47 protein-coding genes (2 of these 47 running past the window's edge) are annotated in these 57671 nt (G+C 70.2%); 31 read left to right on the forward strand and 16 right to left on the reverse strand.

The genetic code is table 11. The features are described from left to right. Positions 1-273: the beginning of a thioesterase family protein gene (locus ACWIHT_RS13045; protein ID WP_456167440.1), read on the reverse strand. The gene continues 534 nt to the left of window position 1, outside the view; the window shows 273 of its 807 coding nt (coding positions 1-273); it begins with the start codon at positions 271-273; its stop codon lies beyond the left edge, outside the window. Positions 274-416: 143 nt separating this feature from the next. Here ACWIHT_RS13045 and ACWIHT_RS13050 point away from each other — a divergent pair, with 143 nt between their 5' ends. The 7 genes from ACWIHT_RS13050 to ACWIHT_RS13080 all read left to right on the forward strand — a co-directional run bounded on the left by ACWIHT_RS13050 (position 417) and on the right by ACWIHT_RS13080 (position 8153). Then, entirely contained in the window at positions 417-1250 is an 834-nt protein-coding gene (locus ACWIHT_RS13050; protein ID WP_381255686.1) for a M55 family metallopeptidase, read from the forward strand. Next, a complete protein-coding gene (locus tag ACWIHT_RS13055; RefSeq protein WP_456167442.1) occupies positions 1243-2562 on the forward strand; it encodes a M20/M25/M40 family metallo-hydrolase in 1320 nt (439 codons plus the stop codon). Before ACWIHT_RS13050 ends, ACWIHT_RS13055 begins: the two co-directional genes overlap by 8 nt. Before the next feature lie 15 nt (positions 2563-2577). Further along, positions 2578-4530 carry a S9 family peptidase gene (locus tag ACWIHT_RS13060; RefSeq protein WP_456167444.1) on the forward strand — a complete coding sequence of 651 codons (1953 nt, stop codon included), beginning with the start codon at positions 2578-2580 and terminating at the stop codon, positions 4528-4530. Further along, a complete protein-coding gene (locus ACWIHT_RS13065) occupies positions 4527-5459 on the forward strand; it encodes a S66 peptidase family protein (RefSeq protein WP_456167446.1) in 933 nt (310 codons plus the stop codon). Before ACWIHT_RS13060 ends, ACWIHT_RS13065 begins: the two co-directional genes overlap by 4 nt. 79 nt (positions 5460-5538) lie before the next feature. After that, complete coding sequence (locus ACWIHT_RS13070) at positions 5539-7296, forward strand: CocE/NonD family hydrolase (protein WP_456167448.1); 1758 nt, start codon at positions 5539-5541, stop codon at positions 7294-7296. Positions 7297-7339: 43 nt separating this feature from the next. Beyond that, complete coding sequence (locus ACWIHT_RS13075; RefSeq protein ID WP_200715078.1) at positions 7340-7588, forward strand: LapA family protein; 249 nt, start codon at positions 7340-7342, stop codon at positions 7586-7588. Between the two features lie 13 nt (positions 7589-7601). Further along, positions 7602-8153, forward strand: coding sequence for a GNAT family N-acetyltransferase (locus ACWIHT_RS13080; protein WP_456167450.1), 552 nt, complete (start codon positions 7602-7604; stop codon positions 8151-8153). Here the strand turns inward: ACWIHT_RS13080 and ACWIHT_RS13085 are convergent. Continuing rightward, positions 8125-8472, reverse strand: coding sequence for a DUF6204 family protein (locus tag ACWIHT_RS13085; protein ID WP_456167452.1), 348 nt, complete (start codon positions 8470-8472; stop codon positions 8125-8127). The two genes, ACWIHT_RS13080 and ACWIHT_RS13085, sit on opposite strands and share 29 nt — an antisense overlap. Positions 8473-8617: 145 nt before the next feature. Between ACWIHT_RS13085 and ACWIHT_RS13090 the strand changes: the two genes are divergently transcribed. Continuing rightward, positions 8618-10579 (forward strand): DUF5107 domain-containing protein, encoded by a 1962-nt coding sequence (locus ACWIHT_RS13090; RefSeq protein ID WP_456167454.1) that lies wholly within the window; start codon positions 8618-8620, stop codon positions 10577-10579. 42 nt (positions 10580-10621) lie between these two features. Here the strand turns inward: ACWIHT_RS13090 and ACWIHT_RS13095 are convergent, their stop codons facing one another. The 3 genes from ACWIHT_RS13095 to ACWIHT_RS13105 form a co-directional block, all read right to left on the reverse strand. Further along, entirely contained in the window at positions 10622-10969 is a 348-nt protein-coding gene (locus ACWIHT_RS13095; protein ID WP_456167456.1) for a VOC family protein, read from the reverse strand. A 70-nt stretch (positions 10970-11039) separates the two neighbouring features. Beyond that, complete coding sequence (locus ACWIHT_RS13100; RefSeq protein WP_456167458.1) at positions 11040-11861, reverse strand: class I SAM-dependent methyltransferase; 822 nt, start codon at positions 11859-11861, stop codon at positions 11040-11042. A 78-nt stretch (positions 11862-11939) separates the two neighbouring features. Further along, entirely contained in the window at positions 11940-13457 is a 1518-nt protein-coding gene (locus tag ACWIHT_RS13105) for a phosphatase PAP2 family protein (protein ID WP_456167460.1), read from the reverse strand. A gap of 124 nt (positions 13458-13581) precedes the next feature. Between ACWIHT_RS13105 and ACWIHT_RS13110 the strand changes: the two genes are divergently transcribed. The 7 genes from ACWIHT_RS13110 (at position 13582) to ACWIHT_RS13140 (ending at position 20204) form a co-directional block, all read left to right on the forward strand. Then, positions 13582-14253 carry a histidine phosphatase family protein gene (locus ACWIHT_RS13110; protein WP_456167462.1) on the forward strand — a complete coding sequence of 224 codons (672 nt, stop codon included), beginning with the start codon at positions 13582-13584 and terminating at the stop codon, positions 14251-14253. A gap of 65 nt (positions 14254-14318) precedes the next feature. Further along, positions 14319-15938, forward strand: a complete 1620-nt coding sequence (locus tag ACWIHT_RS13115; RefSeq protein ID WP_456167464.1) for an ABC-F family ATP-binding cassette domain-containing protein — start codon at positions 14319-14321, stop codon at positions 15936-15938. Between the two features lie 30 nt (positions 15939-15968). Next, complete coding sequence (locus ACWIHT_RS13120) at positions 15969-16241, forward strand: DUF6158 family protein (protein WP_456167466.1); 273 nt, start codon at positions 15969-15971, stop codon at positions 16239-16241. A gap of 114 nt (positions 16242-16355) precedes the next feature. After that, positions 16356-17150, forward strand: coding sequence for an RNA polymerase sigma factor SigF (locus ACWIHT_RS13125; protein ID WP_456167468.1), 795 nt, complete (start codon positions 16356-16358; stop codon positions 17148-17150). Positions 17151-17275: 125 nt separating this feature from the next. Next, a complete protein-coding gene (locus tag ACWIHT_RS13130; RefSeq protein ID WP_456167470.1) occupies positions 17276-17857 on the forward strand; it encodes a hypothetical protein in 582 nt (193 codons plus the stop codon). Positions 17858-17910: 53 nt separating this feature from the next. Beyond that, positions 17911-19158 carry an aminotransferase class I/II-fold pyridoxal phosphate-dependent enzyme gene (locus ACWIHT_RS13135; protein ID WP_456167472.1) on the forward strand — a complete coding sequence of 416 codons (1248 nt, stop codon included), beginning with the start codon at positions 17911-17913 and terminating at the stop codon, positions 19156-19158. Continuing rightward, positions 19155-20204 (forward strand): MBL fold metallo-hydrolase, encoded by a 1050-nt coding sequence (locus ACWIHT_RS13140; RefSeq protein WP_456167474.1) that lies wholly within the window; start codon positions 19155-19157, stop codon positions 20202-20204. The genes ACWIHT_RS13135 and ACWIHT_RS13140 overlap by 4 nt, the downstream gene beginning before the upstream one ends. Here ACWIHT_RS13140 and ACWIHT_RS13145 read toward each other — a convergent pair. Next, a complete protein-coding gene (locus tag ACWIHT_RS13145) occupies positions 20201-20848 on the reverse strand; it encodes a DedA family protein (RefSeq protein WP_456167476.1) in 648 nt (215 codons plus the stop codon). The two genes, ACWIHT_RS13140 and ACWIHT_RS13145, sit on opposite strands and share 4 nt — an antisense overlap. Beyond that, positions 20845-21618 carry an MBL fold metallo-hydrolase gene (locus ACWIHT_RS13150; RefSeq protein WP_456167478.1) on the reverse strand — a complete coding sequence of 258 codons (774 nt, stop codon included), beginning with the start codon at positions 21616-21618 and terminating at the stop codon, positions 20845-20847. The genes ACWIHT_RS13145 and ACWIHT_RS13150 overlap by 4 nt, the downstream gene beginning before the upstream one ends. 85 nt (positions 21619-21703) lie before the next feature. On the opposite strand from ACWIHT_RS13150, the gene ACWIHT_RS13155 reads away from it, so the two are divergent. The 6 genes from ACWIHT_RS13155 to dnaK all read left to right on the forward strand — a co-directional run bounded on the left by ACWIHT_RS13155 (position 21704) and on the right by dnaK (position 29730). Continuing rightward, positions 21704-22135: a hypothetical protein gene (locus tag ACWIHT_RS13155; RefSeq protein ID WP_262056661.1), complete on the forward strand. Its 432-nt coding sequence runs from the start codon at positions 21704-21706 to the stop codon at positions 22133-22135. A gap of 82 nt (positions 22136-22217) precedes the next feature. Further along, entirely contained in the window at positions 22218-24293 is a 2076-nt protein-coding gene (locus tag ACWIHT_RS13160) for a phage holin family protein (RefSeq protein WP_456167480.1), read from the forward strand. A gap of 78 nt (positions 24294-24371) precedes the next feature. Continuing rightward, on the forward strand, positions 24372-25433 hold the full coding sequence (locus ACWIHT_RS13165; RefSeq protein ID WP_456167482.1) for an ATP-binding protein: 1062 nt from the start codon (positions 24372-24374) through the stop codon (positions 25431-25433). Positions 25434-25452: 19 nt separating this feature from the next. Beyond that, complete coding sequence (locus ACWIHT_RS13170; protein WP_456167484.1) at positions 25453-27258, forward strand: vWA domain-containing protein; 1806 nt, start codon at positions 25453-25455, stop codon at positions 27256-27258. Positions 27259-27311: 53 nt separating this feature from the next. After that, the gene (locus tag ACWIHT_RS13175; protein WP_450508526.1) at positions 27312-27737 is read left to right on the forward strand and encodes an OsmC family peroxiredoxin; all 426 of its coding nucleotides are present in this window, start codon (positions 27312-27314) and stop codon (positions 27735-27737) included. 115 nt (positions 27738-27852) lie between these two features. Then, a complete protein-coding gene (gene dnaK / locus ACWIHT_RS13180) occupies positions 27853-29730 on the forward strand; it encodes a molecular chaperone DnaK (RefSeq protein WP_456167486.1) in 1878 nt (625 codons plus the stop codon). Here dnaK and narJ read toward each other — a convergent pair. From narJ to ACWIHT_RS13200, 4 genes are all read right to left on the reverse strand, one after another. Then, entirely contained in the window at positions 29727-30224 is a 498-nt protein-coding gene (narJ, locus tag ACWIHT_RS13185) for a nitrate reductase molybdenum cofactor assembly chaperone (protein WP_456167488.1), read from the reverse strand. The two genes, dnaK and narJ, sit on opposite strands and share 4 nt — an antisense overlap. Before the next feature lie 266 nt (positions 30225-30490). Further along, entirely contained in the window at positions 30491-31306 is an 816-nt protein-coding gene (locus ACWIHT_RS13190; protein ID WP_456167490.1) for an SAM-dependent methyltransferase, read from the reverse strand. An 83-nt stretch (positions 31307-31389) separates the two neighbouring features. Further along, entirely contained in the window at positions 31390-32253 is an 864-nt protein-coding gene (locus ACWIHT_RS13195; protein WP_456167492.1) for a helix-turn-helix domain-containing protein, read from the reverse strand. An 85-nt stretch (positions 32254-32338) separates the two neighbouring features. Beyond that, a complete protein-coding gene (locus ACWIHT_RS13200) occupies positions 32339-33160 on the reverse strand; it encodes a helix-turn-helix domain-containing protein (protein WP_456167494.1) in 822 nt (273 codons plus the stop codon). Positions 33161-33332: 172 nt separating this feature from the next. On the opposite strand from ACWIHT_RS13200, the gene ACWIHT_RS13205 reads away from it, so the two are divergent. From ACWIHT_RS13205 to ACWIHT_RS13215, 3 genes are all read left to right on the forward strand, one after another. After that, complete coding sequence (locus tag ACWIHT_RS13205) at positions 33333-33638, forward strand: 4a-hydroxytetrahydrobiopterin dehydratase (RefSeq protein WP_456167496.1); 306 nt, start codon at positions 33333-33335, stop codon at positions 33636-33638. A gap of 135 nt (positions 33639-33773) precedes the next feature. Next, complete coding sequence (locus ACWIHT_RS13210) at positions 33774-34523, forward strand: class I SAM-dependent methyltransferase (protein WP_456167498.1); 750 nt, start codon at positions 33774-33776, stop codon at positions 34521-34523. A 143-nt stretch (positions 34524-34666) separates the two neighbouring features. After that, the gene (locus tag ACWIHT_RS13215; RefSeq protein ID WP_456167500.1) at positions 34667-36568 is read left to right on the forward strand and encodes a rhamnogalacturonan lyase; all 1902 of its coding nucleotides are present in this window, start codon (positions 34667-34669) and stop codon (positions 36566-36568) included. Between the two features lie 80 nt (positions 36569-36648). Here ACWIHT_RS13215 and ACWIHT_RS13220 read toward each other — a convergent pair whose 3' ends face one another. After that, on the reverse strand, positions 36649-39312 hold the full coding sequence (locus ACWIHT_RS13220) for a cellulose binding domain-containing protein (RefSeq protein WP_456167502.1): 2664 nt from the start codon (positions 39310-39312) through the stop codon (positions 36649-36651). A gap of 154 nt (positions 39313-39466) precedes the next feature. Beyond that, positions 39467-42385, reverse strand: coding sequence for a glycoside hydrolase family 48 protein (locus ACWIHT_RS13225; protein WP_456167504.1), 2919 nt, complete (start codon positions 42383-42385; stop codon positions 39467-39469). 277 nt (positions 42386-42662) lie between these two features. On the opposite strand from ACWIHT_RS13225, the gene ACWIHT_RS13230 reads away from it, so the two are divergent. Together ACWIHT_RS13230 and ACWIHT_RS13235 are read left to right on the forward strand one after the other, a co-directional pair. Beyond that, positions 42663-44144, forward strand: a complete 1482-nt coding sequence (locus ACWIHT_RS13230; protein ID WP_456167506.1) for a cellulase family glycosylhydrolase — start codon at positions 42663-42665, stop codon at positions 44142-44144. A 144-nt stretch (positions 44145-44288) separates the two neighbouring features. After that, a complete protein-coding gene (locus ACWIHT_RS13235) occupies positions 44289-46004 on the forward strand; it encodes a glycoside hydrolase family 6 protein (RefSeq protein WP_456167508.1) in 1716 nt (571 codons plus the stop codon). Positions 46005-46119: 115 nt separating this feature from the next. On the opposite strand, the gene ACWIHT_RS13240 is transcribed toward ACWIHT_RS13235, so the two are convergent. Further along, on the reverse strand, positions 46120-46890 hold the full coding sequence (locus ACWIHT_RS13240; RefSeq protein WP_456167510.1) for a phytanoyl-CoA dioxygenase family protein: 771 nt from the start codon (positions 46888-46890) through the stop codon (positions 46120-46122). Positions 46891-47027: 137 nt separating this feature from the next. On the opposite strand from ACWIHT_RS13240, the gene ACWIHT_RS13245 reads away from it, so the two are divergent. Together ACWIHT_RS13245 and ACWIHT_RS13250 are read left to right on the forward strand one after the other, a co-directional pair. Beyond that, complete coding sequence (locus tag ACWIHT_RS13245) at positions 47028-47957, forward strand: class I SAM-dependent methyltransferase (RefSeq protein WP_456167512.1); 930 nt, start codon at positions 47028-47030, stop codon at positions 47955-47957. 102 nt (positions 47958-48059) lie between these two features. Then, positions 48060-48764, forward strand: coding sequence for an SDR family oxidoreductase (locus ACWIHT_RS13250; RefSeq protein ID WP_456167514.1), 705 nt, complete (start codon positions 48060-48062; stop codon positions 48762-48764). Between the two features lie 152 nt (positions 48765-48916). Here the strand turns inward: ACWIHT_RS13250 and ACWIHT_RS13255 are convergent, their stop codons facing one another. Beyond that, positions 48917-49612 carry a glycoside hydrolase family 75 protein gene (locus tag ACWIHT_RS13255; RefSeq protein ID WP_456167516.1) on the reverse strand — a complete coding sequence of 232 codons (696 nt, stop codon included), beginning with the start codon at positions 49610-49612 and terminating at the stop codon, positions 48917-48919. A 164-nt stretch (positions 49613-49776) separates the two neighbouring features. Continuing rightward, complete coding sequence (locus ACWIHT_RS13260; RefSeq protein ID WP_456167518.1) at positions 49777-50613, reverse strand: aldo/keto reductase; 837 nt, start codon at positions 50611-50613, stop codon at positions 49777-49779. 495 nt (positions 50614-51108) lie between these two features. Here ACWIHT_RS13260 and ACWIHT_RS13265 point away from each other — a divergent pair, with 495 nt between their 5' ends. From ACWIHT_RS13265 to ACWIHT_RS13275, 3 genes are all read left to right on the forward strand, one after another. Next, entirely contained in the window at positions 51109-52284 is a 1176-nt protein-coding gene (locus ACWIHT_RS13265) for a glycoside hydrolase family 88/105 protein (protein WP_456167520.1), read from the forward strand. Positions 52285-52288: 4 nt separating this feature from the next. After that, complete coding sequence (locus ACWIHT_RS13270; RefSeq protein WP_456167522.1) at positions 52289-53107, forward strand: Tat pathway signal sequence domain protein; 819 nt, start codon at positions 52289-52291, stop codon at positions 53105-53107. A gap of 78 nt (positions 53108-53185) precedes the next feature. Then, on the forward strand, positions 53186-57671 hold the 5' portion of the coding sequence (locus ACWIHT_RS13275; RefSeq protein WP_456167524.1) for a glycosyl hydrolase family 28 protein. 98 nt of this gene lie beyond the right edge of the window; the window shows 4486 of its 4584 coding nt (coding positions 1-4486); it begins with the start codon at positions 53186-53188; the stop codon falls past the right edge of the window.

Below are 57671 nucleotides of genomic sequence, written 5' to 3' on the forward strand. Positions count from 1 at the left end.
GATCGTCCGGCCGGGCCGCAGGGTCTCCACCCGGATCTCGCACTCGTCGAGGGCGAGCCGCCCCAGGATGTCGTAGCTGATCCGGGACATGACCAGACCGGTGTCCGGCCCGGCGGCCCGCTCCCGCTCGACGGCGTGGGCGACCAGCCCGCCGAGCGGGCTGAAGTGCAGCTCGTCCGGGTCCCAGGCGCCGCCCGCGTGGACCGTGGGCTTGTAGCGGTGCTCGTCGGTGCGGACGTAGTAGCTGTCGGGGACCGGGGTGCCGGTGTTCAACGGACGTTTCTCCTTGCCGGGGCGCGGGCCGCCGAGCGGGCCCGCACGAACGATGCTGTCTACACCTACACGGTACGGACTCGGCCCGGAACGGCGTTTCACTTCATGGCAGGTTCCCCTGCCGACGCGTAACGTGACGCAGCATGAAGATCCTCATCAGCGCCGACATGGAGGGTGCCACCGGCGTCACCTGGCCCGCCGACGTGTTGCCGGGGACACCGCAGTGGGAGCGGTGCCGTTCGCTGTTCACCTCGGACGTGAACGCCGCCGTCCTCGGCTTCTACGACGGCGGCGCCGACGAGGTGCTCGTCAACGAGGCGCACTGGACGATGCGCAACCTGCTCCTCGAACGGCTCGACGAGCGGACGCAGTTGCTCACCGGGCGGCACAAGTCGCTGTCCATGGTGGAGGGCGTGCAGCACGGCGACGTCGACGGCATCGCCTTCGTCGGCTACCACGCGGGCGCCGGCATGGAGGGCGTCCTAGCCCACACCTACCTCGCCAACTCGATCACCGGCGTGTGGCTGAACGACGTCCGCGCGAGCGAGGGACTGCTCAACGCGCATGTCGTCGCCGAGTACGGGGTACCGGTGATCCTGGTCACGGGTGACGACGTGGCCTGCGAGGACGCCCTCGGGTACGCGCCCGGGGCACTGAAGGTCGCCGTCAAGGACCATGTGTCGCGGTACGCGGCCGTGTGCCGGACACCGGCCAGGACGGCCGCCGACATCCGCGCGGCGGCGAAGGAGGCGGCGAAGCTGGCGGTCCGTCAGGAACCGGTGCGGGGCGGGCCGTTCACCGTCGCCCTCGAATTCGACGCCGAGCACCTGGCCATGGCCGCCACCGTCGTGCCCGGTGTCGAGCGGGTCGGGGAGCGGAAGGTGGCGTACACCGGCGACACCATGTACGAGGGGATCCGAACCTTCAAGGCGGTCACCACGATCGTCTCGGCCGCGGTGGAGGAGCAGTATGGCTGACATCGACGCGCGGGCCCTGGACGAGGTCGTCACCTTCACCTCGGACCTCATCCGCATCGACACGACCAACCGGGGCGGCGGCGACTGCCGGGAGCGCCCCGCCGCCGAGTACGCCGCCGAACGACTGGCTGGCGCGGGCCTCGAACCCACCCTCTTGGAACGCTCCAAGGGCCGCACCAACGTCGTCGCCCGCATCGAGGGCACCGACCCGTCGGCGGACGCGCTGCTCGTCCACGGCCACCTCGACGTCGTACCGGCGCAGGCCGAGGACTGGACCGTGCACCCCTTCTCCGGCGAGATCCGCGACGGCGTCGTGTGGGGGCGCGGCGCGGTCGACATGAAGAACATGGACGCGATGATCCTCGCCGTCGTCCGCGCCTGGGCGAGAGCGGGCGTACGGCCGCGCCGCGATCTCGTCATCGCGTTCACCGCCGACGAGGAGGCCAGCGCCGAGGACGGCGCGGGCTTTCTCGCCGACCGGCACCCCGGGCTCTTCGAGGGCTGCACCGAAGGCATCAGCGAATCAGGGGCGTTCACCTTCCACGACGGCGGCGGCCGGGAGATCTACCCCATCGCCGCGGGCGAACGCGGCACCGCCTGGCTCAAGTTGACCGCCCACGGCCGGGCCGGTCACGGCTCCAAGGTCAACCACGAGAACGCCGTGACCCGTCTCGCCGCCGCGATCACCCGCATCGGCGAACACGACTGGCCGCTACGGCTCACCCCGACCGTCCGCGCGGCCCTCACCGAACTCGCCGCCCTGTACGGCATCGACCCCGAACTGGATGCCGCCGACGGAATCGACGGCCTGCTCGCCAAGCTCGGCCCGGTGGCGAAGCTCGTCGAGCCCGTCGTCCGCAACAGTGCCAACCCGACCATGCTGAACGCCGGTTACAAGGTCAACGTGATCCCGGGCGAGGCCGTGGCCCATGTCGACGGACGGTATCTGCCGGGCGGCGAGGACGAGTTCCGCACCACCCTGGACCGGCTCACCGGACCCGACGTCGACTGGGAGTTCCACCACCGCGAGGTCGCCCTCCAGGCCCCGGTCGACTCACCGACGTACGCCCGAATGCGGGCCGCCGTCGAGGAGTTCGCGCCCGAGGGGCATGTGGTGCCGTACTGCATGTCCGGCGGCACCGACGCCAAACAGTTCTCCCGCCTCGGCATCACCGGCTACGGCTTCGCACCCCTGAAGCTCCCCGAGGGCTTCGACTACCAGGCGCTGTTCCACGGAGTCGACGAACGGGTCCCCGTCGACGCACTCCACTTCGGCGTCCGTGTACTGGACCGCTTCCTGCGAATGGCCTAGCAAGTGGGGGAAAACATGCGGACGTTGGCGTACGGCTCGTGGCCCTCGCCCATCGACGCGGCGCTCGCCGCCGCCCACGACGGACATCCCGAGTGGGTGGGGTTCGTCGGCGACGAGGTCTGGTGGACCGAACCACGGCCCACCGAGGCCGGCCGCCGCACCCTGGTGCGCCTGCGCGCGGACGGCTCCCAGGAGTCAGTGCTGCCCGCGCCGTGGAACGTCCGCAGCCGCGTCATGGAGTACGGCGGACAGCCCTGGGCTGGAACGGTCCAAAGCGGCCGACCCCTCGTGGTGTTCGTCAACTTCACCGACCAGCGCCTCTACCGCTACAAGCCGGGGAGCGAACCGGAGCCTCTGACGCCGGTCTCTCCCGTGGGCGGCGGACTCCGCTGGGCGGAACCGCGGGTGCGCCCGGACCTGGGTGAAGTGTGGTGCGTTCTTGAGGAGTTCACCGGCGAGGGGCCCGGTGATGTGCGGCGCGTTCTGGCCGCCGTGCCGTTGGACCGGTCCGCCGCCGAGGACCGGCAGGCCGTACGTGAACTCACCGACGACCGGCACCGGTTCGTGTCCGGGCCGCGCGTCTCGCCCGACGGGCGGAAGGCCGCGTGGCTCGCCTGGGACCATCCCCGGATGCCGTGGGACGGCACGGAGCTGCTGCTCGCCGAGGTGGCGGACGACGGCACCTTCGGCGAGCCGCGGGTGGAGGCAGGCGGCCCCGAGGAGGCGGTGGCGCAGGTCGACTGGGGGTTCGACGGCTCGCTGCTGTACGCGAGCGACCGCACCGGCTGGTGGAACCTCTACCGCGACCACGAGCCGGTGTGCCCGCGCGAGGAGGAGTTCGGCGGGCCGCTGTGGAAGCTCGGCCAGCGCTGGTTCGCACCGCTGGAGAGCGGCCTGATCGCCGTCGTGCACGGCCGCGGCGCCGCCCTGCTCGGCGTCCTCGACCCGGAGACCGGCGAGGTCGTCGACGCGGCCGGACCCTGGACCGAGTTCACGTCCACCCTCGCGGTGCACGGCGACCGGATCGTCGGCGTCGGCGCCAGCCCGCGCAGCGCCCACGAGGTCGTCGAACTCGACACCCGCACCGGCAGAGCACGAGTGATCGGCGCCGCCCACGACGACCCCGTGGACCCCGCCCACTACCCCGAACCCCAGATCCGCACCTTCACCGGCCCCGCCGGACGCGAGATCCACGCCCACATCTACCCGCCGCACAGCCCGAGTTGGACCGCTCCAGGCAACGAACTGCCGCCGTACGTCATCTGGGTGCACGGCGGACCCACCAGCCGCGCGCCCCTCGTCCTCGACCTGGAGATCGCCTACTTCACCTCACGCGGCATCGGCGTCGCCGAGGTCAACTACGGCGGCTCCACCGGACACGGCCGGGAGTACCGCAACCGGCTGCGCGAACAGTGGGGCGTCGTCGACGTCGAGGACTGCGCCGCCGTAGCCCTCGCCCTCGCCGACGAGGGCACCGCCGACCGCGCCCGGCTCGCCGTCCGGGGCGGCAGCGCGGGCGGCTGGACCAGCGCCGCGTCCCTGGTGACCACCGACGTCTACGCCTGCGGCACCATCATCTATCCCGTCCTCGACCTCGCCAACTGGGCGTCGGGGGAGACCCACGACTTCGAGTCCCGCTACCTGGAGACGCTGGTCGGACCCCTCGCCGACGTGCCCGCCCGGTACACCGAGCGCTCACCCGTCGAGCACGCCGACCGCATCACCGCGCCCTTCCTGCTCCTCCAGGGCCTGGCCGACGTGATCTGCCCGCCCGTCCAGTGCGAACGCCTCCTGGAACGGATGCGCGGACGCCAAGTGCCGCACGCCTACCTCGCGTTCGAGGGCGAGGGCCACGGATTCCGCCGCGCCGACACCATGATCCGCGCCCTGGAGGCCGAACTCTCCCTGTACGCACAGGTCTTCGGCATCGCACCGCCCGGCGTCCCCACTCTGGAGCTCACCAAGTGACCGCACTCGTCCGCCCGTTGCGACTCGCCCCCGGAGCCCGCGTGGCCGTCGTCGCGCCCAGCGGGCCGGTGTCCGAGGATCGGCTGGAGGCGGGCCTCGACATCCTGCGCGGCTGGGACCTCGACCCTGTCGTGGCACCCCATGTCCGCGACCGGCACGGCGAGTTGGGCTATCTGGCCGGCACCGACGCGGACCGCGCGGCCGATCTGCAGAACGCCTGGTGCGATCCGTCCGTGGCCGCCGTCCTGTGCGCCCGTGGCGGCTACGGCGTGCAGCGCGTCGTCGACCTCCTCGACTGGGACGCGATGCGCGCCGCCGGACCGAAGGTGTTCGTCGGCTTCAGCGACCCCACCGTTCTGCACCAGGCGTTCGCCACCCGGCTCGGCCTGGTCACCCTGTATGGGCCCGCGGCGGCCGGCGCCGACTTCGTCAAGAACACCCGCACCCAGGAGCACTTGAGGGCGACCCTGTTCGACCCGGAGTCCGTGCGGACCGTCCGGGCCGTCCCGGACAGCGGCGGTGCGCTGGTGCCCGGGCGGGCCCGGGGCGTCACCCTCGGCGGCTGCCTGGCCCTGCTCGCCGCCGACCTCGGCACCCCGCACGCACCGGCGAGCGCGCGCGGCGGGTTGCTGGTCATCGAGGACGTCGGCGAACAGGCGTACCGCGTCGACCGGATGCTCACCCAACTCCTGCGCAGCGGCTGGCTGGACGGCGTCGCGGGCATCGCGCTCGGCTCGTGGTCCGGCTGCGGACCCTACGAGAGGCTGCGCCCGGTGTTCGCCGACCGGCTGGGCGGGCTCGGGGTGCCCGTCGTCGAGGAGTTCGGGTTCGGGCACTGCGAAGGGGCGCTCACGATACCGCTCGGGGTGGCGGCCGAACTGGACGCGGACGCGGGCACGTTGACGCTGGACGAGCCCGCGCTGCGGTAGCCGCCCGCCCGACTGTCGTACCGCTGCCAGTCAACTCCCTTTGTACTCCGTCGGGTTGCCCTCAGTGTGGAGGTCCCCTTTGTCCCGTCGTATCCCCGGAATCCGCGCCGTACTGGCTCTCGCGCTCGCCCTCACCGCCCCGTTCGTCCTCGCCGGCCGTTCCGCCGCGACCGACCAATACACCGTCACCGCACTGAAGTTCACCGTCCGCGCGGGCGGCCGGGACTGCGCGGTCGACGCCGACCTGTACCGGCCCACGGGTGTGGACCGTTCCCACCCCGCGCCCGCCGTACTGGCGACCAACGGCTTCGGCGGCAGCAAGTCCGACGGCTCCACGGACGCCATCGGCAGGACCTTCGCGCGGCGCGGCTATGTCGGACTCGTCTACTCCGGGCTGGGGTTCGGGAAGTCGGGGTGTCTCATCTCGCTGGACGACCCGGACATCGACGCGGCGGCCGCGTCGGGACTGGTCGACTTCCTCGCGGGCACCCGTGCCGCGGACGACGGGACCAGGGCGGACTTCGTGACGCTCGACGCGAAGGGGGACCCCCGGGTCGGGATGATCGGCGGATCGTACGGCGGCGCGATCCAGTTGGCGACGGCCGCCGTGGACCACCGGGTGGACGCCCTCGTCCCCATGGTCACCTGGCACGACCTGGCGTACTCCCTCGACCCCGACAACGGCGGGAGCGTCCCCGGAGTCTTCAAGTGGCAGTGGACCAACGGCTTCTACCTCATGGGCGAGACCCAGCCCCTGACCGTACCGGGCCTCGACCCGACCCGGATCAACTCCCTCGCCTGCGTGCACTTCGTCAGCGAGGCCTGCGCCCTGTTCCGCGCGCTGAACTCCGGGAGCTACCCGGCGAGGCCGACGGCGGACGTGCTCGGCTACGCCCACAGCGTCTCGCCGGTGTCGTATCTGAAGCGGGTGAAGGCGCCGACGCTCCTCGTCCAGGGGCAGGCCGACAGCCTGTTCAACCTCAACGAGGCGACGGCGACGTACAGGACGCTGAAGGCGCAGGGGACCACGGCGAAGATGATCTGGCAGTCGTGGGGGCACAGCGGCGGGTCGACCTCCGGTGAACTCGACCTTGTCCAGGGCGACTTGGAGGCGAGCTATGTCGGGCGGCGGATCGCGGCCTGGTTCGACCGCTATCTGCGCGGGCGGACGGACGTGGACACCGGACCGGCCTTCGCCTACTACCGCGACTGGATCACGGACCCGGCCGACACCTACGCCACGGCCGACCAACTCCCCTCTCTGGACGAGAAGTTGTATCTCTCCGGCGACGGCAGGCTGGTGGACGACCGGGCGAAGGCGGCGCGCGGCAGCCGCGAGTACGTCAACAGGCCTGGCCCCACGAGCCATTCGGAGAACTCGCTGAGCGGGATGACCGGCCTGCCGGACCCGGCGCCGTACGACACCCGTGGTACCTACCTTGGTTGGACCGGTCCACCCCTGACGCGTGCGACCGACATCGTGGGCGCCCCGAAGGCGACCCTCAAGGTCCGCTCCCTGGCCGCGCGGCGTGTGCAGAACTCCGGCGACGCCGCCGACAAGCTCGTCCTCTTCGCCAAGCTCTACGACCTCGCCCCCGACGGCACCCGGATCCTGGTCCACCGGCTGGTCGCTCCTGTCCGCGTACCGGACGTCACGAAGAGCTTCACCGTCACCCTGCCGGGGATCGTGCACCGCTTCGCCAAGGGGCACCGGCTGCGGTTCGTGATCGCGGCGAGCGACGACGCGTACACCGGGAACCGGGGGATCAAACCGGTCACGGTGGTCAGCTCGCCGCAGGACACGGGGGTGCTGGAGCTGCCGGTGGCTGCGGACTGAGTCTCACCGTGCGTGATGGCCGATTCGGGCTCACCCTGGAGACATGAGCCCGAAGACCACCGAGAGCGGCACCGGCACCGGCCATCGGGAACGGCTGCTGACGCCCGCCCGGATCACCGTTCTGCTGCTCGCCGTCCTGGCCCTGATCTTCATCTTCGAGAACACCCACGACACGAAGATCCGCCTGCTGATCCCCGAGGTCACCATGCCGCTGTGGATGGCACTGCTGGCCACGGCGATCATCGGCGCCCTCTGCGGTGCCTATTTCATGCGCCGCCGCCGCCGACCCTGACTAGGGTGACGGGATGCCGCATTCTGCTTCCCGTTATCTCGCCCAGGGCCCCCGCGTGGGGATACGTCACTTCACGTACGAGGACGGTGCCGAGTTCACCGCGCGGGCCCGGGAGAGCAAGGACCTGCACCAGCCGTGGCTGTTCCCGCCGGCGAGCGGGGACGCGTACACCGCCTACGCGGGACGGCTGATCCAGGATCCGACCAAGGCCGGGTTCCTCGTGTGCGAACTCGACGGTGGCGGTATCGCCGGGTTCATCAACATCAACAACATCGTGCAGGGCGGCTTCCAGTGCGGTGCGCTGGGATACGGCGCCTTCGCGCACGCGGCCGGGCGCGGGCTGATGCGCGAGGGGATGAACCACGTGGTGGACCACGCCTTCGGGCCGATGCGGCTGCACCGGCTCGAAATCAATGTGCAGCCCGGCAACGCCGGGTCGATCGGTCTCGCCCGCAGCTGCGGATTCCGGTTCGAAGGCCTCTCGCCGAAGATGATCTACATCGACGGTGCCTGGCGCGACCACGAGCGCTGGGCGATCACCGCCGAGATGCGGACTTCCGGTTGACCTTCATCGTGTCCAGGTCCGTCACCGTCGACTTCAGATCCCGGAAGCCGTAGCCGAGGCCCTTCAGCGCGGTCTCGGCGCGGTCCTCCGCGAGCGCCGCCGCCATCTCCTCGCCGTCGGCCGCGTCCGACACCACCACATACCGCCACGAGAAGTGCTTGAGCGGCGACGGTTCGTAACTGAGCGAGCCCTCCTCGCTGAACCGCATGCTCAGCATCCCGTGCTCCGCCGCCTCGCCCAGCAGCCGCTGCCGCGCCTCGTCCGTCAGCGCGTCCCAGGTGCCCCGGACGATCACCCGGTACGTGTGCTGCTCGCTCATCCGCCGTTCCACTCCTCGCTCCGTGCCGTCGATCGCCCGACTCTACGTCGACCCGGACGAACCGCACCCGGAATTTCCGGCGCCTCCGCCTTTGCGGAATCCTGACCGGCGGCGCCCCTGGCCACCGCACCGGTTGCCGGGTTCCATGGTGATCGTGACGACGATCCGACGTGAGGTACTGACCCTGCCCACCGCGGAGTTGGGTCCGGACAACCCGCTGCCCCCACTGCGTCCGCTCGACGAGACACACCGCATAGACGACCGGGACCGCGAGGCCCTGCCCCGGGACATGGCCCGCCAGATCGGCTACGAACCCCTCCGCAGCCTGCTGCCCACCCGCGTCCGCGACGGCTACGACAGAGACCGCGCACCCCGCTGGATCGACGCCCTGGTGATCGAGAACGACCGGCTGCGCGCCACCGTGCTCCCCGCCCTCGGCGGCCGCATCGCCTCCCTCGTCCACAAGCCCACCGACCGCGAACTCCTGTACCGCAACCCGGTGTTGCAGCCCGCCAACTTCGCCCTCAACGGCGCCTGGTTCTCCGGCGGCATCGAATGGAACATCGGCGCCACCGGCCACACCACCCTCTCCTGCGCACCCCTGCACGCCGCCCGCGTCCCGGCCCCCGACGGCGGCGAGATGCTCCGCTTGTGGGAGTGGGAACGCCTGCGCGACCTCCCGTTCCAGGTCGACCTGTGGCTCCCGGACGGCTCAGACTTCCTCCACGTCGGCGTCCGCATCCGTAACCCGCACGAGAAGCCGACGCCCACCTACTGGTGGTCCAACATCGCCGTGCCGGAGGAACGCCGGGTCCTCGCACCGGCTGAGGAGGCCTGGCACTTCGGCTACGAGCGGCGACTGCGCCGGGTGCCCGTGCCGTCGTACGACGGAGTGGACCGGTCCCATCCCCTCAACAGCCCTTACGCGGCTGACTACTTCTACGAGATCCCGGACGCGCGGCGCCGCTGGATCGCCGCGCTCGACACGGACGGGCACGGGCTGGTGCACACGTCCACCGACGCACTCCGGGGCCGCAAACTCTTCGTGTGGGGCACCGGCAGCGGTGGCCGCCGCTGGCAGCAGTGGCTCACCGAACCGGGCACGGGCGGCTACTGCGAGATCCAAGCGGGCCTGGCCCGCACCCAGTTGGAGCACATACGCCTCGACCCGGAGAGCGAGGTGTCCTGGCTGGAGGCCTACGGTCCGCTCGACGCCGAGGCGGCGGGGGAGTGGCCCGCCATGGTGGACCGTGCCGAGGCCCGCCTCGAAACCGCCCTGCCCCGCGCCGACTTGGACGCCGCCTACGCCGCCTGGAAGCCGTACGCCGACACCGAACCCGGCGAACTCCTGGCCACCGGCTCCGGCTGGGGCGCCCTCGAAGTCCTGCGCACCGACTGGAAGTTGCCCGGCACGCCCTTCGACGAGTCCGCGCTCGGCGAGGCGCAGGCGCCCTGGGCGGCGTTGTTGCGCAGCGGTGCGCTGCCCGAGCCGCGCCGGGTCCGGCCGCCCGGTGAGACCCTCGTCGCCCCGCACTGGCGGGACATGCTGGAGACGGCGCCCGCCACCCCGCTCACCGAGTACCACCTCGGCGTCGCGCAGTGGCACGCCGGCGATCGGGCGCAGGCGGTGCGCAGTTGGGAGCGGGCCCTCGAACTCGCCCCGTCCCTCTGGCCGTTGCTGCGCTGTCTCGCCGTCGCGGACCAGGAGTCGGGCAACCACGAGCGGGCCGCCGACCGCTACAACGAGGCCTTCGCCGACCTGTGCCACGAGCGGCGCGACGCCGGCGAGAGCTGGACCGCGGCCACGGCCGCGCTCGGCCGCGAGGCCGTCGAGGCGCTGCTGCGGGTGCGGCGGGTGGCGGACGCCCGCGCCGTGTGGGAGATGCTGCACCCCGCCACCCGTGAACGCGGCCGATTCCTGCTGCTCCAGGCCGAGTTGCTGCTCGCGGAAGGGCGGCGCGACGACGCGTGGGCGGTCTTCGCCGACGGCTTCGAGGTCGCCGACCTGCGCGAGGGCGCCGAGTCGATCGGCAGGCTCTGGACCCGCCTCACCGACGAACCACTGCCCACGCGCTACGACTTCCGGATGCGGCCGGAATCGCCCTGAGGCGCGGTGAGACGAGGTGAGACGTGGACCGGTGGCCGGCCGTCAGCCCCGCCGGTCCACGTACTCGTAGACCGTTCCATCCGGATGCACCGCGATCAGATTGCGGCCCGCCGGTGTCGCCAGCGGGCCCGCGATGATTCGGGCGCCGAGTTCGGTGAGGAGTGCGTGCGCCTCGTCGACGTCCTTGACGGCGATGGTCGCCGCGATCTTGCGCAACACCTCCAACTCCGCCTCGGGCCCGCTCATCAGCAGGAAGAACCCGACCGCGGCCACCGACACCCCGCCGCGCTCGAAACGGAGCGCCGAGGTGCCCGTGAGGCGTTCGTAGAAGGGGACGGCGGTCTCCAGGTCGTCGACGCAGATCCGCAGCGTGGCTCCCAGAATGTCCATACGGACGAGCCTAGTTGGGACGGCCGGGCCGAGGTGATCCTTTCGGACTAATCCCGGCCCGGCCGTCCCGTCAGACGGGCTTGCGGCACAGGATCTCGCCGTGCAGCACGGCGAACCAGCCGTCGTCCCGCTTCCCCCACTCCCGCCAGGCGTCGGCGATGGCGCGCAGCTGTTCGGTGGTCGCGTGACCGCCCTCGGTCGCGACCTCCGCGTACGAGGACGCGACCGTGCGGTCCGCCCACAGACCGCTCCACCAGGCCCGCTCGTCCGGAGTGTGGAACGTCCAGGTGCTCGACGTGGCCGTGATGTCGCTCAGCCCCGCCCGCATCGCCCACGATTTGAGACGGCGTCCGGCATCCGGCTCGCCCCCGTTGGCGCGGGCCACCCGCCGGTACAGCTCCAGCCAGTCGTCCAGCCGCGGCACCTCCGGGTACCACGTCATCACCGCGTAGTCCCCGTCGCGGGCGGCGATGAACCCGCCCGGCTTGGTCACCCGCACCATCTCCCGCAGCGCCTGCACCGGATCGCCCACGTGCTGGAGGACCTGATGGGCGTGGACCACGCAGAACGTGTCGTCCGGGTAGTCCAGCGCGTGGACGTCGGCGACCGCGAAGTCGACGTTCGTCAGTCCGCGCCCGGCGGCCGTGGCCCGGGCCTGGTCCAGGATGCCCGGCTCGCGGTCGACACCGGTGACGGAGCCGTCCGGGACCAGGGCCGTCAGGTCCGCGGTGATGGTGCCGGGACCGCAGCCGATGTCCAGGATCTTCATGTGGGGCTTGAGTGAACCGAGCAGGTAGGCGGCGGAGTTGGCGGCGGTTCGCTGGGTGTGGGAGCGCAGTACGGACTCGTGGTGCCCGTGCGTGTAGACGGCGGTCTCCTGTGGCTTCGGCATGGCTCTACCTACCCCTTCGCGTCTTCTTCGGCGTAAGCAGAACGGTACGCGCGCATGTCGCATGATGAGACCTGCGTTTTACGATGTGGACTGACGGGTGATCAGGGACTCCGTCAGCGGCCGGTACACCGTCAGCCCCTCCGGCAACTCCTCCAAGGTCAACCCACCTTCCACGTCCTTTACTTCACCGTCGTAGGCGAGCAGCGTGCCGGGGGCCAGACCGCTCAGCCGCAGCCGGTGCACCTGGGCGGCCGCGTGGGCGGGGGAGCGGGTGAACGGACCGGCGAGGGCCGCCGCGAGCAGCCGTAGTGCGGGCCTGCGGCCGCCGTGCACGACGCGGATGTCGAGCCGTCCGTCCGCGAGGTCGACCCGGCGGCCCGAGGCGATGCCCATCCGGTGGTAGGTGCCGTTGCCGGCGAACAGCAGCCACAACGGGCGGATGCGGCCGCCGAGTTCGGCCTCCAGTGGATGCCGGTCCGCGCGCAGCACCCGCAGCGCCGCCAGCACACCCGCGGGCCAGCCGCCGATCCGGGGCGCCCAGCGCTCCCGTTCGCGAACCAGCTCCGGATAGACGCCCAGACTCAGGGTGTTGAGGAAGATGCCCCGCGTCGCGCCGGAGGCGAAGCGGCCGACGTCCACGCGGACGGCATCGCCCTGCTTGATCGCCCGGCTCAGGTCCCGGGGGCCCTCCACGCCGAGGTCGTAGGCGAAGTGGTTGAGGGTGCCGCCGGGGAGGACCGCGAGGGGCAGGCCGTGGCGCAGGGCGACCTCGGCCGCCGCGTTCACCGTGCCGTCGCCGCCGCACACCCCGAGGACCTCGGCGCGGGCCGCCGCCTTCGCCAACTCGGCCCGGACGTCGGCCGGTTCGCAGACGACCAGCTCGGCACCGGGCAGTACGTCGGTCAGCGCGTCCGCCCTGTCCGCGGTGCCCGACGCCGAGTTGACCACCATGACCAGGCCCGTCCCGTCCTCCAGTGCCGGGACCTCGGCGCGCGGGCGGGCCGACGGCACGATCTGCCCGCGGGTCGGCACCATCCCGCGCACCGCGAACGCAGCGCACGCCCCCAGCGCGGCCCCGGCGAGGACATCGCTCGGGAAGTGGACACCGGTGTAGACACGGGACACGGCGACCGAGAACGCGATCGGCGCCACCACCGCGCCCCAGGCCGGCGACTCCAGGGCCACCCCGGTCGCGAAGGCCGCCGCTGACGCCGCGTGACCGGACGGGAACGACGTGGTGATCGGCTGCCGCTTCAGCTGCCGTACCGGCGGGACCGGGTCCAGGACGGGCCGGGGGCGGCGCACGGTGCGCTTCCCGATGGTGTTGATGGCGAACGAGGCCACGCTCAGCGAGGCGAGGCCCCGGGCGGCGGCCCGGCGGGCGCGCGGAGTACGGCTCGCGGCCACCGCGGCGGCCGTCGCGAACCACAGCACACCGTGATTGGCACTCCGGCTCAGCCGGGGCAGCACCGGCTCACCGGCGGGCCAGTTCCGCTCGGCCGCCGCCTCGAAGAGACGCGAGTCCAGGGAGAGCAGCCAGGCGCGCAGGGCGTGGCGGCCGGGAAGGGGGACCGTGAGGTCGACGTCGGGGTTCATGCGGTGCCGGGTACCCTGAAATGGCCGTTCGCTGCCCGGCGGACCACCGGCGAACCGATCCCACAGTCGGCCGGCCGTCTCCGCTCCGACCGTCGGTGGACCGTTCCAACGGAGGAAACCCCGTATGCGCCTGCTCCTCATCCGCCACGGCCAGACCACGGCCAACGTGGACTTCCTCCTCGACACGGCGATCCCGGGCGCCGAGCTGACCGACCTCGGCCGCCGCCAGGCCGCCGCCCTCCCCGCCGCCGTCGCAGGCGAGGACATCGAGGCCCTCTACGCCTCCACCCTGATCCGCACCCAGCACACCGCGGCCCCGCTGGCCGCCGCCCGCGGCCTCGACGTCCGCGTCCGGGACGGCATCCGCGAGCTGACCGCCGGTGACCTGGAGATGCTGCCCGGCGACCGGGAACCCGGCCACGAGTACATGCGGATCGTGTTCGCGTGGGCGGCCGGTGACACGGAGTCGCGCATGCCCGGCGGCGAGAACGGCGTGGAGGCCCTCGCCCGCTACGACGCCGTGATCGCCGAGGCCGCCGACAGCGGCGCCCGCACCGTCGCCATGATCAGCCACGGCGCCGCGATCCGGATGTGGACGGCCGCCCGCGCCGACAACGTCGACGTGTCCTTCGCCGCCGCCCGCCCCCTCGACAACACCGGCATCGTCATCCTGGACGGCTCACCGGCCGACGGCTGGAAGGCCCTGTCCTGGGCGGGCGCCCTGGTGGAGACGGCCGGACCGGACACCGAGGGCGGCCCGGCGGGGCAGCCGCTCGACGAGGACCAGAAGCCGTAGCGAGGCCCCGACGGGCACAATAAGAGTTTGCCCGGCCGCGAGGCCGCCCCACAGAATGCGTGGTCATGGGACATCTGGAAGCCGCACACCTTGAGTACTACCTCCCCGACGGGAGGCCGCTGCTCGGCGATGTGTCCTTCCGGGTCGGCGAGGGCGCCGTGGTCGCCCTGGTCGGGCCCAACGGCGCCGGCAAGACGACCCTGCTCCGGCTGATCTCCGGCGAGCTGAAACCGCACGGCGGCACGGTCACCGTGAGTGGCGGCCTGGGTGTGATGCGCCAGTTCGTGGGCTCCGTACGCGACGAGAGCACCGTACGGGACCTGCTCGTGTCGGTCGCCCCGCCCCGCATCCGCGCGGTCGCGGCGGAGGTCGACAAGGCCGAGCACGGCATCATGACCGTCGACGACGAGGCGGCCCAACTCGCTTACGCGCAGGCCCTGTCCGACTGGGCCGAGGTGCATGGCTACGAGTTCGAGACGCTGTGGGACATGTGCACCATGGCCGCGCTCGGAGTGCCGTACGACAAGGCGCAGTTCCGGCAGGTGAGCACGCTCTCCGGCGGCGAGCAGAAGCGGCTCGTCCTGGAGGCGCTGCTGCGCGGCAGCGAAGAGGTGCTGCTTCTCGACGAACCCGACAACTACCTCGACGTACCCGGAAAGCGCTGGCTGGAGGAGCGGCTCAAGGAGACCCGCAAGACGGTCCTGTTCGTCTCCCACGACCGCGAACTCCTCGCCCGCGCCGCCGAGAAGATCGTCTCCGTCGAACCCTCGCCGACCGGCGCCGACGCCTGGGTGCACGGCGCGGGCTTCGCCACCTACCACGAGGCCCGGCGCGAACGCTTCGCCCGCTTCGAGGAGTTGCGCCGCCGCTGGGACGAGAAGCACGCCCAGCTGAAGAAGCTCGTCCTGAACCTCCGTCAGGCGGCCTCCATCTCCCACGAGTTGGCGTCCCGCTACGCGGCGGCCCAGACCCGCCTGCGCAAGTTCGAGGAGGCGGGCCCGCCCCCCGAACCGCCCCGCGAGCAGGACATCACCATGCGCATCAAGGGCGGCCGCACCGGAGTAAGGGCCGTCACCTGCAAGGGACTTGAACTGACGGGCCTGATGAAACCCTTCGATCTGGAGGTCTTCTACGGCGAACGCGTCGCCGTCCTCGGCTCGAACGGCTCGGGCAAGTCGCACTTCCTGCGCCTCCTCGCCGGCGACGACGTGAGGCACACGGGGGAGTGGAAGCTCGGCGCACGCGTCGTGGCGGGCCACTTCGCGCAGACCCACGCGCACCCCGAACTCCAGGGCCGCACCCTCCTCGACATCCTGTGGAAGGAGCACGCGCAGGCCCAGGGCCCCGCCATGTCGCGGCTGCGCCGCTACGAGCTGACCGGCCAGGCCGAGCAGAGCTTCGACCGCCTCTCCGGCGGCCAGCAGGCGCGTTTCCAGATCCTCCTCCTGGAACTCCAGGGCGTGACGGCTCTTCTCCTCGACGAGCCGACCGACAACCTCGACCTGGAGTCCGCGGAAGCCCTCCAGGAGGGCCTTGAGGCCTTCGACGGTACGGTCCTCTCCGTCACCCACGACCGCTGGTTCGCCCGCTCCTTCGACCGCTACCTGGTCTTCGGCAGCGACGGCAAGGTCCGCGAGAGCACCGAGCCCGTGTGGGACGAGCGGCGGGTGGAGCGCGCGCGATAGCTCCCTCCGTGCGGAGGCCGCGGGGCCTGAATGTTCGTAGAGTGGTCTCAGGACCGTGAGACTCGACGAGCGGGGCACACCATGACCGGAGTCGACCCTGCGCGCCTGGACGACGCCCAGCTCATGAAGGAGCTGGAGACCATCCACCGCACGCGCCACGACACCCTGCTGTACGGCTCGAACGACGCGCTGCGCGCCCACAACGACCGCATGGCCCGGCTGGAGGGCGAGTACCTGCGCCGCCATCCGCGCCGCCTCGTGGCCCCCGGCCGTACCCGCCAGGGGGCACGCGAGCGGGACTGACCCGTGTTTGCCCCCCGAGGTCGGGGGCAGGCGAACCATCAGCGCTGGATCGCAGAAGCGTTCCCACCGGTGACCGTCCAACCCGGAGCATGCTCAAGGGAGTTGTGACGCACCATGCCCACTCGAACCCACACGCAACACCGTTCCCACCCGGACGCCCCCGACACCGCGGAGGCGTTCCGCACGCTGGTCGCGCTGCCGCCCGGTCCTCGGCACGACACCGTCCGCGACCACATCGTGGAGGCCTGGCTGCCCATGGCCGACCGGCTCGCCGGACGGTTCCGCAACCGGGGCGAGAGCACCGAGGACTTACGCCAGGTCGCCGCCCTCGGCCTGGTCAAGGCCGTCGACCGGTACGACCCCGGGCGCGGCAACGCCTTCGAGAGCTATGCCGTGCCGACCATCACCGGCGAGATCAAACGGCACTTCCGCGACCACATGTGGACCCTGCACGTGCCGCGCCGGGTGCAGGATCTGCGCAACCGGGTGCGGGTCGCCGGGCAGGAGCTGGCGCAGACCGTGCCGGGGCGGCGGCCGACCGTTTCTGAGCTCGCCGCGCACGCGTGCCTCTCCGAGGAGGAGGTGCGGGCCGGGCTTGAGGCGTTGGAGAGTTTCAGCGCGTTGTCGTTGGACGCGGAGGCCTCCGGCGGTTCGGACGGGTGGGCGTTGAGTGACGTTCTCGGCTCGGCCGACCCTGCGTTGGACGTCGTCGTGGACCGGGAGGCCGTGCGGCCTCGGCTTGCCGCGTTGCCCGCGCGGGAGCGGGAGATTCTGTATCTGCGGTTCTTCGGCGACATGACGCAGAGTCGGATCGCGGAGGAGTTCGGGATTTCGCAGATGCATGTGTCTCGGTTGATCAGTCGGTGTTGTCGGCGGATTCGGGAAGAGGTGTTGCAGGAGGTTGCCTGAGTGCGCCCCTGTGGGGGCGCTCCAGCCGGCCTGAGTTTCACTCGCTCGGGTCTCGCCGCGCGCGGCTCTCTCCTTACCGGGCTTCGATGGTGTTGCCGTCGTCCTCGGTCTAAGGAGACCCGCTCATGCGTCGTACCGCCCTTGCTCTGTCCGTCGTCGCCCTGGTCGGCGTCGCCGGGCCCGCTGTGGCCGTCGATTCGGGTGCGGAGGTCAGTCCGAGTACCGCCCAGGCGGGCGGGAGCGTGACCGTTTCCGTGTCCTGCGAGGTGGTCGGGGGGATCGCGCCCGAGACTCTGGACGCCTCGTCCCAGGCGTTCGACGACGGGATCGTCCAGCTGCAACGCGTGCCCGGCAACGGCGACCGGGTCGCCGGAGCCGCCTACCGGGGGACCGCGCGGATCTCCGCGGACGGGGTCGAGCGGGACGCCGCGTGGACCGTCGACGGGACCTGTCCCGCGCCGCCCGGGGGACAGGGCAGGGCCTGGAGCGCGTCCTTCAGCGTCGAGCGCGGGAGCGGACCGCGGCCGTGTCAGGAACCCCGGGCCGACTCCTGTGCCGGTGCCGCCGTGATCGAGCGCGGGGTGCGGGCCGGGGAGGGCGGTACCTTCACCGACTCCGTACCGGCGCTGGTCGCCGGGGGTGTGCTGATCGCGGGCGCGTTCGGCGGTGCCGTGTACCGGCTGCGCAGGCGGACACCGGGACACTGAGGGCACGAGCGGGACACGGCACGGCACTGCACCAGGGACTGCGCGGAGGCACCATGCGGCAGGCGGACGCGGTAGGCCAGGGACCCGTCCGCTACGGGCCGGTGTTCCCCGATGACGGACTGCCCGTCCTGCCGGAACTGGCCGCCGTCCTCGCTGCCGCCGCGAGCCGCACCGAGGAACAGCCGGTAGGCGGAGCCCCCGTCCTGCTGGAGGCCGCGAGCGGCTACTTCGAACGCCGTGGCCTGCCCGCCGAGCCCGCCCGCGTGGCCGCCGCCCCGGGCGCCCCCGCACTCCTGGTCGCGCTGACCGCGGCGCTCGGCGGTGACGTCCTGGTGCCCAGACCCTGCGCCGCCTGGTGGGCGCCGTACGCCCGGCTGCTGGGCAGACCCGTGTTCCATGTGGGCACTCCGGCCGAGTGCGGCGGGGTGCCCGATCCGTACGCCCTGCTGGAGACCGTGCGCAGGGTCCGCGACGAGGGCGGCGACCCGCGGCTGCTGGTGCTGTCGGTCGCCGACGACCCCACCGCCACCGTCGTGCCGCCCGAGGTCATGCACGAGACCGTCGAGGCCGCCGCGGGCGAGGGCCTGCACCTGGTCAGCGACGAGACCTGGCGCGACACCCTGCACGCGCCCCGGCGCACCATGCTGCTGAGCCCCGCCGAGATGCTGCCCGAGAAGGTCACCGTCGTGACGGACCTGGCCGGTGCGCTCCTCCCGTCCGGCTGGCCCGCGGCCGTCGCCCGCTTCCCCGCCGGCCGCGCCGGGAACGCGCTCCACGCGCGCGTGCTCGACGTCCTCACCGCACTCGGCGCCCGCGTCGCGGCACCGGTCGCCGCCGCGGCGGCCCATGCCCTCGGCGAACCCGCGCCCGTCATTGCCCGCCGCGACACCGCCGTAGGCCTGCACGCGCGCGTGGCCGCCGCCGCGCACGCGGCCGTCACCGGAGCGGGCGCGTTCGCCCGGCCGCCGCAGGCGGGACGTCATCTGTACGTCGATCTCGGGCCGTTGCGCCACGCGCTCACCCCGCAGGGGGTGGGCGACGCGCAGGACCTGGAGGAGTTCCTCACCGCCCGGCTCGGCATGCCCGCGCCGGGCGGCCACCGCTTCGGCGACGACCTGGGCGCGCTGCGGGTACGGCTGTCCACCGGACCGCTGCTGGGCCGAACCGATGAGGAACGCGCGGAATGCCTCATGTCACCCGTGCCGTTGGAACTGCCACACGTGCAACGCGCGTTGATGTCCTTGAGGTCGATCTTCGACGATCTCCGCGACGACGCTCAGCGATGGGAGCCTCCTCGATGACGCAGCAGTCCGAGTCGACCACGACGACCCCGGACGCCGACCGCACGGCGTCCCCGTCCCCCTTCGTCCCCTCCTCCCCGCCGCTCGCCGAACCCCGCCCCCTCGGCGAGCGCCGTGTATGGCCCCGGACCTTCCACGACCGGCTCACCGCCCCGCTGCCCGGCCTCAAGGCGATGGCCCGCTTCGCCCGCGAGGGCTCCGTACGACCCCGCCCCGAGGGACTCGCCGACATCCCCCGACTCCCGTTCGCCCCCGAGCCGTTGCCCCAGGTCGACTCCCTGACCATCGCCGTCACCTGGGCGGGGCACGCCAGTTGGGTGGTGCGGATCGGCGGCCTGACCATCCTCACCGACCCGGTCTGGTCCCGCCGCATCCTCGGCACCCCGGCCCGGATCACCCCCGTCGGCGTCGCCTGGGAAACCCTCCCGCCGATCGACGCCGTAGTCATCAGCCACAACCACTACGACCACCTCGACGCCCCCACCCTGCGCCGACTCCCGCGCCACACCCCGGTGTTCGCCCCGGCCGGCCTCGGCAGCTGGTTCCGGCGCCGCAGATTCACCCGCGTCACCGAACTCGACTGGTGGGAAGCGGCCCAACTCGACGGCGTACGGCTCGACTTCGTACCCGCCCACCACTGGTCCAAGCGCACCCTCACCGACACCTGCCACTCCCTGTGGGGCGGTTGGGTGATGACGGCACCGGACGGACAACGCGTCTACTTCGCGGGCGACACGGGCTACGGCCACTGGTTCTCGCGAATCGGCGCCCGCTATCCGGGAATTGACCTGGCCCTCCTGCCCATCGGCGCCTACGACCCACGCTGGTGGCTGAGCGACGTCCACTGCGATCCGGAGGAAGCGGTGCGGGCCGTACGGGATCTGGGGGCGCGGCGGATGGCCCCGATGCACTGGGGCACGTTCGTCCTGTCGGCGGAGCCGGTCCTGGAGCCGCTGACGCGGGTCAGGGCGGCCTGGGAGAAAGCCGAGTTGGCCCGAGAAGACCTGTGGGATCTACCGGTGGGAGCGTCAAGAGTGCTTGCCTAGGCGGGAGTTGTCTTCCGCACCCTGCGCCATACGGTCGGCGCCGCGCTGATCACCACGGTCAGTGCGACCGCCGCCACCACACCCTCCCACGGCTCCGGAAACAGCGACCCACCGAGAATGCCGATCAGCTGGTACGTCACAGCCCACGCCAGACACGCGGGCGCGTTGCCCCGGGCGAACCGGCGGATCGGCCACTCGGCCAGCAGACAGGCCAGCATCACGGGGATACGGCCGGCCGGCACCATCCGGGACAGGATCAGCACCGTCACCCCGTGATCGGCCAGCTTCTTCTGGGCCTGCGCGAGCCGCTCCTCCGGAGCCCGTGCGCGGATCGCCTCCAGCCAGCGCGACCCGTTCTTCGACCCCATCCCGCGCCGCCCCAGCCAGTACAGCGCGACGTCCCCGAGGAACGCGGCCAGCGCCGCCGTCACGAACACCAGCGCCAGCGCGAACGGTGCCGTCTGGTGGAACGCGACCACGGCCGCCGAACTCACCAGCGCCCCCGTCGGGATCACCGGCACCAGCGCCCCGAACAGCACCAGCAGGAACAACGTCGGGTAACCGATGGCCTGTTGGGCGGACTCGGGCGCGGTCGTCGCCGTCGCCGTCGCCGTCGCGGACAACGCGTCCGCGATCCAGCTCACCGGGCGACCTCGGGACGTACGCTCTCCCCGTGCCCGAGCCGGTGCACGGTCACCGTGGGCGCGAGTTGGGCCGCGATCCGCACGAACTCCTCGCCGGGCGCGTGGAATTCGTGCGGGCGCACCCCGTCCATCCCGATCGGCCAGTACGTGCCGTAGTGCACCGGCACCGCACTGCGCGGCGAGAGCCGGGCGAGCGCCTGGGCCGCGCGGCCCGCGTCGAGATGCCCCTCGCCGAGGTACGGGCCCCAGCCGCCGACCGGCAGCAGCGCCACGTCGACCGGTCCGACCTCCTTGGCCATGTCGTCGAAGAGTCCGGTGTCCCCGGCGAAGTACGTGCGCGCCTCGCCCTCGACGACGTAGCCCAGCGCGGGGGAGCGGTGCGGTCCGACCGGCAGCCGCCGTCCGTCGTGCCGTGCGGGGACGGCCCGTACGACCAGGTCACCGACCATCGTCTGGTCACCGGGGGCGACCTCGTCGATCCGCAGCTGCCGGAGCCGGCGCAACCCCGGCACCGCGCGGAGTGCGCCCCGGGGTACGAGCAGGCGCGTGCCCGGGGCGAGGGTGCCGAGCGAGGGAAGGTGCAGGTGGTCGGCGTGCAGATGGGAGACGAGCGCCAGGTCCGCGCGCCGGGCCTCGGGCGGTGGCACCGCGCCCCGGCGGCGTCGTAGGTGTGCGAGCCGGCGGGCGAACAGAGGGTCGGTGAGGACACGTACGCCCGAGTCCTCGATCGTGCAGGTGGCGTGACCCCACCAGGTGATCTCCACCGGCACCTTCTTTGCCTCCTTCGCGCGACTCCCCCGAAGCCTACGGGCAGGAGTAGGGTCGGCGGCGAAACCCGGAGGTGAGGGGGACGCCATGGGACAGGTACGCGGTGCCTCCGGTATGCCCTCGCGGGTCAGGGTCACGGCGATCGCCAGCCTGACACCGCTGGAGGAGCTGGACGAGGACCCCTTCCTGGTCGACTCGCGCAGCCAGCACGCCATGTGCGCCCGCTGGGCCGCCGACCACGGCTATGTGATCGCCCGCGAACTCCTCGTGCGCGGACTGCGACCCGACCACAGCGCCCTGTGGGACGGTGTCCGCCCCGGCCTCGACCTGTTCGTCGCCCCCAGCCGCCGGGTCCTGGAGAGCGCGCTGTCCTCCGTCGAGGAGTTCACCGACGAGTGCGCGCGCCGCGGGGTCCGGATCGAGACCGTGGGCCGCGCGGAACCGTCCTACGACGCCCAGGCCAAGGCCCGCGTGCACCGGCGGCTGTCGATGCCGACGGCGGGCTACGACGGCCGGTGACATATGGACCGTTCCACCCGTTGTGACAAGGTGGGTGGAGGCCCGCCAGGTCGGCGCGCCAGGGACGTGAGGTGTACAGGGCGTGCGTGGAGGGCGTTGGCGGCGGCTCGCCAGTCAGGTCGGGCGGAGCATCGCGGTGTGGGCCGTCTCCACGGTCACCATGCTGGTGCTCGCCGGGATCCTGCCGGACTTCCAGCTCCAGTCGGCGGACGGCGACAGCGCCACCCGGATCGCGGTCACGGCCGCCCTCGGCGCCGGTGCCTTCGGTGTGCTGTCGGCCCTCGTCTGGCCGCTGCTGGTACGGCTGTTGCTGCTGGTGCCCGCACTCGTCCTCGGTCTGCTCGTCTTCGTGCTCAACGGGTCGCTGCTCCTGATCGCCCTGCGCATCAATCCGGACGGCGGGCTGCGCGGCCAGGTCGCCCCCGAGACCGCCGTGGTCGTCGCGGCCGTGATGTCCGCCGTGGCTTCGGCGACCGGCGGTGCGCTCGCCGTCCGTGACGACGACGCCTACCGCCGCCGCCTCTACCGCCTCGCCGACCGCCGCCGCAGAGCCCTGCCGCCCGGCCCGTCCTCGCCCGGCACCGTCTTCCTCCAGCTCGACGGCGTCGGCCACGACGTCCTGCTCGACGCGATGGAGAAGGGCCTGATGCCCACCGTCGCGCGACTCCTCGGCGGCGACCGCCCCACCCACCGCCTCACCCCCTGGCGCACCGACTGGTCCAGCCAGACCGGCGCCAGCCAACTCGGCATCCTGCACGGCTCCAACCACGACATCCCCGCGTTCCGCTGGTACGAGAAGGACACCGGCGAGGTGATGGTCTGCAACCGCCCGACCAGCGCCGCCGAACTCCAGCGCCGCGCCATCGAGTTCACCGGCGACGGCGGCCTCCTCACGGTGGACGGCGCCAGCCGCGGCAACCTGTTCAGCGGCGGCGCCGACGAACAGGCCCTCGTGCTGTCCATCGCGATCCGCCGCCGGGGCCGGGACAACCGTTCCCGCGCGGGCTACTTCGCCTACTTCTCCGACCCCGCCAACGCCGTCCGCACCGCGATGTCCTTCGTCGCCGAGGTCGGCCGCGAGATCGGCCAGTCGACCCGCTCCCGCCTCACCAGGCAGCGCCCCCGCATCAAACGCGGCGGCCTGTACCCCGTCGTCCGCGCCTTCGCGACCGTCGTGGAGCGGGACGTCGTCGTCGCCGCGGTCATGGGCGACATGCTGGCCGGCCGCACCGCCGTCTACGCCGACCTCGTGGCCTACGACGAGGTCGCCCACCACTCAGGGCCGCGCAGCCGCGATGCCGCCAAGGTCCTCCAACGCTTGGACCGTTCCATCGCCTTGATCGAGAACGTCGCCGAGCACGCCCCGCGGCCGTACCGCATCGTCGTCCTCTCCGACCACGGACAGAGCCCCGGCGAGACCTTCCAGGGCCGCTACGGCCTCACCCTCGGCGACCTCGTCCGCGCGGGCTGCGGGCTGCCCGTGCCGCGCCGGGCCCGCCGCACCCACAGTGGCGCCGAGGCCCGCGCCGCCGTCCGCGCGGCGCTGCGCAGGCCCGCCAAGGACGGCGACGAGCGGCAGGTCCACGCCGGCCGGCACTCGGAGCCGATCGTGCTGGCCTCCGGCAATCTCGGCCTGGTCTCCTTCCCGGACGTGCCGCACCGCATGACCAAGGAGGAGATCGACGCCCGCCACCCGGCGCTCCTGACGACCCTCGCCAACCATCCGGGCGTCGGCTTCGTCCTCGTCCGCAGCGAGGAGCACGGCGGGCTCGTCCTCGGTGCGCACGGCGCGGAGCTTCCGGTGGCCGAACTCGACGACAAACAGGGCCCGTTGGCGGACTTCGGCCCCGGCGTCGCGGACGCCGTGCGGCGCACGCACTCCTTCCCGCACACCGCCGACATCATGGTCAACTCCTGGTACGACCCCGCCGAGGGCGAAGTCCTCGCCTTCGAGGAGCAGATCGGCTCGCACGGCGGCCTCGGCGGCTGCCAGGCAAAGCCGTTCCTGCTCTCGCCGTACGCCCTCTCCGCGCCGGTCGAGGACGGCGAGGACCTCGTCGGCGCCGAGCACATCCACCGCGTACTGCGGCGCTGGCTGCGGGAGTCGAACGGCCCGCAGGTGCCGCTGACGGCGGAGCCGGAGGAGCGGGCCGCCTGAAAATGGGCTGCGGTGGGCGGTTCGCGAGCACACACTGTTCGAGTCTCCCCACCTCAACCTCCTTCAGGAGTTGCTGCTTTGCAGGCCGCCGTCACTGTCACTCCCGCCAAGATCCCCGAACTGCTGCTGGGTCTCGCGACCGTCCGCCCCGTCTTCCTCTGGGGCGCGCCCGGCATCGGAAAGTCGTCCCTGGTAAGGGAGTTCGCAGAGGCGCTGGGGCTGGAGTGCGTCAGTCTGCTCGGTACGCAGCTCGCGCCCGAGGACCTGATCGGCGTACCGCAGATCCGCGACGGACGGTCGGTGTTCTGCCCGCCGGAGGCCATCGCGCGCGACGAGCCGTACTGCCTGTTCCTGGACGAACTCAACGCGGCCACACCGGATGTGCAGAAGGCGTTCTACTCGCTGATCCTGGACCGCCGGATCGGGAACTACGAACTCCCCAAGGGTTCCATCGTGATCGGCGCCGGCAACCGCGCGACCGACAACGCGCTGGCCCGCCCGATCGCCTCCGCGCTGATCAACCGCCTCACCCACGTCCACCTGGAGGCGTCCCCGAAGGACTGGCTCAAGTGGGCGGCCGCCAACGGCATCCACCCGTGGATCCTGGACCACCTCACCGACCGTCCCGACCACCTGTGGTCCAAGCCGCCCAAGACCGAGGAGCCCTTCTCCACGCCCCGCTCCTGGCACATGCTCTCCGACGCGCTCGGCTCCTTCGGGCCCGACCTCGACGAGGACACCCTCAAGGTCATCGCGCACGGGACGCTGACGCCGGCGCACGCGGTCGCGTTCTGCGGCTACGTCAAGATCGTGCGCAGCCGCTTCGGCATCGAGGCCGTCCTCAAGGGCGACGCCCGCTGGCCGAACCGCACCGAGGACCGCGACCTCCTCTACTACCTCGCCGAGTCCTTCCGGGGCCGCCTCATCAAGGAACTCCCCGCCAGCAAGGACCACTTGTCGGCGAACGGCCGCCAGACCGCGTACCGCGCCAAGTCCCTCCTCGTCCAACTCGCGGAGATCTCCGTCGAGGTGGCGCAGAGCGTCATCGCCTCGGACGACGACGGCAACCCGGTCCTCCCGGCCTGGTTCCTGGTGGAGGCGGCCCGGGACATGCCCCGGCTGGTGGAGGCACGCCGATGACCACCGCGAAGGCGCCCCGATGAGCCGTACCCGCAAGAAGGACCCCGAGAAGAAGAAGCCCGACCCGGCGACCGAGGCGTTCACGGCGGGGCTGAAGCTCGTGTGGGCCAACCCCGCGCTCGCCGCGATCGACTTCGAACTGTGCCGGGAGGAGGACTGCCGGGCCGCGCCCCTCGACGGGCTCGTGCTCGTCAACTCCAACGGGTATCTCCACGCGCACCCCACCCGGCTCGCCGAACCCGTCGAATGGGCCTGGGCGATCGCGCACGCGCTCATCCACCTCGGCTTCGGCCACGTACCCGGCGCCAAGGGCGAGCGCGAACAGCCCGACCGCTTCGACCTCGCCGCCCGCTGCGTCGTCGTCAACCGCTTCCTGCTCACCTTCCCCATCGGCCGCACCCCCGAAGACCTCCCCGCCGCCTACCCCTCGGGCGACGAGGAACAACTCGCGGCCCGCTGGCGCCGCGACGGCATCCCGGCCGCCTACGAACACTGCGGTACGGCGGGCAGCGCGCCCGACCAACGGCTCGTACCGTGGCACGGCTGGCCCGGGACTCCCGTCGACTGGCAGATCGCCTTCGCGAGCGCCCTCACCCGCACCATGTCCGTCGCCATGGACCTCGCCGGCGGTCGCCGCGACTCGATGTACGGCGGCCCGACCCGACTCCAGCCCTGGGAACGGGCGTTGAGCTGGTTCGTCTCCAACTACCCGCTGCTCGGCGGCATCGCGGCCGGTATCACCCTCGTCGCCGACGCCGAAATCGCCCGAGCCCACGGCATCTCCGTCGCCGCCGTCGACACCGAGGCCGCCGAGATCTACATCAACCCGCTGCGCCAATTCGGCGACGAGGAATGGCGGTTCGTCCTCGCCCACGAGATGCTGCACGCCGCCCTGCGCCACGGCGACCGCTGCGGCACCCGCGACTCGTTCCTCTTCAACATCGCCGCCGACTACGTCATCAACGGCTGGCTGCGCGAGATGGACATCGGCACGATGCCCGAAGGCCTGCTGTACGACCCGGAGTTGAAGGACCTCTCCGCCGAGGAGGTCTACGACCAGATCACCGCCGACCTGCGCCGCACCCGCCGCCTGGCCACCCTGCGCGGCAAGGGCGCCGGTGACATCCTCGGCGGCCCGCTCGGCAGTCCGCGCGACTACGTCGACCTCGACGAGTTCTACCGGCGCGGCCTCGCCCGCGGCCTGGACCTGCACCAGCAGCACGAACGCGGCTTCCTGCCCGGCGGGTTGGTCGAGGAGATCCGCGCGCTCAGCCACCCGCCCCTGCCCTGGGACGCCCAACTCGCCCGCTGGTTCGACGAGTTCGTACCCCGCCCGGAGCCCGTACGGTCGTACGCCCGTCCCTCGCGCCGCCAGTCCTCCACTCCCGACATCCCGCGCGCGGGTCACTATTTCCCGCCGGAGGAGGTCGCCCGCTGCACTTTCGGCGTCGTCCTCGACACCTCCGGCTCCATGGAACGCACCCTCCTCGGCAAGGCGCTGGGCGCGATCGCCTCGTACGCCGAGGCCCGTGACGTACCGGCCGCCCGGGTCGTGTTCTGCGACGCGGCCCCGCACGACGCGGGCTATGTGCCGGTCACCGACATCGCGGGCCGGGTGCGCGTGCACGGCCGCGGCGGCACCGTACTCCAGCCCGGAATCGACCTGTTGCACCGTGCCGACGACTTCCCGCCGGGGGCTCCCGTGCTCGTCATCACCGACGGCTGGTGCGACGTACTGCGGGTGCGGCGCGAGCACGCCTATCTGATTCCACAAGGCGCTCGCCTGCCGTTCACCCCGCGTGGACCGGTCTTCCGGGTGAGCTGAACCGGAATGTGATCGGATGGCCTCGAAGGACATCCGCGTCGAAAGGAATCACCGTGGCTACCACGCGCACCGCACACACCGTCTGGGAAGGCGAACTCATCAAGGGCAGCGGCGAGGTCACCTTCGACTCGTCAGGCATCGGTGTGCAGCCGGTGACGTGGGCGTCGCGCGCCGAGCAGGCCAACGGCAAGACCAGCCCCGAGGAACTGATCGCGGCCGCCCACTCCAGCTGCTTCTCCATGGCGCTGTCGCACGGCCTCACCGGCGCGGGCACCCCGCCCACCCGCCTGGAGACCAAGGCCGACGTCACCTTCCAGCCCGGGGAGGGCATCACCGGCATCCACCTCACCGTCCGCGGCGAGGTCCCCGGCCTGGACGCGGCCGGCTTCGCGGCCGCCGCCGAGGACGCCAAGAAGAACTGCCCGGTCAGCCAGGCGCTCGCGGGTACGACGATCACGCTGACGGTCGAATCCGCCTGACCCCGGCCCCCGCTCCCACCTCGATGCCGCACCCGGAAAACGGGTGCGGCATTGACTTTCCGCCACTCAAGTTTTGTGCTGGAGATCGGGCAGCGCCTGGCGGAAGGGGACGGCTATGGGACGAGCGGTCGGGATCGATCTGGGGACCACGAACTCGGTGGTAGCGGTGCTGGAGGGCGGGGAGGCGACGGTCGTCGCCAACGCCGAGGGAGCGAGGACCACACCCTCGGTCGTGGCCTTCGCCAAGAACGGCGAGGTATTGGTCGGCGAGGTCGCCAAACGGCAGGCCGTGACCAACATCGAGCGCACCGCGCGCTCCGTGAAACGCCACATGGGCAACACCGACTGGCGCTTCCCGGACACGGGCGCCATCGACGGAACGCGGTACCGCGCCCAGGAGTTGTCCGCGCGCGTGCTGCAGAAACTGAAGCGGGACACGGAGGCCTACCTCGGCGAGGACGTCACCGACGCGGTGATCACCGTCCCCGCCTACTTCGACGACTCCCAGCGCCAGGCCACCAAGGAAGCCGGCGAGATCGCGGGCCTCAAGGTCCTGCGGATCATCAACGAACCGACCGCCGCCGCCCTCGCCTACGGCCTCGACCGCGGCGAGGAACAGACCGTCCTCGTCTTCGACCTCGGCGGCGGCACCTTCGACGTCTCCCTCCTGGAGATCGGCGACGGCGTCATCGAGGTCAAGGCCACCAACGGCGACACCCACCTCGGCGGCGACGACTGGGACCAGCGGGTCATGGAGTACCTGGTCAAGAAGTTCCAGGGCCAGTACGGCATCGACCTCGGCAAGGACAAGATGGCGCTGCAACGCCTGCGCGAGGGCGCCGAGAAGGCGAAGATCGAACTCTCCTCGGCCACCGAGACCACGATCAACCTGCCCTACATCACCGCCTCCGCCGACGGCCCGATGCACCTCGACGAGAAACTGACCCGCGCCCAGTTCCAGGAACTCACCGCCGATCTCCTCGACCGCTGCAAGACGCCCTTCCACCAGGCGGTCAAGGACGCCGGCGTCAAGCTCTCCGCCGTCGACCACGTCATCCTCGTCGGCGGCTCGACCCGGATGCCCGCCGTCACCGACCTCGTCAAGGAACTCACCGGCAAGGACCCGCACAAGGGCGTCAACCCCGACGAGGTCGTGGCCGTCGGCGCCGCCCTCCAGGCCGGTGTCATCCGCGGCGACGTCAAGGACGTCCTGCTCCTCGACGTCACCCCGCTGTCCCTGGGCATCGAGACCAAGGGCGGCATCATGACCAAGCTCATCGAACGCAACACGACCATCCCCACCCGGCGTTCGGAGATCTTCACCACCGCCACCGACAACCAGCCCTCGGTCGGCATCCAGGTCTACCAAGGTGAGCGCGAAATCGCCGCGTACAACAAGAAGTTGGGCGTCTTCGACCTCACCGGCCTGCCGCCCGCCCCGCGCGGCGTCCCGCAGATCGAGGTCGCCTTCGACATCGACGCCAACGGAATCATGCACGTCTCGGCCAAGGACCTCGCGACCGGCCGGGAACAGAAGATGACCGTCACCGGCGGCTCGGCGCTGGCCAAGGACGACATCGACCGCATGATGCGCGAGGCCGAACAGTACGCCGACGAGGACCGCAGGCGCCGCGAGGCCGCCGAGACCCGCAACCAGGCCGAACAACTCGTCTACCAGACCGAGAAGTTCGTCCGCGAGAACGAGGAACGCATCCCGGCCGACACCAGGTCCGAGGTCGCGGCGGCCGCCACGGAGGTGAAAGCTCTCCTCGAACACGAGGCGGACACCGCGGAGTTGCGCGCGGCCGTGGAGAAACTCGCCACCGTCAGCCAGCGCATGGGCCAGGCGATGTACGCCCAGGCGGCCGCCCAGCAGTCACCCACGGAACAGGCGGAGACGCCCACGGAACACACCTCGCCCCAGGAGGAGGAAGGCGTCGTCGACGCGGAGATCGTCGACGACGAACGCGAGGCGAAGGGCGGCGCGGCCTAGCTCACGGGCCGCCCGCCGGGCGTGGTCGGCAGGGTGGCGCGGACCGCGTGCAGGACGGAGGCGTACGGCGTGCCGAAGTCGGCCAGCCGGGCGCGGAGTCGGTCCAGCGCGGCGCGGTACTCGGTGAGCAGGTCGAGGTTGCCGGTGCGGGACGTGAACTCCAGGACCGCGGGCAGGAAGTCGGGCAGCTCCCCAGCGGTGAACTCCAGCCCGTGCGCGCGGTAGAGCTCTTGGAAGCGGACCAGGGACATACCGCGCCCGAGGGTGTCGCCGTCGTGCCACCGGCTCAGGTACAGGCTGTGCCCGTTCTCGAAGTCGAAGACCCGCACGTAGTGCGCCGCGAGTTCCCGGGGCGGGGTGAGAGCCGCGTGGTCGACGAACTCCCTCAGTTGCGGAGCGGCCTCACGCAGCAGGGGGAGCCGGGCGCGGAAGTCGTCGTCGGGGTAGGTCAGGCACAGCGCGGCCGCCTGGTACAGCACGGCGTCCGAGGGCATCAGACCTCCCTCGCGCGGACCTGTGCGGCGGCGACGAGTTCGATGGCCTCGCCCCACGCGGCTACGGGATCCTGTATACGATATTCCGCGTCTGTCCCACGGCCCCTGGCCGCCCCGGCGGGCGGTGTCCGTATGTCCGTCACCTGCGCTCCCTTGCTCGCCCGTGGTGTCGAACCTAGGGCGGGGCAGGGGAGCGCACCCGTTCACGGCACCCGTACGGGTCAGAGCGCGCGGGCGTACGGGGTGTGGCTCCCGGGCGGTACGGGTCAGGCCTTCAGCGCGACCCCGCCGTAGACCGGGACGATGCCCTCCGCCTGGGCGGCCACGTCCTCCGGCTCCGGGCGCCAGCCGTAGACGGCGATCACGCCCGGGCCGAGCAGCTGGAGGCCGTCGAAGAAGCGCGAGAACTCGGCCAGCGAACGCGGGTAGAACGGGGTGCCGCTGCGCCGGAAGTGCTCGGCGGCCTGCGCGATGGCCTCGGGGCTGAGATCCGGGGTGACCTGCGACAGCACCAGGTAACTGCCCGGGGCGAGGACGTCGACGTACCGCTTGATCAGGCCGTACACGTCGTCGCCGTCGGTGTCGTCGCCCAGGTAGTGGGTGAGCGCGACCAGCGACAGCGCGACCGGCTGCGTGAAGTCGAGGGTCTCGCCGGCCAGCCGCAGAATCGTGTCCGGGTCACGGACGTCGGCGTGCACGTACTCGGTACTGCCCTCGGGCGCGCCGTGCAGCAGCGCCTCCGCGTGCCGCAGCACGATCGGGTCGTTGTCCGCGTACACGACCTTCGCGTCCGGGGCGACACCCTGCGCCACCTGGTGCAGGTTCGGCTCGGTGGGGATGCCGGTGCCGATGTCCAGGAACTGGCGTATCCCGGCCATCGCGGCGGTGCGCGTCGCCCGGTGCATGAACCGGCGGTTGGCCCGCGCCCCGCGCACCGCCGTGCCGTCCGAGGCGAGGATCCGGCGCGCCAGCTCCTCGTCCACCGGGTAGTTGTCCTTGCCGCCGAGCCACCAGTCGTACACCCGCGCCGGATGCGGCCGGCTGGTGTCGATACGGGTGGGCGCGGCTTCGGATCCGGTCATGCGGTGTCGTCTCCTCGGGAGTTCGGGTCGGTGTGCCGGGCCGTGCTGTACTGCCGGGCTCTGCTGTGCGCTGCCGGGCCGTGCTAGAAGGTCTCGCGGTAGTCCCGCAGGATCTTCTTGGTGCGCTGTGCGGACGCGGCGTGCGCCGTCATGTGGTCGAGGACCTCCAGATGCGCGGAGACCTCGGTACGGGAGTCCAGATACAGGGCGCCGGTCAGATACTCGGTGAACACCATGTCGGGCAGCTCCGGTTCGGCGAAACGGAACAGCGAGAACGGGGCGTACGTCCCCGGGTGCGGGCCGTTCTCGAACTCCGCGACCTGGAGCGTGACCCGGTCGCGCTCGCCGAACTCCAGGAGCCTGTCCAGCTGTTCGCGCATCACCTCACCGCGCATGCTCACCGGACGCCGCAACACCGTCTCGTCCATGATCACCCAAAGGTGCGGCGGATTGTCCCGCTCCAACAAGCTCTGCCGTGCCATCCGCAGGGACACATGACGCTCGATGGTCTCCGGACCGGTCTGGCCGATCGTCCCGGCCTCCATCACGGCCCGCGCGTAGTCCTCGGTCTGCAACAGGCCCGGCACGAAGTGCGGTTCGTACGAACGGATCAGCCCGGCCGCGCCCTCCAGGCTCACATACAGGCTGAACCACTCCGGCAGCACATCGTGGAACCGCTGCCACCAACCTGGCTGATTCGCCTCCTCGGTGAGCGCGACGAACGCGTCGGCCTCCTCGTCGGCCACCCCGTACGTGCTCAACAGCACCTGTACGTACGGCACTTTCAGCGCGACCTCGGCCATCTCCATCCGCCGTACGGTCGCCGGAGCCACCCGCAGGACCTGCGCGGCCTCCTCGCGTTTGATGCCGGCCGCCTCGCGCAACTCCTGGAGCCTTCTGCCCAGCACTACTTGACCCACGGTGGGCGCGGGCCGCCGTTCACTCACGCCACGCCTCCCCATACGCGCCGAAGTCTGGGGGCAGTGTGCCATGTTCCGGCCGTCGTCTCAGCGGTTCGGAGGTGATCATCCATCAGTCCCCCAGCCCACGAAGGTACTTGGCCGTCGCCGGATCGGCCGGGAGGAACGTCTCGATCGCCAGCTCCGAGACCGTCACATCCATCGGAGTGTTGAACGTGGAGATCGAGGAGACGAACGACAGCACCCGCCCCTCGTGCTCGATCCGCATCGGCAACGCGAAGTACGGTACGGATGCGTCCCGTTCGGCCTCGTCACCGGCCGCATCCGGCACCGGATACGCGGCGACCTCCTCATACAGCGCCCGCAGCGGCTCGGACCGGTGCAGCGCGATCTGCCGCTCCATCTGCGCGAGGAGATGCCCGCGCCATTCACCCAGATTGCGGATGCGCGGCGCCAGGCCCTCGGGGTGCAACGTCAACCGCATGGCGTTCAGCGGCGGTTGGAGCAGGAACTCCGGCACACCGTCCAGCAGCATCGTGATGCCCCGGTTCGCCGCGACCACCGTGTAGACGGCGTCGACCACCAGCGCCGGATACGGCTCGTAGCCCTGGATCAGCCGCTCCAGACCCTCGCGCAACGCGCCCAACGCCGGGTCGTCCAACGGGGTCTCCGGATAGCGCGGGGCGTAACCGGCCGCCAGCAGCAGGGAGTTGCGCTCCCGCACCGGCACGTCCAGATGCTCGGCCAGCCGCAGCACCATCTCCTCGCTCGGCCGGGATCGCCCCGTCTCGACGAAGCTGATGTGCCGCGCCGAGGAGTCGGCCCGCAACGCCAGCTCCAGCTGACTGACCCGCCGCCGCTCCCGCCAGGCACGCAGCAACGGGCCGACACCCCTGCCCGCGGAGGTGTCCGTACCGGTCGCGACGATGGTCATACGCACGACCGTAGTCGAAGCGGCCCGCCCGTGAACGAACCGAGGAACCCGTCCGGGGGAGCCGTGTACCGAACCCACCCCGGGGCACTCTTCCGACCAGGCACGCGGCCGCCCCCCTGTGGCACGCTGAAGTGGCCGAAGAGGGACCCGCCCCCCAGGAAGGACCGAGGCCATGCCCGTCGCACCGCTGTCGCAGAAGGAGATCGAGGACCGCCTCGCGGAACTCCCGGGCTGGTCCACCGACGCCGACCGCCTCACCCGCACCTACCGGCTCGGCACCCACTTCGCGGCCACCGCGATGGTCGTCCACATCGCCCAGGTCCAGGAGGGACTCGACCACCACTCCGACCTGACCCTCGGCTACAACACCGTCACCCTCACCGTGAACACCCACAGCGTCGGCGGCGCGATCACCGACCTGGACTTCCAACTCGCCCGCAGAGTGGAGGACTTGGCACCCGGACACGGCGCGACCTGACCGCCCGGGACAGGGACGGATCCTCCGGACGACATGGACGGGTCCTCCGGGCATGGACCGGTCCACGACGGCGACACAGGACACACGGCACACGGCACAGGACACACGACACAGGAAAGGGCAGGACGAACGCGCGTGCTCGACTACGACAAGGAAGCCGACGCCTACGACGCGACACGCGGCGGCGAGCCCCGTGCCGCCGCCGCTGCCGAAGCCGTACTCGGCCTCGTCCCGAAGGACGCCCGCGCCCTGCTCGACGTGGCCTGCGGCACCGGCATCGTCACCCGTCGCCTGGCCGCCGCCCGCCCCGGCCTGCGGGTCACCGGCCTGGACGCCGCACCCGCCATGGCCCGCAAGGCGGCGACCCGGCTGCCCGGCGCCGTACTCCTCGCCGACAGCCGCCAACTCCCCTTCCCCGACGGGGTGTTCGACGCCGTCACCACCATCTGGCTACTGCACCTCGTGACGGGCCCCGAAGACGCCGGGGCGATCATCGCGGAGTGCGCACGGGTACTGCGACCGGGCGGGGTGTACCTCACCACGGCCGACAAGGCCGCCGCCCACGACGTCGGCAGCGACATCGACGCCGTCCTCGCCCCGCGCCCACGCCGCCCCGCCCAGGACCGACCGGACCACATCCGCGCCTACGCGGCCCAGCAGGGCCTGCACCCGGCGGGCACGGCCCGCTTCCGCGGCCACGGCCAGGGCCGCAGCCCCCGCAGCACCGTCGCGGACCTGCGACGCGGCTGGTTCACCATGCTGCCGCCCGGCGAACCGCTCACCGAACGGTTCGCCGAGCGACTGCGACTGCTGCCGGACCAGGAACGGCCGCGCCCGGACCCCGAGTTCACGATCCTGGCCTTCAGGAAGCCCCCGGCCGGGTGAGGTCCGTCGTCCAGTCGACCACCCGACGCGCCCCTCGCCCGCCCGAGCGGCGCGCCGAACTGGCCGAAAGACACGGCAACTTGCCCACCGGCAGCGACGACTGAGAGCACGGAACCCGTCCGTCCTCCCAGGAGGTACGTCACGTGAGCTACCCGCACCCGCAAGTGCGCCCGCACCCGCGCCCGCCGCACCGGTCCCGCGGACGAAGGGCCGTACTCTCCGCACTGACCGCCGCCGCGGCCCTGGTCCTCGCCGGTCTCACCAGCGGCACAATCGCCCAGGCCGCCACCGCCCGCCAGGTCGAGGCCCTCGACCGGGGCGTCGTCAGCGTCCACACCGACAGCGGCAATCTGGTCAGCTGGCGCTGGCTCGGCACCGACTCCGACACCGTCTCCTTCAACGTCTACCGCGCCGGTACGAAGGTCAACTCCGCCCCGATCAGCGGCTCCACGAACTACTTCCACGCCGGCGCGCCCGCCCAGGCCGACTACACGGTCCGCGCGATCGTCGGCGGCGTCGAACAGGCCGACTCCGTCCACGCCATCCAGTTCCGCACCGGCTACAAGGATGTCCCCATCACCCCGCCCGCAGGCGGCACCACCCCCGACGGCGTCGCCTACACCTACGAGGCCAACGACGCCTCCGTGGGCGACCTCGACGGCGACGGCCAACTCGACTTCGTCCTCAAGTGGCAGCCCACCAACGCCAAGGACAACTCCCAGTCCGGCTACACCGGAAACACCATCCTCGACGGCGTCAGACTCGACGGCACCCGCCTGTGGCGCATCGACCTGGGCCGCAACATCCGCTCCGGCGCCCACTACACACAGTTCCAGGTGTACGACTACGACGGCGACGGCAAGGCCGAGGTCGCCATGAAGACGGCCGACGCCACCGTCGACGGAACGGGCACCGTCATCGGCAACTCGACGGCGGACTACCGCAGTTCGAGCGGCTACGTCCTGTCCGGACCCGAGTACCTGACCATGTTCGACGGCCGGACCGGCAAGGCGATGAGCACTGTCGACTACGTCCCGGCCCGCGGCACGGTCTCCTCCTGGGGCGACTCCTACGGCAACCGCGTCGACCGATTCCTCGCCGGTACCGCCTACTTGGACGGTTCCCGCCCCTCCCTGATCATGGCGCGCGGCTACTACACACGCACCGTCATCGCCGCCTGGGACTGGCGGAACGGCGCCTTCACCCGCCGCTGGACCTTCGACACCAACTCCTCGACCAACACCGGCAAGGGCTACGACGCCCAGGGCAACCACCAGTTGGCGATCGCCGACGTCGACGGCGACGGCAAGGACGAGATCGTCTACGGCTCGATGGCCGTCGACGACAACGGCTACGGCCTGTGGACCACCAAGAACGGCCACGGCGACGCCCTGCACGTCGGCGACCTCGACCCCGCCCGCCCGGGCCTGGAGGAGTTCAAGGTCGACGAGGACTCCTCGAAACCGTCCTCCTGGATGGCGGACGCGAAGACCGGCGCGATCATCTGGTCCACACCCGCCAACGGCGACAACGGCCGGGGCGTCTCCGGAGACATCTGGGCGGGCAGCCCCGGCGCCGAGTCCTGGTCGGCGTCGGAGAGCGGAGTCCGCAACCCCCAGGGCACGGTGGTGGCCACCCGCAAGCCCTCCAGCACCAACTTCCTGACCTGGTGGGACGCCGACCCGGTACGCGAACTCCTCGACTCCACCCACATCGACAAGTACGGCACAACCGCCGACACCCGCCTCCTGACCGGCACCGACGTCCACTCCAACAACAGCACCAAGGCGACCCCCACCCTCTCCGGGGACATCCTCGGCGACTGGCGGGAAGAGGTCGTCTGGCCCACCACGGACAACATGGCGCTACGGATCTACTCCACGCCGTACGAGACGACCACCAGGATCACGACCCTGCTCCACGACACCCAGTACCGCACGGCCCTGGCCTGGCAAAATACTGCATACAACCAACCGCCCCACCCGAGCTTCTACATCGGCGACGGTATGCCATCTGCACCACGGCCGACTGTCTACACGCCCTGACCGGGCTCCCTGACCGCACTCCCTGAGACAGGCGACTGCGCGCGCCGTGGTACGCGCAGCCGTCCTCTCACTCGCCCCGCTCAGGCGACCGCGCAGGCCTGGTCGCCCACCTTGAACGACGTCGGCTTCGTATTCACCCCCGACCAGCTCCCCGTGAACCCGAACCCCACTGACGAACCCGCCGCCACCGTCCCGTTCCAGCTCACGTTCTTCGCCGTCACGGCCGCGCCCGACTGGACCCAGTCGGCGTTCCACAGTTGACCGATCTGCTGCCCGTCCGCGAAGGACCAGCCAAGTGACCAGCCGTTCCAGGTGGTTGAGCCGGTGTTGGTCACCTGGACGTCGGCCTGGAAGCCGCCCGCCCACTGGTTGGTGATCTTGTATGTGACCGAGCAGGCGCCCGTGGGAGGCGTCGGATCGGTGCCGCCACCCCCGCCCCCACCGCTGCCGGCGTCGGAGGAGTCGCCGTAGACGACCCCACGCCCGTTCGTCGACACATACACTCGCCCGTACACCCGCGGGTCACCGGTGATCGCCGCACCCGTCCAACCCCACTGGTGCGCGTCGTCGTTGATCCGTGTCCAGCTCACGCCCTTGTCGGTCGAGCGGAAGATGCCGCGGACACCGCCGATCCTCGCGCTCGTGTAGAGCGTCTGGTACGAGGCACCGGTCGCCGCCTTCCCGAAGCCGATGGTGTCGGCCTGGCCGACGTTCGCGAGTTTCGCGAACGTGGCGCCGCCGTCCGTGGAATGCCACAGCCCGTACGCCCCGTCGCTCGCCCCGCCCGCCAGCCAGACGTCCCCCTTCGTACCGGGCAGGGCCTTGAACCGCACGCTGTCACCGCTGGGCAGCCCGCCGGCCGAGGACGCGGTGAAGGTCGCCCCGCCGTCCGAACTCACATAGAACTTCCCGGACTTGAAACCGTAGAAGGTCTTGGCGTCGACCCGGTCCGACTCGACGAGCGCGCCCGCCGGAATTCCGCTGGACGCCGACCACGACGAACCGAATCCCACGGTGTACTGCACCCCGGCACCCGCCGGACTCCACACGAACCGGCTCCCGTCGGCCGCCGCGGCGACGGTCCCGCCCCCGCTGACACCCGAAGGATCCGTCCCCGCGAACCAGTTGGCGCCGTTGTCCGTCGAGAACGCGATGTGCGGCCCCGAGTCCAGATTGCCCACGCGCACCACCGTGTTGGGATTGGCCTCCGCGAAGTCGAGACTGGTGGTCGTGGTGAAGTTCGGCGAAGTGAACATCATCGAGGGGACCTTGGAGAGATCCGTGTGCCGGAACCCGCCGATGTCGCCCAGCGCGCTGAGGAGTTGGGCCCCACCGGACGGGGGAGCGGCGAGGTCGTTGACGGCCGTCTCCTCCAGCCCCTGCACCATCGGCCTCACGGTGAACTGGCCGCCGCTGTCCCAGTTCGTCAGGTTCTCCGTGCCGTAGAGCGTCGCACCCGTCCCGTACATCATGCGGTTCGAGTTGAACGGGTCGATCTCCAGCGACTCCATCATCCAACCCAGTTTCGGGGCCTGTTCGGGCGGCGATGGATTCGCCCCGAAGGTCAACCAGGGCGAGGAGGACACGTCCATGGTGAAGCGGTTCGAGCGGTTGGGATACGACGTGTAGTCCCAGGCCTTCGTCCAGGTGCCGCCGCTGTCCGTCGAGCGGAAGATCTGTGTGTCCGGCCACCAGGAGCTGTACGCCGTCGCCATCACGGTCCCGGGACGCTGTCGGTCGACGGTCAGCCCGCTGAAGCCGTAGTAGGTGTCGGCCTCCGCGACCGGACTGATGTTCGTCCATGTGCCGGTCGCGGTCGCGTACCGCCACAACTGACCCTTGCCGCCGTCGTACGGACCGCCCTTGTCGCTGTATGCGATGTACAGATAACCGTTGACCGCATCCAGTACACCCTTGTGCGCCAGATACCCCGTCGGCTGCCCGGCCACCCGGCTCCACGTCACGCCCGCGTCCGTCGACCGGTACACGGCGTTGGCCTGGTCCGCGACACCGACATAGATCGTCTTCGTCGCGCTGCCGGACGTACCCGTCGACTCGTCGAAGGTGACCCACACGATGCCCTGGTTGTCGCTGGCGTAGCCGCTCGTGTCGGTCGGATCCTGCACATAGTTGCCGACATTCGGGAAGTTCGTCACCTGCGACCAGGTCACCCCGGAGTCCGTCGACCGCCACAATCCCTTCCCGCTGGGCGCGCCCAGATACAGCACGCTGTCCTTGTTCGGATCAACCGCCAACCGCTCTCCCATACCGCGCCCCGGCATGTTCCCGCCGAGCTTGAACGGCAGATCGGTCTTCTGCCAACTCGCGCCCCGGTCCGCCGACCTGAGCACGGCCCCATTCGTGGGATCCCAGCTGTTCGTATACGTGCCGACGGCCGCGTACACCTTGTCCGGATCGACGGAGTCGGACGCGAGGCTCACCACCCCGGTGTGCCCCCAGTCGTCCCACCCGACCGAGTCCAGCAACGGCGTCCACGTCTTCGTCGCCTCCTGCCACCGGTAGGCACCGCCGATGTCGGTACGGGCGTAGGCGAGGTTCTTCTCCTTCCGGTTGAACACGATGCCGGGCACGAACCCGCCCCCGTCGATCCGCGCGTTGTGCCATGTGTAGGTGTCGGCCGCGAGCGCGGTGCCGGGTGCGTCGGCGGCGAGTGCGGACGGCCCGCCCGCAAGCAGGCCGGCCGCGAGCGCCACAACGGCCATGAGGATTCGAGTTCTTCGCACGATGGGGTCCTCTCATGAAGAGGGGGAGACACGAGTGCCGGGCGACCCCCAGTGCGGGTGGGGGCCGCCCGGCGGCAGCGCCCCTTAGGGGCGCGGGGAACTGCGCGACCAGCCACAACGGACCCGCAGTCAAAGAGCAACCCGACCCACGGAACTACTCAAGAAGCTCCGCATAAGACCCCATCGCCAGCGCGACATCCGCCTGCGCCCAGAACCGGTGATACGTGAAGACAGGCGCGGCCCCGCCCGCCAGATAGCTCTGGATCTTCGACCACGCAGGATCGTTCTTGTAGAAGGACCGCAACGAGGCGAACGTGGAAGCGGAGTTGACCGCGTCCCCGTTCGGCATCGTCCCGCTCCACCCGCTCGGCACATACACGCTGTCGTCGAACCGGTTGTAGTCCGCGCGGGTCTCCGGCACGGCGATGCCGAGGCTGTCCTGGTAGTTGCTCCACATACCGTCGAGAAGCGCCTTCGCCGTCGTCTTCGCCGCGGCGGAACCGGACTTCGCGGCGTAGTACGTCAACGTCTTGGCATACGCGGCCGCGACACCGACGTCATTGGTGTAGTCGGCGACGGTGACATGAAGTCCCGTGTTCGCACCGGGACTTGACGCGTTCCAGGTGTCGGGCTGCCCCGACCACTGAAGCGTGGAGGGGATCAGATACGTGCCGTCCGGGTTGACCGTGGTCTTGGACAGCGCCCACGCCACCCACTTGTCGAGAACCGCCTTCGCGCTGGCGTTCCCCGTCTGCTGGTAGTACTCGGCGACCCGCTCCATCGACCACGCCTGGAAGCCGAACCACTGGTTGGACGGCGGGTCGTGGTAGACGGGCTGCTGGTCGTAGTACATGCCGTAGAACGTCGAGGTCCCGGTCGGCGGACTCGCGTACCGCCCCTGCCAACTGTTCGTCGCCCCACCGGCGATGGCACCCTCGCTCGACTGTAGCCAGCGGTAGAACTCCAGCTGCCGGGTCAGCGAGGTACCCCAATCCGCCGCGCCCGTCGCGGACTTGGGCTTCAGGTCCGCGTACGAACTCAACGCGTAGGCGGCCAGGGGGTTTTGATAGCCCCCGTGCACATGGCTGGACCCGATGCGCCACGCCCAGCCCGCGCTGCTGTCGTTCGCGCCGCCCCACGCGTAGTACCAGGACAGCAGATAGTCCGAGGCGTCCTTGCCGGTGCCGGCCGGGCAGGTGGACGGCCCGACACAGTTGCCGATTTTCTTGAAGTACTTGTCGTACATGGCGTACCGCAGATAGTCGCCCATCTTCGCCGCCTTGCCGACCGTCGCGGAGACGTCGGCACCCTTGCCCTGCTCCTTGGCCCAGGTGTCCGCCCAGTACGCGGCCTGCACGGCCCGCGCGTCGGCGTCCGGGGCGTCGGTGTACTTCCACTGCTTGGCGTACGAGGAGTCACCGGTGAAGAGGTCCAAGTACCCGTTCGTACCGCCGTACTTGAAGGCGTCACAGGTCGGCTGAGGCACCGTCTCCCACACGGACTCCTGCGGTCCGCGCTGGAAGGTGTTGATGTACGACGGCCCGCTCGCCGTCGGCCCCGCCTCGCACCCGCCGCCCGGTGTGTCGCCGTAGCCGTAGGTGTTGTCGACATCCTCCAGCCAGTGCATACCGTAGACATCGTCCGTACCGTATGCGGTCTTCAGTTCACCGGCGATCGGATCCGATCCCACCGGCACCGAGGTGTCGAGCTTCGCCGGATACTCGTTCGGGGTGTCCAGTTCGGGGGCGTAGGTCGCCGGTTTCGAGGCGTTGTAGAAGGAGTTCGTCGGCTGGTCGGCGTGGGTGGGGATCATGTACTTCTCCATGAGGGCCCAGGCGCCGTTGAACTTGGACCAGTCGCCCGTCACCTTGCCGTACATCGCCTGTAGCCACAGCAGATAGCTGTACGCCTCCGACGTCGTCTCGTGCCCCTGGTCCGGCGCCTCGACGATCAGGGTCTCCACCGAGTGGTAGGGGATGCCCTGGGGCGAGAAGTAGCCGTTCGCCGGGTTGGTGATCCTGCCGTAGAGGTCCAGGAAGCGGGCGTCGTACGCGTTCGCCGCCGCCAGCTCCGTCGCCGTGACCGTCGCTTTGGTGAAGCCCGTCGCCGTCGAGTCGAAGGACGCCGAACCGGTGCCGGACGCGTCGGCCGTGACGGTCACCGTCTGCGCGGTGTTCCAGTTCGACGGCGTGAAGGTGAGCGTCCCGCCGCCGGTGACCGACAACCCGGTGTTGCCGCTCGCGCGGGCTGTCGTCACGGTCACGTTCGACGACGGCTGCGAGGACAGCGACACCGCGTAGGTGCCCGACTTCCCCTGCTGGACGCCCAGTTGGGTCGGGGAGGCCACGATCGCGGGTCCCGAGGCGACCGTGATGCCGACCGGCGCGGACGTACCGGACGCGCCCAGGCTGTCGTACGCCTTCGCGACCAGCGAATGACTGCCCACGGACAAACTGGAAGTCGAGAGCGAGTACGGCGATGTCGTGTCCGTGCCGAGCAGCGTGGTGTCGTCGTAGAACTCGACCTTGCTGATCGTCGCGTTGTCGGCCGCCGCCGCGGTCGCCGCGAGCGGGATGGCCGCCCCCTGCGTGTAGATCGCGCCCGCGTTCGGGCTGGTCAGCACAGTGATCGGCGGTTGATGGGCGCCGACGCAGGTGGTGCCGTTGATCGCGAACGAGGTGGGCGCGGTGTTGGTCCCGCTGTAGCCGAACTGCGCGCCGGTCGAGACGGCCGCGCCCGCGGCGATCGTCCCGTTGTACGACGCGTTCGTCACCGTGACGGCGCTTCCGGACTGGGACCAGGTGCCGTTCCAGCCGTTGCTGAGCTTCTGATTGCCCGTGTAGGCGTAGGTCAGGGTCCAGCCGTTGATCGCGTCCGTACCCCGGTTGGTGAGGGTCAGATCCGCGGTGAAGCCGGAGCCCCAGTCATTGGTCTTGTAGTCCACGCTGCACTGAACTGTCGCCGCCTGAGCGGGAGTTGTACCCGTCGCGAGCATCGAGACGGGAAGTGCGAGGGCCGCCACGACAGCGGTCCACAGTCGCCGCGTCAAACGGCGTCTCCTTCTGGGGTGCATGTGCTGGTTCCTCCTTGCGGCTCGGAGGGGTGGGGGCGGAGCAGCAACAAGCCTTGAACCAGTGGGAGCGCTCCCATCGTGGGGACGGGGGTGAGAGCCGTCAAGGTGCTTACGGAGTCGAAAAGATTCGACAGGCGCGGGCTGGGGGAAAGTCAGCGAAAGTCTGTGACTCCCCTGTCCTTTACCGTCACTTGGCGCTACCTTCCTGGACACCAGTGGGAGCGATTCCGTCAGTCGACGCGTCCGTACGACGCGCCCGAGCTGCAAGGAGTCGCTCATGCGACATCCCCCGCGTTCAATCCTTTTAGCCGTCGCCGGCGCGACCACCCTTGTCGGGGCCATGGTCGTTCCGGTCGTCACGGCGTCCGGTGCCACCCCCGCGTGCACGGTGGAGTACTCGGTCACCAGCCAGTGGGACACCGGATTCCAGGGCGCAGTGCAGATCACCAACAACATGGCACCGGTGAGCAGTTGGAGCCTGACCTTCGACTTCGCCGGCGGCCAGAAGGTCAGCCAGGGCTGGAACGCCAAGTGGTCCCAGTCCGGCACGACGGTCACCGCGACCAACGAGAACTGGAACGGTTCGCTCGGCACCGGCGCGAGCGTCGGCGCCGGCTTCCTCGCCAACTGGTCCGGGAGCAACGCCGTACCGTCCGCGTTCAAGCTCAACGGCACGACCTGCAACGTCGATTCGGAGCCGACACCACCGACCTCGCCGCCTCCGACCTCACCGCCGCCCAGCGGCAGCGCGCCCGCGCTGCACGTCTCCGGCAACAAGCTGCTGGACGCCGGCGGCGCCAACCGCCGTCTGCTCGGCGTCAATCGCTCCGGCGGCGAGTTCATGTGCGTGCAGGGCTACGGCATTTGGGACGGCCCGGTGGACGACGCGGCCGTCGCGGCGATCGCCGACTGGAAGGCCAACGTCGTCCGCATCCCCCTCAACGAGGAGTGCTGGCTCGGCCTTTCGAACATCAAGCCCGAGTACGCGGGCGCCAACTACATCGCCGCCGTCAAGGACCTGGTGGCGAAGGTAGAGGCGCACGGCATGACACCGATCGTCGAACTGCACTGGACCTACGGCCAGTACACCGGCAACTCGGCGGGCTGCTCCGACGTGCACGCTACCTGCCAGAAACCGATGCCCGACGCGCAGTACACCCCGTCGTTCTGGTCCTCGGTCGCCAGCACCTTCAAGGCGGACCAGGCCGTCGCGTTCGACCTGTTCAACGAGCCCTATCCGGACCGCGCCACCTCCACGACCACCCAGGCGTGGCAGTGCTGGCGGGACGGCGGCACCTGCCCCGGCATCGGGTATGAAGTCGCCGGTATGCAGGATCTCGTCGACGCCGTACGGTCGACCGGCGCCAGGAACGTGATCATGGCCGGCGGGCTCGCGTACTCCAACGACCTGAGCCAGTGGCTGGCCTACAAGCCCACCGATCCGACCGGCAATCTCGTCGCCGCGTACCACGTGTACAACTTCAACACCTGCGCGAGCGAGAGCTGCTGGAACTCCCAACTCGCCCCCGTCGCGGCCCAAGTACCGCTGGTGGCGGGGGAGATGGGCGAGAACACCTGCTCGCACGCCTTCGTCGACCAGGTCATGAAGTGGTTCGACGATCGCGGGCTCTCGTATCTCGGCTGGACCTGGAACACCTGGGACTGTTCCGCCGGTCCGTCGCTGATCTCCGACTACACCGGTACGCCCACCGCGTACGGCATCGGGCTGCGCGACCATCTGCGCGCCCTCAACGGATAGGCGCCCCCGCACAGCAACAGCGCACACCGATAGCGCACATCGCACATCGCGCATCACACATCGAACAGCGCTCACCGCTCACCGCTCACCGCTCACCGCAGCACCCGCATCCAACTTCCTTACCAGACAAGGAAACCCGCACTCATGAGCCGTACCAGAACAGCGTTGCTCGCTGCCTTGGTGCTCGTCGCCGGGGCCTCGGGGACGGCGGTCGCCGTCACCCCCTCCTCGGACGTCGGTATCGCCGCGATCCCGTGCAGCGTCGACTACAAGGTGCAGAGCCAGTGGGACACCGGCTTCACCGCCGCCGTCACGATCACCAACAACTCGGCCGCCAAGTCGAGTTGGGCCGTGAAGTGGGCGTACGCCGGCAACCAGAAGGTCACCAGCGGCTGGAACGCAAAGATCAGCCAGAGCGGGACCGCCGTCACGGCGGCCAACGAGACCTACAACGCGAGCCTGCCGACCGGGAGTTCGGTCAGCTTCGGCTTCAACGCCTCCTACAGCGGCACCAACGCGCTCCCGACCGCCTTCACCCTCGACGGCGTGACCTGCAACGTCGACGACGGCAGCGGCGGGGGAGGCGGCGGTGGCGGCACCGATCCCGGCACGCGGGTCGACAACCCGTACGCCGGCGCCAAGGTGTACGTGAACCCGGAGTGGTCGGCGAAAGCCGCCGCCGAGACCGGCGGCAGCCGGATCTCCAACCAGCCGACCGGTGTCTGGCTCGACCGTATCGCCGCCATCAACGGAGTGGGCGGCGGCATGGGCCTGCGCGCCCACCTCGACGCGGCGCTCGCCCAGAAGGGCACCGGCCAAGAGGTCGTCCAACTCGTCGTCTACGACCTGCCCGGACGCGACTGCGCGGCCCTCGCCTCCAACGGCGAACTCGGCCCGACCGAAATCGGCCGCTACGAGACCGAGTTCATCGACCCGATCGCCGCGATCCTCGCCGACACCAAGTACGCCTCGCTGCGGATCGTCACCACCATCGAGATCGACTCACTGCCCAACCTCGTGACCAACACCGGCGGCAAGGCCACCGCCACCCCGCAGTGCGACACCATGCTCGCCAACGGCAACTACGTGAAGGGCGTCGGCTACGCGCTGAACAAGCTCGGCGCGATCCCCAACGTCTACAACTACATCGACGCCGGACACCACGGCTGGCTCGGCTGGGACGACAACTTCGCGCCCGCCGCGAACCTCTTCTACCAGGCCGCCAACGCCGAGGGCGCGACCGTCAACGACGTGGCCGGGTTCATCACCAACACGGCCAACTACAGCGCCCTGAAGGAGAACAACTTCACCATCAACGACAGCGTCAACGGTGTCTCCGTGCGCCAGTCCAAGTGGGTCGACTGGAACCGCTACGTGGACGAGCTGTCGTACGCCCAGGCGTTCCGCAGCCAGTTGGTGTCCGTGGGCTTCAACTCCGGTATCGGCATGCTGATCGACACCTCCAGGAACGGCTGGGGCGGCTCGGCCCGGCCCACCGGTCCCGGAGCGACGACCAGTGTGGACACGTACGTCGACGGTGGCCGCTACGACCGCCGCATCCAGGTCGGGAACTGGTGCAACCAGTCCGGCGCCGGCCTCGGCGAGCGTCCGCAGGCCGCCCCCGCGACCGGGATCGACGCCTATGTGTGGATGAAGCCGCCGGGTGAGTCGGACGGCTCCAGCACGGCCATCGCCAACGACGAGGGCAAGGGCTTCGACCGCATGTGCGACCCGACGTACACGGGCAACGCCCGCAACGGCAACAACATGTCGGGCGCCCTGCCGAACGCCCCGCTGTCCGGGCACTGGTTCTCGGCCCAGTTCCAGCAGTTGATGGCGAACGCGTACCCGCCCCTGTAGATCGCATACGAAAACTGTCTGCGGTAGTCGCAGACAGTGATCGTGTAACGCATCGCACATGGCATACACCCCCACCCCCGCCCCCGCCCCTCAAGGCGCGGGGGCGGGGGCCGGGTCAGCCCTTCCCCGCCAGCCCCCGGCGGATCGCGAACTCCACCGCCGAGTAGTCGCCGTCCGGGCGGTCCAGCTCGAAGGGGACCGCCGGCATCAGCGGTGGCTGCGCCAGGAAGCGTGGCCGGGTGCCGTGGTTCGGCTGGGCCGCGTGGACCAGGAAGGGATGGCACAGGTACACGTCACCGGGGCTGCCGGTGGCGTACGCGAGCGGGCGGTGGGCGGTGGCCTCGACCAGCCGCGGGGCGATCTCCAGGCCGGACACCCCTGCTTCGCCGTACGGTTCCAGGAGCGGTGGCACGTCGAGGTGGGAGCCGACGCGGATGCGGGTCGGGGCGTTGTCCTCGGTCACCTCGGTGAACAGGAACAGCATCAGCAGCGCCCGGTCCCGCGAGCGCAGGTTGGCGAACGGCCAGGTCTGGCCCTCGGGGGTGTAGCTCCCGTCGAAGTGCCAGCCGGCGTCGTCGGGTTCGTCCTCGTGCGGGAAGCGCAGTGGGAACGCGCCGAGGCCGTAGCGCGGCGCCCAGCGTCCCTCGCCGACCAGGAGGTCGAACGCCTCGTGCAGCGCGGGGGAGTTGGCGGCCGCGGCGAACGGGCCCTGCCCCATGCCCGGTATCCAGACCACGGGGTCCTTCCAGGTGCCGGGGTCGTCGGGGTCGTAGCCCGTCTCCCGCCACAGCAGCCGCGCGCAGTCGGCGGCGACGCGCGGCGGGAAGGCGCCCTCGATCTTCACGAACCCGTCTTCGATGAAGCGTTCCAGCAGCACGTCGTCCATACGGGCATGCTCGGCGACCGGCGACCCCTGCCGCACCCCATTTTTTGCTGCCCTTTTTTGCCGCTTCGGCAACGGAAGTGGCCGCCGGACGGTGCGTCGGCGCAGGCTGGCGGCACCCGGACGAGAGGCTGACCACCATGGCGCACGAGCACGACGAGAAGCACGCTCACCACGATGAGAAGCCCGCCCACCACCACGAGAAGCACGTTGACCACCACGACCACACCGACATCGACTGGGCCGTCATGGGTCCCCTGCTGGAGACCCAGGCCGAGTTGTTCGCGCCGTTGTACGAGAGGGCCATGGCGTGGCTGGCGAAGGAGTGGACCGATCCGGGGCTGATCGTCGACGCGGGCAGCGGGCCGGGTGTGGTGGCGGGTCTGTTCGCGGAGACGTTCCCCGGTGCGCGGGTCGTGGCGGTGGACGGTTCGGGACCGCTCCTGGAGCGGGCCCGGGCCCGTGCCGAGCGGCTGGGCTACGGCGACCGCTTCGGCACGCTGACCGGTGAACTGCCCGATGTCCTGGGGGAGTTGGAGTACCCGGCCGATCTGCTGTGGGCCAGTCGCAGTCTGCATCACCTCGGTGACCAGCGTGCCGGTCTCGCCGCGTTCGCGCAGCGGCTCGCCCCGGGTGGCACCCTCGCGATCATGGAGGGCGGGCTGCCCTCCCGGTTCCTGCCGCGCGACTTCGGTATCGGCCGTCCGGGCCTGGAGGCGCGGATCGACGCGATCGAGGCCGAGTGGTTCGCGCAGATGCGCGCCGGCCTCCCCGGCGCCGTCACCGAGACCGAGGACTGGTCCGCCCTCATGACCTCGGCCGGCCTGAAGTACACCGGCAGCCGCAGCTTCCTCCTCGACCTCCCCGCCCCGGCCCCGGACCGGGTCCGCGCCTATGTCGCGACCTGGCTGACCCGGGTCCGTGACGTCTACGGCGACGCCCTGGGTGCCGAGGACCGGGCGACCCTCGACCGGCTGGTCGACCCGCGGGATCCGGCCGGTGTGCACCGGCGTGCCGATGTGTTCGTGCTCGCCGCGCACACCGTGCACACGGCGGTGCGGCCGGTGTGAACGGCCTGTGATCTCGGCGGCTTGACTTCGAGAGTGCTCAAGATGATGAACTGCCCTTCCGGAAACGCGGAGTTCACCGAACCACGGGGGGACCTCATCACCATGAACGACAACTCTCACGTCGCGCTCATAACCGGCGGCGGCAGCGGGATCGGCGCGGCCGTCGCGACACAACTCCTGAGCGCGGGCGGCCGGGTGGCCGTCACCGGCCGCAGCGAGCAGCGGCTGCACGCCTTCGCCGGGCAACTGGGACATCCCGCGGGCCTGTTGACGATTCCGGGCAGTGCCTCCGAGTACGACCAGGTGCAGGCCGCCGTGGAGACGACGCTGAAACAGTTCGGGCGGCTCGACGCGGTCGTCGCCAACGCCGGGATCGCCACGCACGATTCGGTCGCCGAGGGCGATCCGGCGGGGTGGACCGAGATGGTGCTGACCAACGTTCTCGGTCCCGCCCTCCTGATCCGGGCGTCCGTCGACGCGCTGAAGCAGACGCACGGCCGGATCGTGCTGATCGGCAGCGTCGCCGGGTTCGTGCACACGCCGGGCAACATCTACGGCGCCACCAAGTGGGCGATGACCGGTCTCGCCGAGAACACCCGGCGCGAGGTCACGGAGTTCGGCATCGGCGTGACGCTGGTCGCGCCGGGCCGGGTGGAGACCCCGTTCTGGGACGGCAACGGCAGCCCGCCGCCGGGCCGTCTGCTCACCGCCGACCACATCGCCGACACGATCCTGTGGGCGATCCGCCAGCCCGCGGGCGTCGACATCAACACCGTCGTCGTACGGCCGATCGGTCAGCCCAACTGACGTAGGGGCTCCCAACCGATGTAGCGGGCTCCCGACCGACGTAGCGGGTGCCAACTGACGTAGCGGGCTCAACCCGCCCACGAGCGAGGCCCGTTGCCGCGACCCGACCGATCGCGACGACGGGCCTCGTGGCAACGGGCCTCACCCGCACGCTAGTTGTTCTGGAGGAACGTCTTCGCGAGCTGGTTGCCCAGCGTGACCGCCGCGCTGTGGCTCTCGATGGGGGACACCGACGAGTTCTTGAACAGGATGTACGTCACGCCGGAGTCGGCGCCGCCGGTCGCCGGGTCGGGGTCGATGCCGAGGGCCTTGGCGGTGGCGTAGGAGGCCTCGCCGATGATGTTGGTGGGGCCGGTGTCGCCGACGACGGCGTACTCGACCTTGTTGTTGTAGATCACGGCGACCACGCCGCCGCCCTTGATGCCGTAGCTGGAGTACTTCCAGATGCTGCTGGAGCTGGGCACCACGATGTAGGGAAGTGAATCCGCCTTCAGGGGCTGGCCGTTGGACTGGTGGAACGCGGTGTCGTCCTGGTACCAGGGGTCGGCGTTCTCGTTGCAGTTCGTGGTGCGCTGGCCGTCGCAGTCGATGTCCATGTCGGCCTTCCAGAACACGGCGCCGTTCTTGCCGCAGACCGGGATGGTGGCCGAAGTCTCGTCGTCGGTGCGGTACTTGCCGTTCGATATCTGAGAGCAGGACGTCACCTTGGAGAGCAGGTCGGCCGCGCTGACCGTGCCCTCCTGGGCGGACTTCGGGGTGGCGCCGGAGGAGGCGCTCGCGGGGAGCACTCCGGCGGCGAGCAGGGCGGCGCCGGAGGCCGCGGCGAGGGTCAGTGTTCGGATGCGCACTGTGGGGGACCCTTCTGTTAGGAAAGTTTCCTTACCGGGTGCGCAACAAGGTGGCCCCATAGGCATGCCCGCGTCAAGACCCTGGTACGAACCAAGCGGGCCCGGGCGGAAAAACGGTGCGCCCCGGAGCCGCAGGGCTCCGGGGCGCTCGAACTACCGTGGAATCAGGCCGCGTTGAACGTCGACGGGTCGGGGCCCAGGCGCCGGTCCTCGTTCAGCGCGCTGATCGCCGCGAGGTCCTCGGTGTCCAGGCTGAAGTCGAAGACCTCGATGTTCTCCTTGATCCGCGACGGCGTCACGGACTTGGGGATCACCACGTTGCCGAGCTGGATGTGCCAGCGCAGCACGATCTGGGCCGGAGTACGGCCGTGCTTCTGGGCGATGGCGACGATCGCCGGCACCTCCAGGAGGCCCTTGCCCGAGCCGAGCGGCGACCAGGCCTCGGTCGCGATGCCCTGCTCCGCCTGGTACTCGCGCCCCGCCCGCTGCTGGAGCTGCGGGTGCAGCTCGATCTGGTCGACCGCCGGGATGACCGAGGTCTGTGCGATCAGCCGCTCCAGGTGGTCGGGTTCGAAGTTGGAGACGCCGATGGCGCGCACCCGGCCGTCCGCGTGCAGCTTCTCGAACGCCTTGTAGCTGTCGACGTACTTGTCCCGGGCCGGCGTCGGCCAGTGGATCAGATACAGATCCAGGTACTCCAGGCCGAGCTTCGCCAGCGACACGTCGAAGGCGCGCAGGGTGGCGTCGTAGCCCTGGTCGGCGTTCCAGAGCTTTGTGGTGACGAAGAGTTCCTCGCGCGGGACACCGGAGGCGGCGATGGCCTTTCCGGTGCCCTCTTCGTTGCCGTAGATCGCAGCCGTGTCGATGCTGCGGTACCCGGCCTCCAGTGCCGTGGCCACCGCCCGCTCCGCCTCGTCGTCCGGCACCTGCCAGACGCCGAAGCCCAGCTGGGGCATCTCGACACCGTTGTTGAGGATGATCGGGGGGACCTTGCTGCTCACGAAGCTCTCGATCCTTCAGTCGTCGGGTGGGTACTCCTCATCGTCAACGATCACGGGCCGTGGTGCATTCCTGACCGCGAAATCCGTCCGGAGCCACCGGCGGATCGGCGCGGTCGGCCGAAGAATGGCGAGAAATGCATCCGACCTTTTTCGGTCCGGACCATTGACCGCGGACCGTCATGCCGCAACCCTGAAACACGCCGACGGACGTGTCCGTGAACGCGATACGTGCATGTGAACGCTGACACCTGTCGAGACTCCGAGACCCCCACTCCTCAGGAGAGCAGGTATGTGCACACCGGCGGAACGCTGCCCGGGTTTCTGTAGACAGCGCATCGTATGCAGGAAACATCGGATGAAAAGGTGCGGTGAAGGCTTCGGCGACCACGGTCGCGACCATGGCCGCGCGCGGCACGCGGACCGGCGGTGGCGGGCGGGTGCTTCTTCATCCCGACAAACTGATCAGTCGGTCAACAGCCCGTGAAAGGGAGGAACATGAGACGCCGACGACTGCGAGCGGCCCTGACCGCTGCGGCCCTCGCCACCGTCACCCTGACCGGAGCGGCCCCGTCGCTCGAAACGACGGCGGCGGCGAGCCGCCCGGCCGCCGCGCCCGACTGGTCCGTGGCCGTGGTCGACTCCACGACGGCCCGCTACACACCGAGCACCATCGGTGGCTGGTCCTACCCGGTCGGCCTCTACCTCTACGGCCAGTACCTCACCTACGAGCGCACCCACGACGCCCGCTACCTGACCTACATCAAGAGCTACGTCGACCGTTTCGTGAAGAGCGACGGCTCGATCGACCAGTCCTTCAACAGTCTCGACAGCATGCAGGCCGGCCGCCTCCTGGTGATCCTGCACCACGAGACCGGCCAGGACCGCTACCGCAAGGCCGCCAAGAAGATCCGCGACCGCCTCGACACCTACCCGCGCACGAGCGACGGCGGCTTCTGGCACGCCGACAGCAGCAGCCGCGCCCATCAACTCTGGGCGGACGGCGTCTACATGGTGAACCCGTTCCTCGTCGAGTACGGCAAGGAGTTCGGCGACAGCGCCTACACGAACGACGAGGCGTCCAAGCAGCTCTACGTCTACGGCAGCCATCTCCAGGTCGCCGGCGGCCTGTTGAAGCACGCCTACGACGAGTCGCGCACCGCGAGCTGGGCCGACCCCACCACCGGACTCGCCCCGGAACACTGGTGCCGCGCGGTCGGCTGGTACGCGATGGCGATCACGAACGTCCTCGACGCCCTCCCCGCCGACCATCCGCGACGGCCCCAACTCCTGGGCACTTTCCGCCGGTTGGCGGCCGGACTGGAGAAGTACCAGGACCCGGCGACCGGCCGCTGGTTCCAGGTCGTGGACAAGGGGGCCCGCAGCGACAACTGGACCGAGACGTCCTGCTCCAGCATGTTCACCTACGCCCTCTCGCGCGGCGCCCAACAGGGCTACCTGGACCGGCACTTCGCCGATGTCGCCCGGCGCGGCTACGAGGGCGTCCTCGCGCGTCTCTCGGTCGGCACCGACGGCCGCACCGACCTCGGCGACATCTCCATCGGCACCAATGTCGGCGACTACGCGTACTACGTCGGCCACACCCGGGCCACGAACGACTTCCACGGCCTGGGCGCCTTCCTGATCATGAACGAACAACTGCGAGGTGAGTAGTGTCATGAGCACGCCCAGAAGGGCGGTTCTCGGAGCCGCCCTCGGCGGAGCCGTCGGCGCGGCGGCCGGCCTGCCCGTCGCCACCCCCGCGCTCGCCGCCTCCGCGCACGCCACCCCCGTGCGCGCCTCCTCCTGGCAGCAGGAGTGGGCGCCGACCGCGAGCGGTGACGGTCTCGGCGCCTTCGAGACCGTCGAGGACGACCGCGCCGACTCGCACCCGGCCGGGCACCCGCACATCTACGCCACCGGGAACAACTGGCGCTTCAATATGCATACGGTCGACCGCGACACGTCGACCGACCGCCAGCGGCAAGAGGTCACCGGCCTGCGCACCGGCAGCGCCGGCTACCTCAAGTGGACCCAGGGACAGACCTGGCGGATCACGTACTCGATGTACATCCCCAGCTCTCTGAAGGCGACCACGACCTTCACGCACATCATGCAGATGAAGCAGCCCGGCAACGGCACCTCGCCGATCGTCGTGCAGTCGCTGCGGCGGGTGAACGGGGTGCAGACCATCGAGCTGAACCTGCCGATCGCCGGTGTGCTGGTCGGCCGTACCGGCCTCGATCCGCTGCACGACCGCTGGACCGACGTCGACTTCCAGATCAAGGTCGGCAACGGTATGGCCGGTTCGGTCCGCTGGATCCTCAAGTCCGGCTCCACGACCGTGATCGACGAGTCGAGGACCGGCGTCGACACCTTCCTCGCCGACCGGGTCCGCCCCAAGTGGGGCATCTACCGCTCCCTCGGCGACACCTCCGGATCCCTTCAGGACACCTACCTCCTGCTCACCGATCTCCGCGGCTACCAACTCGTGTGAGGAGCCCGTTCCGTGAAACCCCCCACGAAATCCCGCCCGAAGTCCCGCCTGAAACCACCTATGTACAAACGGAGTTGGGTGGCGAGCGTGTTCTTCGCGTTCGCCGTCGTCCTCGGCCTCGCCCACCCCTCGGCCCTCGCGGCGGCACCTCCCGCGACGCCAGGCCATCCCGCACCGCACGCCGCCGTCTACGACGTACGCGACTACGGAGCCAAGGGCGACGGCTCGGCCAATGACACCCCGGCCGTCAACAAGGCCATCACGGCGGCCAATTCGGCCGGCGGCGGCACGGTCCGCTTCCCCGCCGGCACCTACAGGTCCAAGAACACCATCCACATGAAGAGCGACGTGACGCTCCAGGTGGACACCGGCGCCACGATCCAGGGCTCGTCCGCCGACACCTACGACGCCCCCGAGGCCAACCCGAACGACCAGTACCAGGACTACGGGCACAGCCACTTCCACAACGCGATGATCTACGGCGACCGGCTCACGAACATCGGCTTCGTCGGCGGCGGGGTCATCGACGGGCTCGGCAACCTGATCACCGGCAACCCCAAGTCCGGCGAGGCCGACAAGATCCTGTCGCTGACCCGCTGCGACGGACTCCGGATCGGCGACGGCCTCACCCTGCGCCGAGGCGGCCACTTCGCCGCGCTCATCAACGGCTGCACCAACGTCACCTCGGACCACCTGACCATCGACACCGCGAGCGACCGCGACGGCTGGAACATCATCTCCACGACGAACGTCACCGTCACCAATGCCAGCATCAAGGCGAACGACGACGCGCTCGTCTTCAAGAGCGACTACGCGCTCGGCGCCAAACTCCCCAACGGCCATGTGCGGGTGAGCGATTCGTATCTGTCGGCCAAGTGCTGCAACGCGCTCATGTTCGGCTCCGAGACCTGCGGAGACTTCACGGACTACCAGTTCCAGAAGATCCGGATCGAGGGTGCCGACAAGTCCGGCCTCGGCATGGTCTCCATGGACGGCGCCAAGATCTCCGACGTCCACTACCGCGACATCACCATGACCGGCGTCCACTCGCCGATCATGGAGAAGATCGGCACCCGGAAACGCTGCGGCGGCAGTCCGGGTGTCGGTTCGATCAGCGACGTCACCTACGACAACATCACCGCGACCGGCAACAGCCCCTCCTTCAGCCCGACGCTGTGGGGCGAGACCGGCCACCGGATCAGCGGGATCACGTTCACGAACGTCGACCTCACCGTCCCCGGCGGCAACGGCGCCATGTCCACCGGCGTCCCGGGCAACGACCCCAAGGACTACAACCCGAAGGCCATCGGCACCCGGCCGGCCTACGGCTGGTATCTGCACAACGCCGACAACGTCCAATTCACCGACAGCTCAGTGAAGTTCGCGGCGAATGACGGCCGGCCCGCGGTCATCGCGAACGCGGCGAGCGGCATCCGCCTCACCGGCTTCACCGCACAGCGCGGCACCAACTCGCCCTACGACCTGGGCTTCCAGGACGTGACCGGCTACTGCGTCAGCGGCGCCGGCGCACCACGCGTCTCCAGCACCGGCTCCACCGAGAACTGCGCGAGCAGCGTGAGTAGCGCGGCCAGCGGGGTCGGCGCGACCGGCGTGGCCGACGTGACCCCGCGCACCGGCCCGCCCGGTGCCGGCGCCCGCCCGCTCGACCTGGAGAACCCCCGCCAGGACTTCCTCCGAGGCTCCGTCGGCGGCCTCTTCCTCCACTGGGGCCTGCGCACCGCGCCCGCCCACACCAGTTGCACCGCCTGGGAGAGCGACGTCACGAACGGCGGCTGGACCCCCGACTACTGGATCAACGAGGCCCGGAAACTGCATACGCAATACCTCGTACTGGCTACGTTCCACAGTCGACTCGGCTACGCCCGCCCCTGGCCCTCGAAGATCCCCGGATCTTGCTCCACCAAGCGGGACTTCCTCGGCGAGCTGATCACCGCCGCCAAGGCCAAGGGCATGAAGGTCGTCCTCTACATGACCGACGACCCGCAGTGGCACGCCGACGGCGGCCACGAGTGGCTCGACTCGGCCGCCTACTCCGCCTACAAGGGCCAGAACGTCGACCTGACCACCCGCGACGGCTTCGGGCAGTTCAGCTACGACAACTTCTTCGAGGTCATGGACCGCTATCCCGACCTCGGCGGCTTCTGGATCGACAACGACAACGCGTACTGGGAGAGCCACGACCTCTACCAGCAGATCTACCAGAAGCGCCCCAACTACACGCTCAGCAACAACAACGAAGACACGCCGATCATGGACATGATCAGCAACGAGCAGAAGACGGGAATGTCGCCCGCATACGATTACCCGCAGGCTGTATACACCGCACAACCCCGTCTGACGGAAGCCGACTTCAAGCTCCCCTCGACCGGCGCCTGGTGGTACGACGGCTCCGACCCGGCCGTCGACAGGATGCTCACCCTCGGCCGCCTCGTCACCAACGCGGGATCCTCGGTGAAGGCGCTGATGGCGGAGACCGCCCAGGTCAACGGCAAGTTCCCGGCCAACCAGGCAGCCTTCAACAACTTCGCGAACTCCTACCTCGACCCCATCTGGGAATCCCTGCACGGCACCGAGGGCGGCGGCTACATATACGGCGGCCTCAAACCCGGCTTCTGGAACGACGGCGCCCACGGCGTCACCACCATCAGCCGCAACAACCCCGACCTCCAGTACATCCACGTCCTGACCCCGCCCAGCACCAGCACCCTGCGCGTCCGCGACAACGGCTACCGCATCGCCTCCGTCACCAACCTCCGTACCGGCGCGCCGATTTCGTGGTCCCAGTCCGGCGGAGTCCTCACGCTCACCGGCCTCGGCGGCTGGGACCCGTACGACACCGTCTTCAAGGTCACGACCGCCGGCCGCCAGGGCATCCTGTCCGGCGTCACCGTGAGCGCGAGCGCCTCGGCGAGCGGACACGCCGGTTCGGCTGCCGGGGACGGGAGTTACCTCACCTACTGGGACAACGACAAGACCCTGCCCGTCAACCTCACCTTCGACCTGGGCAGTTCGAAGAAGGTGCAGTACATCGGGCTCAACCAGCGCGAGGACTCCGTCGCCTACGCCCGCTCCGACACCGAGCAGTCGGCGCGGATCAAGGCGTACAAGGTGTTCCTCAGCAGCGACGGCACCACCTGGGGGAGTGCGGTCAAGACCGGCGAGCTGCCAAGTCGCCGCGGAATCCAGGGCATTGACCTCACCGCCGCCAACGCCCGCTACGTCCGCCTCGAAGTCGACTCCACCTGGGCCGCGTCCACCGACACCACCCGCTACAAGCGGCTGCGCGTCGACGAGGCCTGGATCGGCACGTCGTACGCGACCCCCGCGACCTTCACCCCCATGTCGGACAACGGCCAGTCCCTGCGCCCCGCCATGGGCTGGAGCAGCTGGAGCTACGTCCGCCGCACCCCCACCGAGGCGAAGATCAAGGCCCAGGCCGACGCCCTCGTGTCGAGCGGCCTCGACAACCACGGCTTCGTGTACGTCAACCTCGACGACTTCTGGCAGAAGTGCGACGCCAACGGCTTCACCGTCGACTCCTACGGCCGCTGGGCCGTCGACACGGCCAAGTTCCCGTCCGGGATGAAGGAGTTGGCCGACTACATCCACTCCAAGGGACTGAAGTTCGGCTTCTACGTCACCCCGGGCATCGCCAAGAACGCGGTCACCGCGAACACCCCGATCGAGGGCACCTCGTACCACGCGAAGGACATCGCGGACACGACCAGGACCGAGAAGAACTACAACTGCAAGAACATGTACTACATCGACTACGGGAAGCCCGGAGCGCAGGAGTTCGTCGACTCGTGGGCGAAACAGTTCGCTTCGTGGGGCGTCGACTACCTGAAGATCGACGGCGTGGGCAGCGCCGACATCCCCGACGTCCAGGCCTGGGACAAGGCACTGCGCGCGACCGGCCGTCCCATCAACTTCGCGCTCTCCAACAACCTTCCGATCGCCGACGCCGCCACCTGGCGTCAGTACGCGAACAGTTGGCGCACCCAGGGCGACGTCGAGTGCTACTGCGGACCCGGCGCCAACGGCAGCGGCTATCCGCTCACCGACTGGTCGCACGTCTCCGCCCGCTTCAACACCGCCGCGTCCTGGCAGCCGTACGCCGGGCCGGGCGGCTGGAACGACCTGGACTCCCTGGAGGTCGGCAACGGCGACCAGGTGGGTCTGACGGCCGACCAGCGGCGCTCGCACTTCACCCTGTGGGCGATGGCGGGCTCGCCCCTGCTCCTCGGCACCGACCTCACCCACCTCGACACCGTCGACAAGGCGATGCTCACCAACGACCGCCTCATCGGCGTCGACCAGGACGGCGTCGCCGCGAAACGCGTGGTGAACAGCGGTGTGAAGCAGGCCTGGAGCAAACGCGAGAGCAATGGCGCCTACGTGGTCGCGCTGTTCAACACCGGTACGTCCGGCAGCGCGACGGTCTCCGTGAACTGGTCGCAGGTCGGCTTCACCGGCTCCGGTGACGTCACCGACCTCTGGTCCGGCTCCCACAAGGGCACGATCGCGGACTCGTACAGCGCGA

It is taken from the genome of Streptomyces sp. NPDC002276 (assembly GCF_053891435.1).

Excerpts from the sequence above, each read along its gene's own strand:
- ACWIHT_RS13265 (WP_456167520.1), top strand. The coding sequence starts at position 51,109 with ATGAGACGCCGACGACTGCGAGCGGCCCTGACCGCTGCGGCCCTCGCC.
- ACWIHT_RS13130 (WP_456167470.1), top strand. The coding sequence starts at position 17,276 with ATGCGTCGTACCGCCCTTGCTCTGTCCGTCGTCGCCCTGGTCGGCGTC.
- ACWIHT_RS13110 (WP_456167462.1), top strand. The coding sequence starts at position 13,582 with ATGCGCCTGCTCCTCATCCGCCACGGCCAGACCACGGCCAACGTGGAC.
- ACWIHT_RS13085 (WP_456167452.1), bottom strand. The coding sequence starts at position 8,472 with ATGAGCGAGCAGCACACGTACCGGGTGATCGTCCGGGGCACCTGGGAC.
- ACWIHT_RS13170 (WP_456167484.1), top strand. The coding sequence starts at position 25,453 with ATGAGCCGTACCCGCAAGAAGGACCCCGAGAAGAAGAAGCCCGACCCG.
- ACWIHT_RS13235 (WP_456167508.1), top strand. The coding sequence starts at position 44,289 with ATGAGCCGTACCAGAACAGCGTTGCTCGCTGCCTTGGTGCTCGTCGCC.
- ACWIHT_RS13205 (WP_456167496.1), top strand. The coding sequence starts at position 33,333 with ATGCCCGTCGCACCGCTGTCGCAGAAGGAGATCGAGGACCGCCTCGCG.
- ACWIHT_RS13245 (WP_456167512.1), top strand. The coding sequence starts at position 47,028 with ATGGCGCACGAGCACGACGAGAAGCACGCTCACCACGATGAGAAGCCC.
- ACWIHT_RS13135 (WP_456167472.1), top strand. The coding sequence starts at position 17,911 with ATGCGGCAGGCGGACGCGGTAGGCCAGGGACCCGTCCGCTACGGGCCG.
- ACWIHT_RS13120 (WP_456167466.1), top strand. The coding sequence starts at position 15,969 with ATGTTCGTAGAGTGGTCTCAGGACCGTGAGACTCGACGAGCGGGGCAC.
- ACWIHT_RS13250 (WP_456167514.1), top strand. The coding sequence starts at position 48,060 with ATGAACGACAACTCTCACGTCGCGCTCATAACCGGCGGCGGCAGCGGG.
- dnaK (WP_456167486.1), top strand. The coding sequence starts at position 27,853 with ATGGGACGAGCGGTCGGGATCGATCTGGGGACCACGAACTCGGTGGTA.
- ACWIHT_RS13230 (WP_456167506.1), top strand. The coding sequence starts at position 42,663 with ATGCGACATCCCCCGCGTTCAATCCTTTTAGCCGTCGCCGGCGCGACC.
- ACWIHT_RS13115 (WP_456167464.1), top strand. The coding sequence starts at position 14,319 with ATGGGACATCTGGAAGCCGCACACCTTGAGTACTACCTCCCCGACGGG.
- ACWIHT_RS13225 (WP_456167504.1), bottom strand. The coding sequence starts at position 42,385 with ATGCACCCCAGAAGGAGACGCCGTTTGACGCGGCGACTGTGGACCGCT.
- ACWIHT_RS13055 (WP_456167442.1), top strand. The coding sequence starts at position 1,243 with ATGGCTGACATCGACGCGCGGGCCCTGGACGAGGTCGTCACCTTCACC.
- ACWIHT_RS13270 (WP_456167522.1), top strand. The coding sequence starts at position 52,289 with ATGAGCACGCCCAGAAGGGCGGTTCTCGGAGCCGCCCTCGGCGGAGCC.
- ACWIHT_RS13105 (WP_456167460.1), bottom strand. The coding sequence starts at position 13,457 with ATGAACCCCGACGTCGACCTCACGGTCCCCCTTCCCGGCCGCCACGCC.
- ACWIHT_RS13200 (WP_456167494.1), bottom strand. The coding sequence starts at position 33,160 with ATGACCATCGTCGCGACCGGTACGGACACCTCCGCGGGCAGGGGTGTC.
- narJ (WP_456167488.1), bottom strand. The coding sequence starts at position 30,224 with ATGCCCTCGGACGCCGTGCTGTACCAGGCGGCCGCGCTGTGCCTGACC.
- ACWIHT_RS13125 (WP_456167468.1), top strand. The coding sequence starts at position 16,356 with ATGCCCACTCGAACCCACACGCAACACCGTTCCCACCCGGACGCCCCC.
- ACWIHT_RS13095 (WP_456167456.1), bottom strand. The coding sequence starts at position 10,969 with ATGGACATTCTGGGAGCCACGCTGCGGATCTGCGTCGACGACCTGGAG.
- ACWIHT_RS13075 (WP_200715078.1), top strand. The coding sequence starts at position 7,340 with ATGAGCCCGAAGACCACCGAGAGCGGCACCGGCACCGGCCATCGGGAA.
- ACWIHT_RS13080 (WP_456167450.1), top strand. The coding sequence starts at position 7,602 with ATGCCGCATTCTGCTTCCCGTTATCTCGCCCAGGGCCCCCGCGTGGGG.
- ACWIHT_RS13155 (WP_262056661.1), top strand. The coding sequence starts at position 21,704 with ATGGGACAGGTACGCGGTGCCTCCGGTATGCCCTCGCGGGTCAGGGTC.
- ACWIHT_RS13060 (WP_456167444.1), top strand. The coding sequence starts at position 2,578 with ATGCGGACGTTGGCGTACGGCTCGTGGCCCTCGCCCATCGACGCGGCG.
- ACWIHT_RS13050 (WP_381255686.1), top strand. The coding sequence starts at position 417 with ATGAAGATCCTCATCAGCGCCGACATGGAGGGTGCCACCGGCGTCACC.
- ACWIHT_RS13140 (WP_456167474.1), top strand. The coding sequence starts at position 19,155 with ATGACGCAGCAGTCCGAGTCGACCACGACGACCCCGGACGCCGACCGC.
- ACWIHT_RS13090 (WP_456167454.1), top strand. The coding sequence starts at position 8,618 with ATGGTGATCGTGACGACGATCCGACGTGAGGTACTGACCCTGCCCACC.
- ACWIHT_RS13240 (WP_456167510.1), bottom strand. The coding sequence starts at position 46,890 with ATGGACGACGTGCTGCTGGAACGCTTCATCGAAGACGGGTTCGTGAAG.
- ACWIHT_RS13190 (WP_456167490.1), bottom strand. The coding sequence starts at position 31,306 with ATGACCGGATCCGAAGCCGCGCCCACCCGTATCGACACCAGCCGGCCG.
- ACWIHT_RS13100 (WP_456167458.1), bottom strand. The coding sequence starts at position 11,861 with ATGCCGAAGCCACAGGAGACCGCCGTCTACACGCACGGGCACCACGAG.